This is a genomic window from Microcoleus sp. w1-18aA5, assembly GCF_036701705.1.
Taxonomy (GTDB): domain Bacteria; phylum Cyanobacteriota; class Cyanobacteriia; order Cyanobacteriales; family Microcoleaceae; genus Microcoleus.
The window spans coordinates 1-57,671 of sequence record NZ_JAUPTE010000016.1; the positions used below are offsets into that span (position 1 = coordinate 1).

46 protein-coding genes, 2 tRNA genes and 2 pseudogenes (1 of these 50 running past the window's edge) are annotated in these 57,671 nt (G+C 45.6%); 20 read left to right on the plus strand and 30 right to left on the minus strand.

Features of this window, described 5'->3' with window-relative positions; genetic code table 11:
- Positions 1 to 265: 265 nt before the first annotated feature.
- Together Q5691_RS08315 and Q5691_RS08320 are read right to left on the minus strand one after the other, a co-directional pair.
- Positions 266 to 1,387 carry an EAL domain-containing protein gene (locus tag Q5691_RS08315; RefSeq protein ID WP_333210578.1) on the minus strand — a complete coding sequence of 374 codons (1,122 nt, stop codon included), beginning with the start codon at positions 1,385 to 1,387 and terminating at the stop codon, positions 266 to 268.
- Positions 1,388 to 1,873: 486 nt separating this feature from the next.
- Positions 1,874 to 1,947: transfer RNA gene (locus tag Q5691_RS08320), tRNA-Pro, on the minus strand.
- A gap of 91 nt (positions 1,948 to 2,038) precedes the next feature.
- On the opposite strand from Q5691_RS08320, the pseudogene lipA reads away from it, so the two are divergent.
- The 3 genes and pseudogenes from lipA to Q5691_RS08335 all read left to right on the plus strand — a co-directional run.
- A pseudogene (gene lipA / locus Q5691_RS08325) lies at positions 2,039 to 2,914 on the plus strand (lipoyl synthase); the annotation flags it as partial.
- Positions 2,915 to 3,720: 806 nt separating this feature from the next.
- Positions 3,721 to 4,986, plus strand: a complete 1,266-nt coding sequence (sigC, locus tag Q5691_RS08330; RefSeq protein ID WP_333312209.1) for an RNA polymerase sigma factor SigC — start codon at positions 3,721 to 3,723, stop codon at positions 4,984 to 4,986.
- A gap of 776 nt (positions 4,987 to 5,762) precedes the next feature.
- Positions 5,763 to 6,290: a transcriptional repressor gene (locus Q5691_RS08335; protein ID WP_333229416.1), complete on the plus strand. Its 528-nt coding sequence runs from the start codon at positions 5,763 to 5,765 to the stop codon at positions 6,288 to 6,290.
- Positions 6,291 to 6,467: 177 nt separating this feature from the next.
- On the opposite strand, the gene Q5691_RS08340 is transcribed toward Q5691_RS08335, so the two are convergent.
- From Q5691_RS08340 to Q5691_RS08350, 3 genes are all read right to left on the minus strand, one after another.
- Positions 6,468 to 8,045 (minus strand): peptidoglycan-binding protein, encoded by a 1,578-nt coding sequence (locus Q5691_RS08340; protein ID WP_333344438.1) that lies wholly within the window; start codon positions 8,043 to 8,045, stop codon positions 6,468 to 6,470.
- Positions 8,046 to 8,575: 530 nt separating this feature from the next.
- Positions 8,576 to 8,752 (minus strand): hypothetical protein, encoded by a 177-nt coding sequence (locus Q5691_RS08345; RefSeq protein WP_242724391.1) that lies wholly within the window; start codon positions 8,750 to 8,752, stop codon positions 8,576 to 8,578.
- A gap of 447 nt (positions 8,753 to 9,199) precedes the next feature.
- Positions 9,200 to 9,661: an SH3 domain-containing protein gene (locus Q5691_RS08350; RefSeq protein ID WP_333344439.1), complete on the minus strand. Its 462-nt coding sequence runs from the start codon at positions 9,659 to 9,661 to the stop codon at positions 9,200 to 9,202.
- Between the two features lie 10 nt (positions 9,662 to 9,671).
- On the opposite strand from Q5691_RS08350, the gene Q5691_RS08355 reads away from it, so the two are divergent.
- Positions 9,672 to 9,794, plus strand: a complete 123-nt coding sequence (locus Q5691_RS08355; RefSeq protein ID WP_333344441.1) for a hypothetical protein — start codon at positions 9,672 to 9,674, stop codon at positions 9,792 to 9,794.
- Between the two features lie 84 nt (positions 9,795 to 9,878).
- On the opposite strand, the gene Q5691_RS08360 is transcribed toward Q5691_RS08355, so the two are convergent.
- The 7 genes from Q5691_RS08360 to rpmH form a co-directional block, all read right to left on the minus strand.
- Complete coding sequence (locus Q5691_RS08360) at positions 9,879 to 11,387, minus strand: AAA family ATPase (protein WP_333210571.1); 1,509 nt, start codon at positions 11,385 to 11,387, stop codon at positions 9,879 to 9,881.
- Positions 11,388 to 11,587: 200 nt separating this feature from the next.
- Positions 11,588 to 12,100 (minus strand): YceD family protein, encoded by a 513-nt coding sequence (locus tag Q5691_RS08365; RefSeq protein ID WP_333057959.1) that lies wholly within the window; start codon positions 12,098 to 12,100, stop codon positions 11,588 to 11,590.
- A gap of 97 nt (positions 12,101 to 12,197) precedes the next feature.
- Entirely contained in the window at positions 12,198 to 12,671 is a 474-nt protein-coding gene (locus tag Q5691_RS08370) for a R3H domain-containing nucleic acid-binding protein (protein ID WP_333039170.1), read from the minus strand.
- 11 nt (positions 12,672 to 12,682) lie between these two features.
- Positions 12,683 to 13,831: a membrane protein insertase YidC gene (gene yidC, locus Q5691_RS08375; protein ID WP_333039172.1), complete on the minus strand. Its 1,149-nt coding sequence runs from the start codon at positions 13,829 to 13,831 to the stop codon at positions 12,683 to 12,685.
- A 203-nt stretch (positions 13,832 to 14,034) separates the two neighbouring features.
- Positions 14,035 to 14,427, minus strand: coding sequence for a PH domain-containing protein (locus tag Q5691_RS08380; RefSeq protein ID WP_333161710.1), 393 nt, complete (start codon positions 14,425 to 14,427; stop codon positions 14,035 to 14,037).
- Entirely contained in the window at positions 14,399 to 14,803 is a 405-nt protein-coding gene (gene rnpA / locus Q5691_RS08385) for a ribonuclease P protein component (RefSeq protein WP_333083007.1), read from the minus strand. The genes Q5691_RS08380 and rnpA overlap by 29 nt, the downstream gene beginning before the upstream one ends.
- 42 nt (positions 14,804 to 14,845) lie before the next feature.
- Complete coding sequence (rpmH, locus tag Q5691_RS08390) at positions 14,846 to 14,983, minus strand: 50S ribosomal protein L34 (RefSeq protein ID WP_006632320.1); 138 nt, start codon at positions 14,981 to 14,983, stop codon at positions 14,846 to 14,848.
- Positions 14,984 to 15,240: 257 nt separating this feature from the next.
- Between rpmH and Q5691_RS08395 the strand changes: the two genes are divergently transcribed.
- On the plus strand, positions 15,241 to 15,678 hold the full coding sequence (locus tag Q5691_RS08395; RefSeq protein WP_333344443.1) for a type II toxin-antitoxin system HicB family antitoxin: 438 nt from the start codon (positions 15,241 to 15,243) through the stop codon (positions 15,676 to 15,678).
- Positions 15,675 to 15,947 (plus strand): hypothetical protein, encoded by a 273-nt coding sequence (locus tag Q5691_RS08400; RefSeq protein WP_333344445.1) that lies wholly within the window; start codon positions 15,675 to 15,677, stop codon positions 15,945 to 15,947. The genes Q5691_RS08395 and Q5691_RS08400 overlap by 4 nt, the downstream gene beginning before the upstream one ends.
- Positions 15,948 to 16,118: 171 nt before the next feature.
- On the opposite strand, the gene Q5691_RS08405 is transcribed toward Q5691_RS08400, so the two are convergent.
- Positions 16,119 to 16,427: a hypothetical protein gene (locus tag Q5691_RS08405; RefSeq protein WP_333344447.1), complete on the minus strand. Its 309-nt coding sequence runs from the start codon at positions 16,425 to 16,427 to the stop codon at positions 16,119 to 16,121.
- Positions 16,428 to 16,592: 165 nt separating this feature from the next.
- Here Q5691_RS08405 and Q5691_RS08410 point away from each other — a divergent pair, with 165 nt between their 5' ends.
- From Q5691_RS08410 to Q5691_RS08445, 8 genes and pseudogenes are all read left to right on the plus strand, one after another.
- Positions 16,593 to 17,255, plus strand: coding sequence for a class I SAM-dependent methyltransferase (locus Q5691_RS08410; RefSeq protein WP_333344449.1), 663 nt, complete (start codon positions 16,593 to 16,595; stop codon positions 17,253 to 17,255).
- Positions 17,256 to 17,379: 124 nt separating this feature from the next.
- Positions 17,380 to 17,604: pseudogene (locus Q5691_RS08415) on the plus strand (DUF433 domain-containing protein).
- Between the two features lie 45 nt (positions 17,605 to 17,649).
- Positions 17,650 to 18,360, plus strand: a complete 711-nt coding sequence (locus Q5691_RS08420; RefSeq protein WP_333344451.1) for a M15 family metallopeptidase — start codon at positions 17,650 to 17,652, stop codon at positions 18,358 to 18,360.
- A 284-nt stretch (positions 18,361 to 18,644) separates the two neighbouring features.
- Positions 18,645 to 19,715 (plus strand): glucose-1-phosphate thymidylyltransferase, encoded by a 1,071-nt coding sequence (locus Q5691_RS08425; RefSeq protein WP_333083001.1) that lies wholly within the window; start codon positions 18,645 to 18,647, stop codon positions 19,713 to 19,715.
- Between the two features lie 345 nt (positions 19,716 to 20,060).
- Positions 20,061 to 20,594 carry a hypothetical protein gene (locus Q5691_RS08430; protein ID WP_333328444.1) on the plus strand — a complete coding sequence of 178 codons (534 nt, stop codon included), beginning with the start codon at positions 20,061 to 20,063 and terminating at the stop codon, positions 20,592 to 20,594.
- A gap of 251 nt (positions 20,595 to 20,845) precedes the next feature.
- On the plus strand, positions 20,846 to 22,975 hold the full coding sequence (locus Q5691_RS08435; protein ID WP_333210558.1) for a glycosyltransferase: 2,130 nt from the start codon (positions 20,846 to 20,848) through the stop codon (positions 22,973 to 22,975).
- A 14-nt stretch (positions 22,976 to 22,989) separates the two neighbouring features.
- The gene (locus tag Q5691_RS08440) at positions 22,990 to 24,060 is read left to right on the plus strand and encodes a glycosyltransferase family 1 protein (RefSeq protein WP_333344453.1); all 1,071 of its coding nucleotides are present in this window, start codon (positions 22,990 to 22,992) and stop codon (positions 24,058 to 24,060) included.
- A 92-nt stretch (positions 24,061 to 24,152) separates the two neighbouring features.
- A complete protein-coding gene (locus Q5691_RS08445) occupies positions 24,153 to 25,235 on the plus strand; it encodes a glycosyltransferase family 1 protein (RefSeq protein ID WP_333344455.1) in 1,083 nt (360 codons plus the stop codon).
- Positions 25,236 to 25,445: 210 nt separating this feature from the next.
- Here Q5691_RS08445 and petG read toward each other — a convergent pair whose 3' ends face one another.
- Positions 25,446 to 25,565 carry a cytochrome b6-f complex subunit V gene (gene petG / locus Q5691_RS08450; RefSeq protein ID WP_006632329.1) on the minus strand — a complete coding sequence of 40 codons (120 nt, stop codon included), beginning with the start codon at positions 25,563 to 25,565 and terminating at the stop codon, positions 25,446 to 25,448.
- A gap of 180 nt (positions 25,566 to 25,745) precedes the next feature.
- Between petG and Q5691_RS08455 the strand changes: the two genes are divergently transcribed.
- Complete coding sequence (locus Q5691_RS08455) at positions 25,746 to 26,126, plus strand: cytochrome c (protein ID WP_333210554.1); 381 nt, start codon at positions 25,746 to 25,748, stop codon at positions 26,124 to 26,126.
- A gap of 143 nt (positions 26,127 to 26,269) precedes the next feature.
- Here the strand turns inward: Q5691_RS08455 and Q5691_RS08460 are convergent, their stop codons facing one another.
- From Q5691_RS08460 to Q5691_RS08480, 5 genes are all read right to left on the minus strand, one after another.
- Positions 26,270 to 31,576, minus strand: a complete 5,307-nt coding sequence (locus tag Q5691_RS08460) for a DUF4347 domain-containing protein (protein ID WP_333344457.1) — start codon at positions 31,574 to 31,576, stop codon at positions 26,270 to 26,272.
- A gap of 707 nt (positions 31,577 to 32,283) precedes the next feature.
- Positions 32,284 to 32,643, minus strand: a complete 360-nt coding sequence (locus Q5691_RS08465; RefSeq protein ID WP_333210550.1) for an NIL domain-containing protein — start codon at positions 32,641 to 32,643, stop codon at positions 32,284 to 32,286.
- Between the two features lie 193 nt (positions 32,644 to 32,836).
- Positions 32,837 to 33,715 carry a sulfate ABC transporter permease subunit CysW gene (gene cysW, locus Q5691_RS08470; protein WP_333210548.1) on the minus strand — a complete coding sequence of 293 codons (879 nt, stop codon included), beginning with the start codon at positions 33,713 to 33,715 and terminating at the stop codon, positions 32,837 to 32,839.
- Entirely contained in the window at positions 33,705 to 34,565 is an 861-nt protein-coding gene (gene cysT / locus Q5691_RS08475; RefSeq protein WP_333310642.1) for a sulfate ABC transporter permease subunit CysT, read from the minus strand. The genes cysW and cysT overlap by 11 nt, the downstream gene beginning before the upstream one ends.
- A gap of 100 nt (positions 34,566 to 34,665) precedes the next feature.
- Positions 34,666 to 35,811 carry a sulfate ABC transporter substrate-binding protein gene (locus Q5691_RS08480; protein WP_333210545.1) on the minus strand — a complete coding sequence of 382 codons (1,146 nt, stop codon included), beginning with the start codon at positions 35,809 to 35,811 and terminating at the stop codon, positions 34,666 to 34,668.
- A gap of 616 nt (positions 35,812 to 36,427) precedes the next feature.
- On the opposite strand from Q5691_RS08480, the gene Q5691_RS08485 reads away from it, so the two are divergent.
- Together Q5691_RS08485 and Q5691_RS08490 are read left to right on the plus strand one after the other, a co-directional pair.
- The gene (locus Q5691_RS08485) at positions 36,428 to 38,584 is read left to right on the plus strand and encodes a WD40 domain-containing protein (protein WP_333344459.1); all 2,157 of its coding nucleotides are present in this window, start codon (positions 36,428 to 36,430) and stop codon (positions 38,582 to 38,584) included.
- Between the two features lie 140 nt (positions 38,585 to 38,724).
- Positions 38,725 to 38,797: transfer RNA gene (locus Q5691_RS08490), tRNA-Thr, on the plus strand.
- A 322-nt stretch (positions 38,798 to 39,119) separates the two neighbouring features.
- Here Q5691_RS08490 and Q5691_RS08495 read toward each other — a convergent pair.
- The 7 genes from Q5691_RS08495 to Q5691_RS08525 form a co-directional block, all read right to left on the minus strand.
- On the minus strand, positions 39,120 to 41,534 hold the full coding sequence (locus Q5691_RS08495) for a hypothetical protein (RefSeq protein WP_333344461.1): 2,415 nt from the start codon (positions 41,532 to 41,534) through the stop codon (positions 39,120 to 39,122).
- A gap of 380 nt (positions 41,535 to 41,914) precedes the next feature.
- A complete protein-coding gene (locus Q5691_RS08500; RefSeq protein WP_333344463.1) occupies positions 41,915 to 43,804 on the minus strand; it encodes an aminopeptidase P family protein in 1,890 nt (629 codons plus the stop codon).
- Positions 43,805 to 43,820: 16 nt separating this feature from the next.
- Positions 43,821 to 44,990 carry a pyridoxal phosphate-dependent aminotransferase gene (locus Q5691_RS08505; protein WP_333344500.1) on the minus strand — a complete coding sequence of 390 codons (1,170 nt, stop codon included), beginning with the start codon at positions 44,988 to 44,990 and terminating at the stop codon, positions 43,821 to 43,823.
- A gap of 87 nt (positions 44,991 to 45,077) precedes the next feature.
- Complete coding sequence (locus Q5691_RS08510) at positions 45,078 to 48,119, minus strand: SMC family ATPase (protein ID WP_333344465.1); 3,042 nt, start codon at positions 48,117 to 48,119, stop codon at positions 45,078 to 45,080.
- A 238-nt stretch (positions 48,120 to 48,357) separates the two neighbouring features.
- Entirely contained in the window at positions 48,358 to 49,533 is a 1,176-nt protein-coding gene (locus Q5691_RS08515; RefSeq protein WP_333210538.1) for an exonuclease SbcCD subunit D, read from the minus strand.
- A gap of 45 nt (positions 49,534 to 49,578) precedes the next feature.
- Positions 49,579 to 49,905, minus strand: a complete 327-nt coding sequence (locus Q5691_RS08520; RefSeq protein WP_333344502.1) for a DUF433 domain-containing protein — start codon at positions 49,903 to 49,905, stop codon at positions 49,579 to 49,581.
- 79 nt (positions 49,906 to 49,984) lie between these two features.
- Positions 49,985 to 50,878, minus strand: coding sequence for an ion channel (locus tag Q5691_RS08525; RefSeq protein ID WP_333344467.1), 894 nt, complete (start codon positions 50,876 to 50,878; stop codon positions 49,985 to 49,987).
- 112 nt (positions 50,879 to 50,990) lie between these two features.
- On the opposite strand from Q5691_RS08525, the gene Q5691_RS08530 reads away from it, so the two are divergent.
- Positions 50,991 to 51,311 carry a hypothetical protein gene (locus Q5691_RS08530; RefSeq protein WP_333310654.1) on the plus strand — a complete coding sequence of 107 codons (321 nt, stop codon included), beginning with the start codon at positions 50,991 to 50,993 and terminating at the stop codon, positions 51,309 to 51,311.
- Between the two features lie 139 nt (positions 51,312 to 51,450).
- Here the strand turns inward: Q5691_RS08530 and Q5691_RS08535 are convergent, their stop codons facing one another.
- The 4 genes from Q5691_RS08535 to Q5691_RS08550 all read right to left on the minus strand — a co-directional run bounded on the left by Q5691_RS08535 (position 51,451) and on the right by Q5691_RS08550 (position 55,962).
- Positions 51,451 to 52,785 (minus strand): hypothetical protein, encoded by a 1,335-nt coding sequence (locus Q5691_RS08535; RefSeq protein ID WP_333344504.1) that lies wholly within the window; start codon positions 52,783 to 52,785, stop codon positions 51,451 to 51,453.
- Between the two features lie 530 nt (positions 52,786 to 53,315).
- Positions 53,316 to 53,837, minus strand: coding sequence for a hypothetical protein (locus tag Q5691_RS08540; protein WP_333210530.1), 522 nt, complete (start codon positions 53,835 to 53,837; stop codon positions 53,316 to 53,318).
- A gap of 286 nt (positions 53,838 to 54,123) precedes the next feature.
- A complete protein-coding gene (locus Q5691_RS08545) occupies positions 54,124 to 54,474 on the minus strand; it encodes a hypothetical protein (protein WP_333210528.1) in 351 nt (116 codons plus the stop codon).
- Between the two features lie 387 nt (positions 54,475 to 54,861).
- The gene (locus tag Q5691_RS08550) at positions 54,862 to 55,962 is read right to left on the minus strand and encodes a saccharopine dehydrogenase NADP-binding domain-containing protein (RefSeq protein ID WP_333344469.1); all 1,101 of its coding nucleotides are present in this window, start codon (positions 55,960 to 55,962) and stop codon (positions 54,862 to 54,864) included.
- A gap of 620 nt (positions 55,963 to 56,582) precedes the next feature.
- Between Q5691_RS08550 and Q5691_RS08555 the strand changes: the two genes are divergently transcribed.
- Together Q5691_RS08555 and Q5691_RS08560 are read left to right on the plus strand one after the other, a co-directional pair.
- A complete protein-coding gene (locus tag Q5691_RS08555) occupies positions 56,583 to 56,939 on the plus strand; it encodes a DNA-binding response regulator (RefSeq protein WP_333344471.1) in 357 nt (118 codons plus the stop codon).
- A gap of 172 nt (positions 56,940 to 57,111) precedes the next feature.
- A protein-coding gene (locus tag Q5691_RS08560; RefSeq protein ID WP_333344473.1) for a cellulose-binding protein crosses the window boundary here: on the plus strand, positions 57,112 to 57,671 show its 5' portion. 1,228 nt of this gene lie beyond the right edge of the window; 560 of the gene's 1,788 nt are visible here — the first part of the coding sequence; it begins with the start codon at positions 57,112 to 57,114; its stop codon lies off the right edge, out of view.

Genomic DNA, 57,671 nt, shown 5'->3' on the forward strand with positions numbered 1-57,671 from the left:
ATTAATAATGCCATATATGACTCCTTTATCACCTACCGAAACTGGTCTAAACTAACTATGTTATTCTACCACAAATACAGTCTGTCTACTTACGCCGAGCTGTACTAGGTATTTTCGTTGCCAGGTTTGCCTGGTAATGAAAACCCGGAGGCTCTGCCTTCAAACTCTTGTCTCATTTTAATGGAGGCAAAGCCTCCCGATATCTGTCCCCAGGCTCTGCCGGGCTACGAGCAAAATGTAGCGCCCAATCTCAACTGGAAACCATCTAAGCAGAAATAGGTACTGGTTCAGCACCAATATAGCTCGTAACTGCGATCGGGGGAGAAGTCGGCTTAGCAATCAAATAACCTTGAACCAAAGTTGCTCCCCGTTCTCGCACCCACTCAAACTCCTCCAAAGTTTCTACACCTTCAGCAACAGTTTTAATTTCTAATTGAGCGGCAATTTCTAACATCTTTTCGGTAATGAGTGCCTTATAATAATCTTGATGGACGTTGCGAATTAATTGCATATCCAACTTAATAAAATCTGGACGCAGTTGGTGCATCAAATTTAAATTAGAAGAACCGCTGCCAAAATCGTCCAGGGCGATTAAAAATCCTGCCTCTCGGTAAAATCTCAGAATATTAATCAAGTGATCGATATCAGGAGGGTGCTGAGATTCCGCTACTTCAAAAACAATATTGCTGTGAGGAATTCCCGCTTCATCAATAGCCTGTACAGTTCTTCGCAGGCACGTAGCGGGATCGTAAACTGAAGTCGGAGAAAAATTAATAAAAAGTAGTTCTTTGATATCGTAAACATGGGCTTCGCGGATAGCGCGAGTCCGAGCTAAAACATCTAGTTGAAAAATCAGACCGGCTGATTCTGCTTGGGCAAAAATCCGACCCGGATAAATTAAGTTTCCTTGCTCGTCAATTCCTCGGAGTAGGGCTTCATGGGCAAAAATTTTAGAAGTATCTGAGGTATAAACAATGGGCTGAAAATGTGTAGTAATGCGTTCTTCCCACAACAAATCTAACAGCCAGTCCGACTGGCTGAAGTTAATAAAAGAGCATAAGGAAGTGCTGCGATAAAAATCGCTAAGTTGTGGCTTTTGAACTTCGCGCATCCACAAAACTTTTGTTTCTTTCAACTCTTGAGTTGTCAGTACAGATGATGCTAGGGCGCTAAACTTTTCTTTGGCAATTCCCTCAAGCATAACGTACAAACACTTGCTTTCTTCTAACAGCCGGAATTCAAGTTCAGTCTTGGTTAATGCAGAAATAACCTTTTTGAGCGTGTGCGATACTGGAAACCACAGGTATAGACCTCCGCTGCCCTCTATTTTTGCGGGTACTGTTTCGCAGCGAGAGCAGGAGCCGAAGGCTTTGCCACTTATTTGCATTGGAATATCCTCCGGTTTTTAGGTTAATTTTAGGCAGGCTAACTACTCTGTTATATTATAAGCTCATTCAGCTATTAATTCATCTATCTCAAGATGTAAATCTTAATGAACTTGTATTTAAGAATTATTGCAGTATTTATACTTGTCTCCGGTTTCAAACCTTGGTCAAAGTTCTCAGCATCGAGCAAGTAGGTGTGATTAAACACAGTCCCCAATCATCACAGACTGAGAAGGCGAAGACTTGTAGACTTGTTCTCTACTCTCTACTGCCGATCTGATTGTTTACGTTTTATTCTATAGTTCGCTCTGCCAAAACAGTCGCTACAGCTAATTGTTTAGCAAAGGGGAATTCAAACGCCCGTGAAGCGCAGCTATCCCGTAGAGAATCGCCCGATCGACTAATTTATGCGTACCAGAAATCTACACACCCGGACGATCGCCCAAAACAAACTCACTTGCTGGGGCATATCCACTTTAATTTTATAATCGGGATGACAGGATTTGAACCTGCGACCCCCTCGTCCCGAACGAGGTGCGCTACCAAGCTGCGCTACATCCCGAAATTAGTCACTAGATTTTAAGCTTATCACATTCAAGTAAAAATTTAGCAACCTCGTATATAATTATTTGTAAAACACTACTCAGGCGGAGACAGACGTGACAGTTAAGCCCCAGTGGTTGCGAGTTAAAGCCCCTCAGTGGGAGCGCGTCGGCAACGTCAAAGAAATTTTGCGGGATTTATCCCTGAATACGGTTTGCGAGGAGGCGTCGTGTCCGAACATCGGCGAATGCTTCAACGCAGGTACTGCGACATTTTTGATTATGGGCCCGGCTTGTACCCGCGCCTGTCCTTACTGCGACATCGATTTTGAGAAAAAGCCCCAACCTTTAGATCCCACAGAACCCCAAAGATTGGCCCAAGCAGTGCAGCGGCTCAAACTTAATCACGTCGTGATTACCTCTGTCAACCGGGACGATTTGCCGGATGGGGGCGCGTCTCAGTTTGTCGAGTGCATTCAAGCGGTGCGCTCGGCGATGCCCAATACAACTATAGAAGTTTTGATTCCCGACTTGTGTGGCAACTGGCAAGCTTTAGAAATCATTCTCGGAGCCCGACCAGAGGTACTCAACCACAATACCGAAACCGTAAAGCGACTTTACCGCAAGGTGCGGCCACAAGGAAAGTACGATCGCACCTTGGAACTATTGCAGCGAAGCCGCGAACTCGCACCTGGGGTTTACACCAAATCCGGCATCATGGTGGGACTCGGAGAAACAGACGCCGAAATTCGGGAGGCGATGCAGGACTTACGGGCTGTCGGCTGCGATATTTTAACAGTTGGACAGTACCTGCAACCGACTCAAAAGCACTTGAACGTAGAAAACTTTGTGCCTCCAGAACAGTTTGATGCTTGGAGAAAGTTTGGCGAAGCTTTGGGATTCTTGCAAGTTGTTGCTTCTCCCTTAACTCGCAGTTCCTATCACGCCGAACAGGTAAGGGAACTGATGAAACTTTACCCACGCTAGCAATTTTAATTTGAGTTGACTCGCGCCCGTTAGCGAAGCCCTCGAAGAGGATCGCACCATTCTCACTAAAACCAGATCAACCGGGTAACAGCCAGGAAAAACTTGCGCTTGATATGTAGGTCCTAGGCAAAAAACCCGGTTGTAGATGCTGGTGTTCTGGGCGTGATGTTAAGCGGGAAGCAGCAGCCAACACCAAAACAATTATCGGTCGATCGTCGTCTCCAAGTCGCGACTTACGCAAAAGAGATCCAGAAACCGGGTTTCTTCATCAAACTTCTAGGTTTTAATCAAGAAATTTGAGGAAGAAACCCGGTTTTTGCGTCAGCCAATAACTCGGTACAGAAGCCTCTAGCAACTCTGAAACCCATATTCTATAATGGATTAAACTTCTGCGCTCACTGTCGCGTATTTAATCAACAGCGCCGAGTTATATAAAGTTTTATTAAAAAAATGGCTAATTTTCCGAAGTGATCGGGAACCAGGTTATCGGTGATGAAGATTAACTTAACTTCTGACTAACGTCACTTGTTTCTAGCTAGTCACTATCTATACTAGCTACATAAACAAAGAAGTACAACACACTTTTCGGGCCTTCAACCTGTTACATCAGAAAGTTCTTAGCGTTTTCCAGAATCTTGGTAAAACAAGTGGGACAGCAAAAGTTCGATCGAACAACAGCAGAAAAGTCAGAGAAGTTACTAAAGAAACACAAAGCGGTGATGCTTCGTCTTAACCAAATGGGCATCTTAATTATAAATAACCGCTAAGCGTAGCATCTTTTCACCGGAGCCACTGAGAAAATCACTATGCCAGCCACCTCTTTTTACGCTGAAGCTGAATTCGACGAACAACTGCGAGTCAATCCCTTGCAAGGTGATGTGTTGGATGAAGATGCTGAAGAAGCTGGAGACGAACTGCTCGACCAAGACCCAGCAGAGACAGAAGATGCAGACCCAGCAGCCAAATTGCAAAAAAATGCCAACCGTCGCACTACAGATTTAGTGCGCCTGTACCTCCAAGAAATAGGTCGGGTTCGTCTCTTGGGTAGAGACGAAGAAGTCTCGGAAGCTCAAAAAGTTCAGCGCTATATCAAATTGCTGGAATTACGCAACACCGTCGCCTCGCAGGAAGAAGGGCTAATTGGGCGCTTCGTGCATTTAATAGAAGTGCGCGATCGCTTGTCCGCACAGTTGGGACACAAACCTTCCTTGGAACGCTGGGCCTTAACTGCCGGCGTCGGTGACGTGCCAGAACTAAAGCGAATTATGGCAGAAGGCAAGCGCCAGTGGGCCGAGTTAGCAGAAATGACGGTAGAGGCGATCGAAAGAATTCAAGCTGAAGGCGTCGAAGCTAAAGACCACATGATTAAGGCGAACCTGCGCCTGGTGGTTTCGGTGGCGAAAAAATATCAAAATCGCGGTTTAGAATTGCTCGACTTAATACAAGAAGGTACTCTCGGATTGGAGCGAGCTGTAGAAAAGTTTGACCCGACGCGGGGCTATCGGTTTAGCACCTATGCCTACTGGTGGATTCGGCAGGGAATTACGCGGGCTATCGCCACTCAAAGCCGCACAATTCGCCTCCCCGTCCACATCACCGAAAAACTTAACAAAATCAAAAAAGCCCAGCGCAAAATTTCTCAAGAAAAAGGTCGGACAGCTACGATCGAAGACATCGCTGTCGAGTTGGACATGACGGCGCCCCAAGTCCGAGAAGTTTTGCTGCGAGTCCCCCGTTCTGTTTCTTTGGAAACTAAAGTGGGCAACGAAAAAGATACAGAGTTGGGCGACTTGCTCGAAACCGACAGCATCTCCCCAGAAGAAATGCTGATGCGAGAAGCTCTGCACCGCGACTTGCAGCAACTGCTGGCAGATTTGACCAGCCGCGAGCGAGATGTAATTCTGATGCGCTTTGGTTTGGGTGACGGACACCCCTATTCGCTGGCAGAAATCGGTCGTGCCCTCGACTTGTCCCGCGAGCGCGTCCGCCAAATTGAAGCCAAAGCTTTGCAAAAACTCCGCCAACCTAAGCGTCGCAACCGCGTCCGCGACTATCTGGAGTCTCTAACTTAAATTGGGCAGGTCAGTCAGCGCGATTAATCAGGGAGCAAGGCATTTGGCACTTGTGCAGAAGGCATGAGGCATTCGGCAGAAGTAACCATATTTACTTCTAAACAACTTCTCTGTCCTCTGCAGCAAGTCAATCGATTTTAGATTTTAGATTTTAGATTTTAGATTTTAGATTTTAGATTTTAGATTTTAGATTTTAGAATTGAAGCATTGACCCCACGCATAAATTCGGGGGGCAAGTTTCATCGGATACAGGTTTTTTATTTCTGGGTTCTGAGTCTGCGCGTTAGAATCGATCCGGGGGCTTGTATCCTGGATGCTTTCAGTCAATCGATTTTAGATTTTAGATTTTAGATTTTAGATTTTAGAATTGAAGCATTGACCCAACGCATAAATTCAGGGGGCAAGTTTCATCGGATACAGGTTTTTTATTTCTGGGTCCTGAGTCTGCTTTCGGAATGAATCCGGGGGCTTGTATCCTGGATGCTTTCAGTCAATCGATTTTAGATTTTAGAATTGAAGCATTGACCCAACGCATAAATTCAGGGGGCAAGTTTCATCGGATACAGGTTTTTTATTTCTGGGTCCTGAGTCTGCTTTCGGAATGAATCCGGGGGCTTGTATCCTGGATGCTTTCAGTCATAAAGCTTGTTAAAAGTCAAAAAATATCAAAAACCAAATTTTTTCCTCAATCTTTTTTCAATAAGCTGCGATATTTGCAAAATATCTCGATCGTTGTGTAATATTGTCAATAGGCAGACTTTCTTGAGAGGGTCACTATGGCACTTTATACCGCGTCCTCATTCAAATCCGAACTCAATGACAAAGGCTGGCGGATGACTCCCCAACGGGAAACCATCTTGCACGTGTTCCAGAACCTCCCCAAAGGCAATCACCTGAGTGCGGAGGATTTGTACACTTTGTTAAAAAATCGCGGCGAAAACATTAGCTTGTCCACCATTTACCGAACTTTAAAGTTAATGGCAAGGATGAGCCTCCTCCGCGAACTCGAACTAGCAGAAGGTCACAAACACTATGAAATAAACCAGCCTTACCCGCATCACCACCACCACCTAGTCTGCGTTCAGTGCAACAGAACGATCGAATTTAACAACGATTCGATTTTGAAAATTGGCATGAAGCAAGCTGAAAAGTCTGGGTTGCACCTGCTAGACTGCCAGCTAACCATTCATACGGTGTGCCACGAAGCTTTGCGGATGGGATGGCCGTCTTTGGTTTCTAGCAATTGGTCTTGTCCGAGGTCGATCGCCCAGAACGGCAACAGCGCCCCGGATTCAATCGAGTGAAAGTACACTATTTTCGCATTTTAAGTACGGCTTGTTACAACTTTTAACAAAAATTGGTAGCCCAAGTGCGATCACAGTTACGCGGAAACCGGGTTTCTTCAGAAAAATACATCATTTCAGGAAGGAGTCGGAAACGAGAAACCCGATTTCTTTGATGTAGCGTCCGCAAGCCTGGGGCTAAAAAGTTTGGCTCAACAAATCGTCGCTGCTGACCCCGTAACTGCGCTGAGCTCGATCGAGGGCGTCTCTCGTCCCAGTATCCAAAACTCCGCTGATCGAGCCTGTGTAAAAGCCGAGGTCTTGCAGCCGCCTTTGTAATTGCTGAATGCTCGATCGAGAGTTGAAACTGCTGCTAATTGGAACAGCACGAACAGCTACCCGGCCAGCTAATGCGTTTTGGAGCGCAGCCAAAGTCGCCGGAGTGGCAATACCCGTCGCCGGTGACAAATTGCGTTCCTGCTGAAACGAAAGCACCGCAAACTCGGTTTCGCCTCCAAATACTCCGTTCACCGGGCCGGGGTTTTTGCCCAGACTTCTGAGTGCAGACTGAAGCTGTCGGACAGCAGGCCCAGTATCGCCCCGTCGCAGACCAGCAGCGATTTGCGGTACAGGCGCTGCTGCCTGCCTGTTGCCTTGCTGCAAAGCCGATCGAGTGCTGCGATCGACCCTTCCAGTCCCGAACAGCCCGCTATCTCTCTGAAAGCGGATCAAAGCTGCTTGAGTTGGTCGATCGAACCAACCGTGAATCTGGCTCCTGTAATAACCCAATTCTTGCAGCCGCCGCTGCACAAATTCTACTTCTCGGCCTCTGTCGCCCAACTCCAGAAAATCTCCGGCATTACTCTGTTGGTCATCTTCCTCAGTCCATGAGGTAATTTCAGCTTGCCTCATCTGGGAATCGATAGCAGTCAAAGTAGCAGTGTCAGCGCAGCCGTCAGAAACCAGATTGTAATCTTGCTGAAAACGAGTCACAGCGTAGAGAGTGCGTTCCCGAAACTTACCGTCAACGCCACCTTCAAAATAGCCCAAAGCTTTTAATTGTCGCTGGATCAAGTCTACCGTCGCTCCTCGGTCTCCGAACCGCAGCCCCTTGCAACCGCCATTTCCCGAAATATTCTCTGGAAGCGTAACGGGGGGAATCGGTCTGGTGGAACCAAACAGCAAAGCTAAAGTTTGCCTGTCAGCAACTCCAGTCACCCGCAGTCGATTAATTCGCTGGAAGTATCTCACCGCATGAAGAGTCACTTCCCGAAAACTCCCTGTGGGATGCGCGTTGAAGTAGCCTAGCTGCTTCAACCTGCGTTGGAGAGCAGAAACACCTGCACCCGCGTCTCCAAAACGCAGCTCCCGATAATTTGTATAAATAGTATTAAAAGGCCGATCGTCATCCCCGGCAAAACTGTTGAGTGCTATCACAGTAGCTCGATCGGGCCTGCCAGTCAGCGACAGTTGATAGTCTCGCTGAAAGTTAGTCAGCGCTTGTTTTGTAACCGGGCCGAGTTGACCTGTCGATGATCTGGGAAAATAACCGAGTTCCCGCAACCTGTCTTGAATCGCTCGCACATTGGGATATCCCGGATCTATTTGAGCAAAAGCCGCACCGGCTGCACTCAAAACCGAGAGCATCAAAGCCAGAGACAACAAACGGACGTAAGTCTGACTCGATAGGTTTTGCCACTTGGGCTGATCAAAAATTTTCGACTCTGTGGGTGCTTCGCAAACAAGAGCAAGTTCGAGGTAAGCAAGAGATTCCATAATTTTTTAGTGTGAAATTGTGGGTGGGTTGTGTGAGCAAACTGCCAAAAATGATTTTTGGCACGCTTGGCTTGGATTCTATCAACGCTAAGTTCTACCTGGAAAGCGCGAAGCACCCGTTTTTCTAAAAAATTTACCGTCAAAAATAATTACAGGTAACAACTAAGATAGCATCGCTGCTTCTAGAGGCGCGAGACTCAGCAAAAAAGTTTGCAGGCATAGTCTTAGCCTTTAAGGCCAAAAAAGAATAAGTTCTGGGGTAGTGCTGGCTAATATTTTATCTGGCTGCAGCAGAAATTACCACAAGACTTGGGCGCAGGTTGTCATCACCTTAATTTGTTGTCGGGTAAAGAGCCTGAAATCGCAGGTTTTTTGTTAAGAAACGCGGCTTTTTTATGTGGCGAGTGCATCTGGGAAAGTACCGCTGATTAACCAAAAAACTAGCTACTAAAAATCCCCACTTTTGCTAATTGCAAATAGGGCGGGGATTTTTTGATAAGTTGACTTTGTATTAAAAAATCGACGATCGCTTAAATTAAGCCGAACCGATCGCAAATTACAGCTACTCCCGCTGCAAAAATAGTAATTGCGATGGCTACTAGCGGGTTTTGGCCTCTGCTCACCGCAAAAGAGGTAACGACCCCAGCTCCCAAAGCCGCAGTAACAGCAGCAGTCGCCAAATCTCGATCGGGACGTTTGTCGTACATATTTTTTATTGTTGGTAGCTGTTAAGCTGAAAACTTACATCTTGTAATCCAAGCTACCACTCTTGCCCCTGTGGCGGTGACAACCGCCTGGGTTTTGCAACTAACCTTAAAATTTTGCTAATTTTCTTAACATACTCTCCTGAATAACATAAGTTGGGATTATGTATTTTCGAGTTTTTCTGTTGAGTTTTAGCTTTGGAAACCTTTTGTCTGATGGGCTTTTATGTCAAATTCAGGATTTTGCAGTGGCGATCGCACCCACAATCTGTGCGCCTTAAACAGCAATCCCCAATATCGTAAATAAATTTAACTTGACTTTTTGTAAAAAATATGTGCCTTGCCATTTGAAGCAAAAGACAGAAAAAAACCCGACCTTGGTGAAGAATCCGCACACTGCGATTGCTTCGCTGCCCTCACAATCACAAGAGTATATTTTTTGTCTAATTTTTATTCGTCCTCAACTTTTTCAGTATTGCCACCTTTGACCCAACCTTCGCGATTGCCATCCTCAATCCGAATTCGCTGCCACTCTTTGTCGGGCGACTCTTCCAAAACTACGACTCTTTCCTTGTAACCAACACCGCCAATGCGGTTCGAGTCTCGGCTACCAGTATCCCGGAGAATTAAGCCGATCGGCTGAGTCACCATCGCGCGGTAAGCTCCCGGTTCCAGGGGTTTGGGAGACGGGGCATCGCTAGATGTAGAAACAGGGCTAGCCTGGGCTGTTGACTTCGGCGCAGCGCCCGCAACCTGAGCTGGTGTTTTGTCGTTGGAAAAAATTGGTTTTTCGGGCAAAGTAGTTAGCTTAGCGGCAAAGTAAAGTGCAGCAGCCACGCTAGCACCTGCCATCAGGACGATCGCTAGCAGAAAACCTACTAAAAATTTGAAAACGCTATATACACTGTTCATAAAACCGCAAATGAAGGAAGAAGGAAGAAGGAAGAGGGAAGAAGGAAGAGGGAAGAGGGAAGAGGGAAGAGGGAAGAGGGAAGAAGGAAGAGGGAAGAAGGAAGAGGAAAGAGGGAAGAAGGTTGACTGTTGAGTGTTGACTGCTGAATGTTGAGTAAAATCTGGTAACTGCCAACTGACAACTGGCTACTAACTACTGACTACTGACTTCAAAAGCTTAACCTTGAATCCGGCGGCTCAAACTGCCGTATCTAGAAGCAAGGCGAGCTTTTCCAGCAGCGGCCCAATCTTGGAGAAACTGGATTTGTTCTTGAGCCGTTCTGGCTAAGGGCACCATCTGACTAGCTGATTCTAAAATATCATCTGTCGTAAAGTCTCGATTTTGGCTAAACCCAATGTGCATTGCTTCAATCAAAGTTTGCTCGATTTCGGCCCCTGAAAAATCGGGAGTTTCGTAAGCCAAGCGTTCTAAATCGTAATTTTTGATGCTGTGCGATCGCAACCGCAACAAATGTACCTCAAAAATCGCCCGCCGTTCCTCCTGGCTGGGCAAACCCACAAAAAATATTTCGTCAAACCTGCCTTTTCTCAGCATTTCTGGCGGCAAAGACTGGATGTTATTGGCTGTTGCTACCACAAACACCGGCGAAGTTTTTTCTGCTAACCAAGTAATAAATGTCCCGAACACCCGGCTAGTTGTGCCGGAATCCCCTTTACCGTCTAATCCCGCAAAAGCTTTGTCAATCTCGTCAATCCACAGCACGCAGGGGGCCAAAGCTTCGGCTAGCTGAATCATTTGCCTGGTGCGGGATTCCGATTCTCCTACTAATCCGGCAAACAAACGCCCGACATCCAAGCGTAGTAAAGGCAAATGCCAGTGGTGGGCGATCGCCTTTGCTGTTAAGGATTTTCCGGTTCCTTGAATTCCGACTAACAACAAACCTCTGGGATGCGGCAAACCGTATTGGCGGGCTCGATCGGAAAAAGCACCGCCGCGTCGCAGCAGCCATTCTTTGAGATTGTCCAAACCACCGATATCCGATATATTTTCGCGGGCTGGGTAAAAATCCAGAATTTGAGTTTGGCGAATTGTTTGGCGCTTTTCTTCTAAAATCAGTTCCGCGTCGTCGGGGTGGAGTTCGCCTCTGGTTGCGATCGCCTTGGCCAAAACTCGACGGATTCGTTCGAGCGACAGTCCTTGACAGGAGCGCACTGTTTCGTCCAGCAAACGCCCTTCAATGGCTTGTCCGGTTGCCCCTAACAGCCTTTCTACCTCAATTTTAATTTCCCCCGCCGCAGGCAGGGGGAACTCCAAAACAGTCATCACTTCGCTGAGGTCTTCCGGGATCGAAATTAGAGGAGATACAATGACAATATTTTTGGGTACAGATTTGAGGAGTCTCGCCAAATTCCGCAGCTTGCGGGAAATCGAGACATCTTCCAAAAACCGCTGAAAGTCGCGCAGAATAAAAATTGCCGGCGCGGTGGCTGGCAATTTTTCGAGAAATTCCAAAGCTTGTAGCGGGTTGCGCTTGCCAAAACCGGCATCGTTGGGATTGCCTTGGTAGCCATCAACAAAATCCCAGATGTAGACAGCGCGAGAACCCTGTTTTTTGGCGCATTGGGCGATCGCCGATTCTACGCGCTCTTCTTCCCGTGTGGGAATGTAAATTAGGGGGTAGCGCGATCGCAGCAGCAGTTCAAACTCGTCGCTAAAAATAGTCATTAGTCAGTTGTCAGTGGTTATTAGTCATTGGTTATTAGTCATTAGTCCTTAGTCCTTAGTTATTGGTTATTAGATGTTAGTCGATGTGATTTTTTTTTGCAGTCCTTATTCAACAGTTATTAGTTCTTAGCTACTGACTGCTGACTACTGACTAATGACTAATGACTAATGACTAATGACTAATGACTGTTGACTATTGACTAAGGCAATTGCCGTTTAAGTGCTTCCAGAGACGCCCAGCGACTGTCTGAGACTGTTTCGGTGCTTTCTGTATTTGCATCATCAGTTAAAGAAATTCCCGGACATTCAATATCGCATATCTGTTTGTGCGGCAGTTCCAAACACATTTGCTCGTACACCCAATCGCCCGGAGAGAAATAGCCACCTGGGGACAAATTTTCCACCAAATCTTCTAAAGCAACTTCTATTTCTGCTGAACTGGAATCTGTTTGATTTGCTGTTTCTTCGAGCCAGATTAGTTCCGATGAGTTGAGTGCCAAACGATGATTGTATTGTTTCAAGCATCTGTGGCAGGTGAGAGTAACTATTGTTTCTGCTTTCGCCTTCACCTCAAGATAATTCCCTTGGTGAGTCACTTGCAGTCGTCCTCGCACCGGAGTAAGAGTTTCTAAATCGGGGATAAATTCTTCAAAATCAATGACCTCTTTCCGCTCACTTTTTGTGAGTAGATGAGGGATATAAATTGTCTCCATAATCTTTTGCCTTCCTACTTCTTGAATTCAAAGGTCAAAAGGAATAGTTAATTTTTAACTTCTTCCTTCTTCCTTCTTCCTTCTTCCCTCTTTAGCGTCAGCGCAGGCGCACTACCAAACGCCGATCGGGTTCTTGTCCTTGACTGTAAGTTTCTATGTCCTCACATTCGCTCAAAAAGCTGTGGACTTGACGGCGTTCTGCCGAAGACAGCGATTTTATTTCAACTTCAACTCCCGTCGATCGGGCTTGATCTGCTGCGTACTCTGCCATCGATCGCAATTCCTCTTGGCGGCGGATGCGATAGCCATTTAGTTCAACTGTATAAGGAATTGACTCCTCTACTTCCTGACCTATATTCTGAACCGTGTTACAGAGGTACTGAATGGCATCTATTACATTACCGTTTGGCCCGACTAAGATTGCAACTTGTTCTGGAGTCAAATTGCTTTCATCTATTGTCATCCAATAGCAATCTTTTTGTTGTTCGCATACCACTTTTGAAGGAATTGCGGACAGTTGTAGCAATTCTTCTAACCATGCCTGTCCGCGCTGCATTTGAGAGTCTTTCATTGTTGTTAAAATCAAGCCTTTTTCTTAGAACGCTTGGGCTCAAAGGGAAGTGCATCTAATCCTTGTTCTTTTTGGGTTTTCGCCTCTGCTTCGTCCACTATTTTTTGGAGGTTTTCGGGCAGTGGTTCTCGCGACAAAATAAACGATTGAACTGTTTGGAAGATGTTAGCAATCAGCATATACATCAACACCCCGGCGGGCAGCGGGAAGAACAAAAACATCCCTGAAAATATGACTGGCGTCAGTTTGTTAACTGTAGCCTGTTGGGGGTTGTCGTTTGGTCCTTGTGCTTGTCCTGAAAGAGTTTGGTTGATGTACAAACTGATGCCGAAGCCCAGGATCATTACCAAAATATCCCAGTGGATTGTACCGTCTGAGTCGATCGCGCCAACGCGGCCTAGAGCTTCAATAAACAGGAATCCTTTGTTACTAGCCAATCCGGGGATTGTGCCTTGAACTGTAGCTTCACCGGGCGCTAATGCCGTGATGTTGCCCTGTTCATCTACCTTTATCAGATCTTCGCCTTTGATGACTTTCCAGCCGGGTTCAAAATCGATTTCGCTCTTATTTTCTGCCGCTAAAACTTTGAGAGGTTTGCCCTCTGGGGTTTGAAAATTAATCTTGGTTGTGTCGCCGACTGCGAGTTTGTCGCCGCCTGGAATTACGCCCACAACAGGAGCATGAAAAGTACCTGTGACGTAAATATTTTGGGGCGGTGTCGCAAAAGCTTGCGGTTGAACAGTTTCGATTTGTTCTTTAGGCAAAACTTGAACGTTGACGCTGTAATTTATGTCAGAAAACGGCGAACCCCTGAGCGTTGCAAACAGTGCAAACAGCACTGGCATTTGCAGCACCAAGGGGAAGCATCCTGCTAGAGGATTACCAAATTCTTTGTATACTTTGCTCATTTCCTCCTGCTGTTTGGCAGGATTGTCTTTATAGAGTTTTTGAATTTGATCTACTCGCTCTTTCATCAACGGCTGCGCTACTTTCATGCGCCGCATATTGCGAAGAGAGCCTGCGTTGAGAGGATAAAGAGCAAAGCGAATCACGAGCGTCAGTGCTACGATCGCTAAACCGTAGCTTGGCACGATCCCGTAGAAAAAATCTAGGATCGGGAGCATGAGGTTGTTGGAGAGAAACGAGATACCGAAATCCATTCGCTTTGAGTTAATTTAGGTGCTCTATGTTTGCTGTTGAGAACTATTTTTACCCGCTGAAGGCGAGCCGCCTCAATTTTTAGGGTTTTGTCTCTATCTTAGGACATGGCCCGTCGATCGACCGCCCAGTCTGCGGGTTTGTTGTAAAGAGTTTGCCAATACTCGCACTCACTTTACCCTGATTTGAGGGCGAAGCGTTTCGGTTATTTAGCTTTGGCCGCGTTTGCTTTTTGAGCGGCTATGGGCAGTTTTTCGTTAATGTAGTCATACATTGCTCGAAATTTCGGCATAGCTCTGAGTTCCAAGCGGCTGCCATTTTTCATGGTGAGCACCATGTCTCCGTAAGTCCCGAAACCGCGAGGTACTGTGACGATTTTGACTATATCTGAGTAGATAACGTCTGTCTGTTCGCCCCCCATCCAACCGCTAGTTACCGACACTCGGCGGCTCGTGATCCGATAGCGCAGCCACAGAGCCCGGACAATTGCTCCTACTGCTAGGGGGATTCCCACCACAGTCAACCCCAGGAGTAAATTCAGGATCAAGTCTCCCGGCGCGGGGCCGCCTTCATAATATACTTCCTCTCGAATTCCCATCTAGTACCTCGGCTTCTACCAACAACTGCTCTAATTCTTGCAGAATTTCTGCATAATTGCACTCTTGTGCGATCGGACGCACGACAATTACTAAATCCCACCCGAATTTTAATCGGGGCAATAGCTGTCGCAAAGCTGCCCGAATCTGACGCTTAATCCGGTTGCGGACTACAGCGCGTTTGCTGACTTTCAGGCTGATGGAAATGCCTGTGCGAGTGGGCTGCAAGGATTTTTCGTCTGTCGGTTTCGCAAATTCGGCGCTTTTTGGTTTACGCAGAGCTCTTAAACTGAAATGGGCCGAGTTGCGGCGCATTCCCTTGCGGTAGACGGCGCTGAAGTCTTTTCGGTGCTTAAGTCGGTTTGTCTCGGGCAACATGGCGTAGGGCGATCGTGGAGGCCTCTCAACCTTGATGCAGTGCTAGACTGCGAGGCGGTGGCGACCTTTGCTGCGGCGAGCTTTGATTACCAATCGACCAGTTGCGGTACGCATTCTGGCGCGAAAACCGGATGTTCTTTTTCTTTTGCGGCTGGTTCCGTGCAGGGTTTGCTGTGTCATTTTGATTTCTCCCGGCTTGTTACTTTACTTTTGATTAATATTCACAATCTTCTAGTGTACCATAGAGAGGTTTTCTTGGCAATAATGTTTTTATGATTTGAATTGAGACTAAGAGTGAAGTTGCGATCGCAGCCTTGAATGATTGGTAAAGGCTAGAATCCCGCAGGCTTTAAGTGCGGTGGCGTTCTGAAGCGCTGACATCTATTGAAAGCCTTGCTAAAAGAATTAATTGGATGTTTGAAAAACAATGCGTTAAAATGCCAAATATAACCAACCAGAAAAAACAGAAGAATGCCACAGTATTAACCCCTACTCCGAATCCTTTAACCCAATTAACTTATCAAGTTCTAATTGAAAAGCACGATCAAGACCTCTACAGCGCAATAGTTTGGGAGTTGCCAGAGTGCAGAAGCTCAGGATCTACTAAAGAAGAAGCTTTAAAAATTTTGCACCGATTGTTGACCGAGCGTCTAAAAAAAGTCAAAATAGTCTCTCTGACAGTAGACATTCCCCAAACTGAAAATCTTTTAATGAAGTGGGCAGGAGCTTTTAAAAACGATCCGCAATTTGATGAGATGCTAGAAGATATGGCAGAAATGCGCCGCGACAGGAATGCACAAATGGCAGAATATTACGATCGACTCGATGAAGCCGAAGCCACCAATAAAATTGAGGTGGAGGAAACTGCTAAGTGACTTTGTGGATATTTGATACAGACCATGCCACACTTTTTGGGCAGGGTAATCTACAAATAGTGCAGCGTGTCAGTGAAGTTAATCCAAAAGATATTGCTATTACGATCGTTACATTTGAAGAGCAAATGTATGGACGACTTAACCGTATCAGACGAGCGACATCAGGGGATGAAATAATATCAGCTTATGCAAGTCTGCGAAAAACCCTTAACTATCTGACCGATTTTGAGTTGCTTGACTTCGATCTAGATGCTGAAAATTATAGATAATTTTGGCGGCAAAAAATCCGCGTTGGCACGCAAGATTTACGGATAGCCGCGATCGCACTTGCAAAAAGCGGTATTCTACTTACCCCGAATCGTCGAGATTTTGAAAGAATCCCTGGATTGAGGTTTGAAGACTGGTCAGTGCAATGATTGGGATGTGCGATCGAGCATGATCTAGTTGTGGAAAAAAGTTCGATGGAGTTCACCATGATTCGACCAATCACACCCAATGACAACGCCGCGCCGATCGCCCTGGCCGACGCCACCGCCTGTTCGAGCCGAACCAACTCGATGAAGTTGGCGAAATGCTAGCTGACTAATTCGGTGGCAACAGCGGCAGCCATCGCTTTTGGATCGCAGACGACGCCAGAGTTTCTCAGCCAAATGCGCCGCGCGTGTCTCTCTCCCGGCGGAATAGGCCTCTTTCTGCCATGCGATCGCGCCTGTCAGCGTCCCGCCTACCTCTTGCAGTTTTGTCGCCAATGCCGGAAGTCGGCAAACCGTCTTCTTGCCACAAGCCCCAAAGGGTGTAAGTCGGTTTTTTGGCGACTGCTACGCTAAAAGCGGGAATCCGCCCTCTGCCGGATCGGTTAACAATTCTTATTGTTCTTAAACTAGAAAGAGTAAATCTAGTTGCGATCTGAATTTATGTTGCTTCCAGCCGACCAACGCACCAAGTTAGACGACACCGACGACAATTTGTTCTACTCCTATCCCCGGTTTGTAACGCACGTAGACGATGGATTTATTCAGCAACTAACCGATTTATATCGGGAACGGCTGAAACCGAATACTCGGATTTTTGATATGATGAGCAGTTGGGTTTCTCACTTGCCCGACGAGATGCAATTTGCCCATGTAGAAGGGCACGGCATGAATGAAGAAGAGTTGGCAAAAAATCGCAGACTGAATCATTATTTCGTGCAGAATTTGAACGCAAATCCCAAATTGCCACTGCCGGATGCAGAGTTTGACGCGGTTGTCAACTGCGTTTCGGTACAGTATTTGCAGCACCCAGATGCGATTTTTGCCGAGATTCACCGAATTTTGAAGCCTGGTGGCATAGCAATTATGAGCTTTTCCAACCGGATGTTTTATCAAAAGGCGATCGCGGCTTGGCGGGAAGGTTCCGAGGGCGCTCGGGTCGAATTAGTTAAAGGTTACTTTGATTCTGTCAAAGGAGTGAATATACCTGGATTTAGCAAGCCGGAAGTAATTGTTCGCAAGCCTAACTTGCCGAGTTTTATGCAAATGCTGCGAATACCAAGCGGCGATCCGTTTTATGCGGTAGTTGCTTACCGCCAAAGTTAGGATTTTGGGGCAGTAAGGACTTTAGTACTTTAGGTGGAGATGGAAAACACTAAAGTCCTTACTACAAACCGATCGAAAGCTACGCTCTTTAGGTTAGGATATATTTAATATTTGTTCCTAAAATATGGAAAATAAACTTTTGCAGCGCATCACACTCGATCCAAATATCTGTCACGGAAAACCCTGTACGCGCGGTCTCCGATATCCAGTATAATTAATTATTGAATTACTTAGTTCGGGTATGAACACTAAAGAGATTATAGATGACTATGAAAATTTAGAATATAAAGATATTCTAGCTGGTTTGCTATTTGCAGCGCGACGGAATCAAGTGAAAAGCATATACTGAGTATTGTAGTTTATAAGTAATCATAAAGTAGGTTAAAACCTTGATATGAAACCATACCAGCAAATAGCGATCGACGAATGTGGCGAACCTTTAGTCCCTATTCCAGCAGAACATTTTGCATTTGAAATGCCGCACCCTTATCAAAAGTTGGGTGCACCGTATCACAACAGCAAAGCAGATTCCCCTTACTACTTGCGGCAAGGAGTTGTAAATAGTTTAATCGCCGCTCAAACCCAGCTACAGCAAAATTATCAAAATTGGAAAATTCTGATATTTGACGCTTATCGGCCGGTGGAAGTGCAGCAATTTATGGTAGATTATACTTTTAATCAAATTGCCCTAGCTCAAGGCTGCGAATTTCCGGTTTCCGAAGACAAACGCCAAGTGATTATAGAACACGTCTATCAATTTTGGGCAGTACCCAGCCTCGATCGCGCAACCCCTCCTCCTCACAGTACAGGTGCAGCTTTAGATATAACTTTAGTGGATGAAAACAATCGGCAAATTGATATGGGTTCTCCGATTGATGAAATATCAGAACGTTCTTATCCCGATTATTTTTGTAATAGCAAGGAGCCTCAAAAACAGGAATATCACCGTCGCAGGCAAATATTAAAAAATGCGATGATAGCTGCGGGTTTTCAGCAACATCCTAACGAATGGTGGCATTTTTGTCAGGGCGATCAGATGTGGGCTTGGTTGACAAATAAAAACAATAGTGGTAGTCAATTGATTGCCCGATATGGCCGCTATTAAAAGGGTACGCAATTAAATCGGAACGGGCGCACCCGCGACCTTAAGAAAAGGTTTTTTTGACCAAAAACCTCAGCTTGTAACTGCTTCGTGTGGCAATAAACCTGGTTTCTGACACTCTGTGCCTCCCGCACTATAAAAGTATGAGCAAAATAAATCATTTGTGTCAGGATACACTGCAACTATTGCCAGCGGGGTAGCGGTGGTTTAAAATCAACGAGAGCTAACAAGTGCAGGCAATATTTGCCAGCACCGCAAACCCTAAAGGATAACTCAGAGTTCACCCAATGAAAGCACTCATCCTCTCTGGCGGTAAAGGAACACGCTTGCGTCCCCTCACCTATACGGGTGCTAAGCAGTTGGTTCCTGTAGCAAATAAGCCGATACTGTGGTACGGAATTGAAGGAATTGTGGCGGCTGGGATTACTGATATTGGGATTATTATTAGTCCCGAAACCGGGGAAGAGGTGAAGACGAAAACAGGAGATGGATCTCGCTTCGGGGCGAAAATTACTTATATCTTGCAAGCAGAGCCGGCAGGACTCGCTCACGCGGTAAAAGTTGCCAGACCATTTTTGGGCGATTCTCCGTTTATTATGTATTTGGGAGATAACTTAATTCAGAATCAGTTAGATCCGTTTTTAGAGATTTTTAACAAGCAGAAACTAGACGCTCTGATTATGCTGCGTCCCGTTTCCAATCCCTCTGCTTTCGGTGTGGCAAAAGTTGATGAGAAAGGCAGAGTTTTGCAGTTAGTAGAAAAACCCAAAGTTCCGCCGTCAAATTTAGCACTGGTGGGAATTTACTTTTTTGCTCCTACTATCCACGAGGCGATCGATCAAATTCAACCTTCCCCCCGGGGCGAACTCGAAATTACCGATGCCATTCAACAGCTCATCAATCAGGAAAAACACGTAGAAGCCTGCAATTTAGAGGGTTGGTGGCTGGATACGGGGAAAAAAGATGATTTGCTGAGTGCAAACCAAATCATTTTAGATAGCTGCATCGTAGCTTCAACTGAATTAAAAGTAGATGCGAAAAGTCAAATTATCGGGCGAGTGCAAATAGGAGAAGGAACGGAAATCATTAATTCTACAGTTCGCGGGCCAGTGGTAATTGGGGAAAATTGCCGCATTGAAAATTGCTTTATCGGGCCTTACAGCAGTATTGCCGATCGCGTGACGATGATTGATGCTGATATCGAACACAGTGTAATATTGCAAGGGGCGAAAATAGTTGGCATTCACCAGCGAATTGTTGACAGCGTGATCGGGCAGCGAGCTCAACTCACCAATGCACCGGCTCGTCCAAAAGCTCTGCGGTTTATGATTGGTGATGACAGTCAAATTGAGTTATAGCAATCCTTGCAGGAGTCGTAAACTTTTTACCCCACCCCAACCCTCCCCGCGGGTTCGGGGAGGGAGTAAGAAATTCACAAATGATTTAGGATTGCTATAGCTTAAATTGAGATATTGCCAATATCGGAAGCAATAATCCTGATTTAGCAAGAGATAAATTTTCTTGTGGGGAGTAGGGGTAGGGCATCCGGCCCGCCCTTGAACAGGCAAGGTGCCTGTTCCACAATTAATTACAATTATTCACACAGCAAAGCGGCTTGTTCACAATTAGTTACAATGATTGCAACAGCGAAGATGCCTGTTCCATAATTAAGTCATAGTAAGTTATCTCAAGGAGAGGAAAGTTTGGAGTACGAAGAAATACCAACTCAACAGATAATACATAAATTGCGGCAAACTTTGGAGCCGCGAATTGGTATTGCTGAGCTGTCGCTGTTGGGAACAGAAAATAGTACGATCGCCCAAAATGAAGATGATGAAGATATCGCCCTTTTAAAGGCAGGTTTCGACATTTATAATATCCCCATTACCTCTTACCAAAGGCGACTCGGTTCCGCAGTCATCGTCGTTAGGAAAATAGTCCGAAAATTGCTCAGACCGGTACTCGAACGACAAGTAATTTACAATTTTGCTAATACGCGGGTCGTGCATACATTAAGCACACAACTGCAAAAATTGCAAGAAAATCAACAAACTATCTTTGAAAAAATTGAATCGGAATTCAGCAGCGAATATCCCGAAGTTACAGCACAGCTTGAGACTCAGCAAAGAGCAATCGCAACTTTTCAGTCTGAAATAGAGCAAATTAAAGCAGTGCAGCAGCAACATACTGCTATTTTAGAGAAGATTACCGCTCAATTACTCGATCGACAAAAATAAAGCATCAAAGATGACCCAAAATAATTTGGTCACAAGGCCCCAGATTTATTCGCGAGAGCAATGCTTTAATCAAAAATCTAAAATTATTCAATTCCTCAATCTAAAATCCCAAAGCCCAGATATAAAATCCCTCAATCATTCAATTTTTCAATCTAAAATTCTTCAATTCTTCAATTCCAAATCGAAAATCTAAAATTCTTCAATCCTTCAATTACTCAATCTAAAATCTAAAATCTAAAATCTAAAATCGAATGACTGCACTGCCCATATGTTCGTTAATTATCGTCAACTATAACGGTCTGCGCCACACGAAAGATTGCTTAAAATCTCTACAAAAACTTGCGTATCCCGAACAGCAACTAGATTTAATTGTAATTGATAATTGCTCTAAAGACGATTCCGTTAATTCCCTGCGCGAACTCTTTCCCAAAGTTCGGGTTTTTGTCAATACTGCCAACAACTTTGCGAAAGCCCTCAACCTCGGCATCAGCGAAGCAAAAGGGCAATATATCGGCTTTCTAAATAACGATGCTACCCTTGACAGTCGCTGGTTAGAGATTCTTGTAAAACGGCTAGAAACTAATAAAGAATTAGGTGCGGCTAGCGGCAAATTGTTGTTTAAAGACGGGCGAATTAACAGCGCTGGTATTCAGCAATTACCTAATTTTTATTGGCAAGATGTCGGCTTTGGCGAAAAAGATGCGGGACAGTACGATACAGAACGGGAAGTCGAAGGGCTTTGTTGGGCGGCGGTGCTTTTCCGCAGGAAATGTCTCGAAGATGTGGGGCCGATAGATGAAGATTTTGTGATGTATTTTGAGGATGTAGAGTTTGCAAAACGCTGCCACAAACGCGGTTGGAAAATGCTTTATACTCCCGCCGCTATCGCCCATCACGAATATAGAGGTTCGAGTAAAGGCAGCAAACTTACCGAGTATTTCTGCAACCGCAATCGGTTTTTGTATTTGGCAAAACATGAACCTTTGCAATTAGTCAAAGGAATTCATACTTCGGATTTTTTCACTAACAAGCAGTACGATTTGCTGTTCGAGAGTTTGTTTGTAGCGATTAAAAAGCTGCTTGATTATCAGAAACCAGAAATCATTGAAACTGTATTGCCGCAGTTGTCGGAAAAGTTGGCGGTGATTTACAGTCGCCTGAAGATCGATCGCATTTTGTCTCGATTGCAGGTGGTTCGGGGGGATCGCAAAATGTCGATCGCCATTTACGATCACGGACTGCATTTTATTGGTGGCGGCCAAAAATACGTGGCTACCCTCGCCTCGCTGCTACAAAATGAATTTGACATTACTTTTATCGCCAACAAACCAGTTGCTGTTTCCGACTTAGAATCCTGGTACGGACTCAACCTTTCAGGATGCAAAATTAAAATTATGCCCTTGGCGTTTTACGAGAAACGCGGAATGCAGTGCATCGATTCCAGCATCATCGTGGAAGATATGGAAAATCCCTTTGATGAAATTGCCAGAGAAAGCAAAAACTACGATATTTTTATCAATGCGAACCAACTGGAAAAAGTAAAACCACTGTCGCCGATCTCAGTATTTTTCTGCCACTTTCCCAATACCTTCCGCAACCGTCACTTTGCTGTTGATGATTACACTTTCATTATTGCCAACAGTCAGTTTACCGTCAAGTGGTTGGAGAAACGCTGGAACCTACAGCCCACTTTTCTGCTTTATCCGCCCGTGGAAATGGCAACAGTTAAAGTGCCGAAAGAAAACATCATTTTAGCTGTGGGACAGTTTGAAGCTGGGGGAACAAAAAAGCAAATTGAACTAATTAAAGCTTTCCGTAGTTTGCTAGCAGATTATCCCGAAGATTTTCAAGGATGGCGACTAATTTTGGTTGGCAGCAGCATTCCGAAAAATCCTTATTTAAAGACTGTTCAGAATTTATTGAAGCAAGATTCAAGGGCGATCGAGCTAAAAGTCAATGTTGACTTCGATGAGGTAAAATCGCTTTATGCTAGAGCAAGCATATTTTGGCACGGCTGCGGTTTGGGTGAAGTCAATCCTCAAAGATTTGAGCATTTCGGGATGGCGACTGTGGAAGCAATGCACAACAGTTGTGCTCCGATTGTTTTCAACGGCGGTGGCCAACCGGAAATTGTGGAACATGGGCGATCGGGCTTTGTGTTCAATACCATTGAGGAACTTTGTCAGCATTCACATCAACTAATTGTTAATCCTGATTTGCTAGCAGAACTTCAAGCTGGTGCACAGCAACGCAGTCAGAACTTTAGACTTTCACATTTTGAAAAAAAAGTCAATAGTTTTTTTGATATTATTCATCAAGAGTATGCTACAATTCGGCTGCCAAATCCTGCCGATATAGCTCAAATGCTCGATCGAACTTAAAGGCTAATTCAAGCGTGTCTAACCCACTTTTAATCAATTTATCCTTCTTAAGTCCTGAACCAACGGGAATCGGAACTTATGCAGCTAATCTTTTCCCGCAACTGCAAAAGCTAAAACCAACATTACTGACTTCCCAGCAAATTAACCATTATACTTGCCACCAAATTCCCGAAAGTCTGACACCGAATCGCGGCCCGAAAGGACAAATTAACAGGCTGCTGTGGACTCAATTTGACTTACCTAAAATTTACAAAAAATTGCAGTCAAGCCTGATATTTTCCCCTATTCCCGAAGCACCTTTGTATTCCGGCTGTCGCTACATTGTCACAGTTCACGATTTAATTCCTTTGCGATTTCCCCGACGGTTTTCTCGATTAACAGCTTATTTTCGCTACTACATACCGCAGGTTTTGCGGCAAGCAGAACACATTATTTGCGATTCTCAAGCAACAGCGGCAGATGTTACTAACTTTTTCCAAATTCTTCCTAAAAAGATGACCGCCATTCCCCTAGCTTGCGATAATATTAATTTTAGATATCTCGACTTGCCAACCAAAAATTATTTTCTTTATACGGGTAGACACGATCTTTACAAAAACTTGGAGAGATTAATTGCTGCATTTGCGAGTTTGCCCGATCGCACAAACTACGAATTGTGGCTAGCAGGGCCTCCCAATGCCTACACACCGCAGTTGACAGCACAAGTGGAACAATTAGGTTTACAATCTTTGGTAAAGTTTCTCGGTTACGTTCCCTATTCTCAATTGCCCGTATTGATGAATCAGGCGATCGCCCTAGTTTTTCCTACACTGTGGGAAGGATTCGGCTTGCCAATTTTAGAAGCAATGGCTTGCGGCACACCCGTCATCACATCCAACCTGTCATCAATGCCAGAAGTAGCCGGAGATGCCGCATTATTAGTCAATCCTTACAGCGTCGGAGAAATAGCCGAAGCCATGCAAACACTAGCAACAGATTCAAAAGTGCGATCGAACTTAAAAACTGCTAGTTTAGCCAGATCATCTCAATTTAGCTGGCACAAAACCGGAACAGCAACCGCCAACATCTTACAACAATATCTTTAAATCTTCCCTCTCTTCCTTTCTCCTCTCTGCGTCCTCTGCGCCCTCTGCGGTTAAAAAAATCCCACCAAAAACCGCAATCTACATATTATCCCATGCCCAATCCCCAATCTAACTTACTAATCAACCTTTCCTTCCTAATTTCCAAACCAACCGGCTTAGCCATCTACGCCAAAAACCTATTTCCCCATCTAAAATCCCTCAATCCAACATTACTAACAGCCGAAAAATTCCCCAATAGTAATTGCTACCAAATCCCCCCAAACCTCACACCAGAACAAGGAACCAAAGGACACATCAACCGATTGCTGTGGACACAAACCCAACTCCCCAAAATTTACAAACAGCTAAAATCAAACCTGTTATTTTCCCCAATTCCCGAAGCTCCTTTATTTGCAGGTTGCCGCTATATAATTACAGTACATGACTTGATAGCGCTGCGATTTCCCCGCCGCTTCGATCCTCTGACGCCTTACCACCGCTATTACATTCCCCAAGTGCTGCGGCAGGCTGAACACATCATTTGCGACTCGGAAGCAACTGCTAAAGATATCAATAATTTTTGCAATATTCCTACTAATTTAATTACGCCAATTTTCCCCGGATATGATACCAGTTTTTTCCGTTTTTTAGACTTGCCAACAAGCAATTATTTTCTTTATATCGGTCGCCACAATCCTTATAAAAACGTGCAGCGAGTTGTAGCAGCCTTTGCTGCTTTGCATCATAATTCCGAATACGAATTGTGGATAGCAGGTTCGGAAGACAAACGCTATACGCCGCTGCTGAAGGCACAGGTTCAAGAATTGGGATTGGTCGATCAAGTAAAATTCTTAGATTACATTCCCGCAGCCGACTTGCTCAAAGTCATCAACCAAGCGATCGCCCTGGTTTTCCCCAGTCTTTGGGAAGGATTCGGCCTCCCCGTGCTCGAAGCAATGGCCTGCGGCACTCCTGTCATCACCTCTAACCTGTCTTCAATGCCCGAAGTGGCGGGGGACGGCGCCTTATTAGTCAACCCCTACAGCGTCGAGGAAATTGCTTCTGCTATGCAAGAGCTTGCAGTCGATGCCAAAGTTCGATCGCACTTGCGGGAGCTCGGTTTAGCCAGAGCAAAACAATTTAGCTGGGAAAAAACAGGCTTGGAAACTGCTGCTATTCTCGATCGATATCTTTAACGAAGGAAGTTCGGCAACGGATTTGGTAACGGATGTAAGGGATGTAACGGATGTTGAGAAGAAGGAAGAGGGAAGAGGGAAGAGGGAAAAGGGAAGAAGTCAGTAGGCCGATTTAATGACCAATGCCCCATGCGCCATGCCCAATTCCCAATTCCCAATTCCCAATTCCCCCTCCCCCTGACAGCCTGAGTTAGGGACTGTAGACCCCTTTTACTTATTGATACCCAACTGATCGCCGCGCTTGTACTGCTGATAAGCAGCAAAAAACAGCCCCGCCAGAGTAACAAAGATTAGACCCAGAACAATACCTGAAAGTAGCGGTTCTACCATGAGAGCTCCTCAACGTTAAGATTTAACAACCTATTTTTAATATTACCAGCACTTACACAGATGAATTTTCCGAAAAACCCCCTTCCGGGAGTATTAGATCTTGCTCTCCCCGCTGCGAACGATTAAGCTATGTTATGAGAAATAAATTTTCTTGTAGATACTATTTTTAATTGAACTCCTTTGAATAACCAACTTGCCAGGAATGAAATTAAAAACCCGATCGAGCGACTTGCCATATTTGTGCTAGCGGTGTTGCTTGCCATCATGTTGGCAATTATCACAATACGTCAATTTCAAGTCGCCGATCCTTACGTAAAAAGCGTATTATCCCTCACGGGCAACCCGTTTCAGGGTTCCGCCATCTTTCAAATGAACTGTGCGGGGTGTCACATATCCGTTTCAGACACTCAAGTCGGGCCCAACTTGCACGGAGTGTCCGAGCGCAAATCTGAATTCGATCTGATCCGGCAAGTCACCAGCGGGCAAACCCCACCAATGCCCCAGTTTCAACCGAGTCCGCAAGAAATGGCCGACTTGCTGAAGTATCTCGAACAAATTTGACAAAAGAAGGGGAACGGAATTCGTTCCCCTTCTTTGGCAGAGCCTCGAAACCCATGCTTCGAGGCTCTGCTTTCGGGTAGTCCCTCTGTTGGGACGAGAGGCAATTGTAGGATCGGTTGCAACTGCCGAGTTTTATGTGGGGACTAAACCAGCAAGTTAAAACTCTGAGCCGATAACTGGCTCGGCTGTACGCCCCTCAGTATAGCCAAAATCTGGTCGCTGTTGGCGATTCCGATCGCCGTCGAGCCATTAGTTTCGGTCAATGACAGTTGATTGAAGTCCAAGCCTCCCACCAACCCGATCGAATCAACTCCTGCGGTGAAGTTGAAAATCGTGTCAATTCCTCCGCCCGCTGACAAGACAAAGCCATTACTGCCACTGCCGCCGACGAGGGTATCGCTGCCAATGCCGCCAAAGAGCAAGTCATCGCCGGTGTCAGCAAAAAGCAAATCATCGCCGCTGCCGCCAATTAAGGTATTGTTACCCTCGCCGCCGCAGAGAGTGTCATTGCCTTGATCGCCAAATAGCACGTCGTCGCCCGCGCCTCCCAAAATTACGTCATCGGCTTTGCCCCCGTACAATATGTCATTGCCTTCGTCGCCAGAAAGAGAGTCGTTGCCACGATTGCCATAAATCGTATCGTTACCGCGATCGCCAAAAATCAGGTCAAACCCTTTGCCACCAAAGAGAGTATCGTTATCGATGCCTCCGTAGATAGTATCGTTGGCTATATTGCCATTGATATAGTCACCGCCCCCTCGACCAAAGATCAAATCGTTGCCACCCAACCCGAAGATAGAGTCACTGCCGACACTACCCACGATCGTATCGTCGCCGTTAGGGCCGTTGCTCACACCCGCTGAAGGAGTGCCGGGCTGATTGGGAGTAGCGATCCTGGGGAAGTTCTCAGGGCAAACCAAATCTGTCGTTACAGGTGCAGGTGTCGGCGTCGTTACAGGTGCAGGTGTCGGCGTCGTTACAGGTGCAGGCGTCGGCGTCGTTACAGGTGCAGGTGTCGGCGTCGTTACAGGTGCAGGCGTCGGCGTCGTTACAGGTGCAGGCGTCGGCGTCGTTACAGGTGCAGGCGTCGGCGTCGGTGTAGGTGGCAGTGGCGGCGTCGGAGTCGGTTCAGGTGTCGGCGTCGGCGTCGGCGCTGGGAAGTTGCCGAAGTTGATGCCGCTGACAATAGCGCCTGAAGTTAGGGTGATGTCGGCGGGTTCGGGTGTGCTTTGGGTGAACCCAGGTTGGTTGACTTCCCTGACGCGGTAGGTTCCCGGCGTTAGGTTCGCGAACAGGTAGTTGCCGCTGTTGTCTGTGGTAGTGGTAACAGGAGCAGGAGCAGTTCCAGCTACAACATTGGTTAACTGAATTTGGAAATTGGGTAAACCCGGTTCTCCAGCATCCTGAGTGGCATTGTTGTTGGTATCTTGGAACTTCAGACCTCGGATCGCCCCCGGTTGGGGCAGGAAGTTGCCGAAGTCAATGCCTGTGATGTTATCAGAGGGATTAACCGTAACGGGGGCGGGGTTGGGGGTCGTCTGCGTCCAGCCATTTTGCTGGACTTCCCTTACCTGGTAAGTACCTGCGGGTATATCTCGGAGAGTGTAGTTGCCCGCTGCATCAGTGATGGTAGTGGGTTCGCCCTGCTGAAAGATGCCATCGGGATTGATACTGTCGAGGAATATTTGCCAGTTACCTAGCCCCAATTCTCCGGCATCCTTAAGGCCGTTGTTGTTGAGGTCATTGAATTTTTGACCGCTAATAGTGCTCGACTGGAAGTTGCCGAAGTTGATATTAGCGATGTCTTGACCGCTGGTGACAGTGATGTCATCCGGGTTGGGGGTAGTTTGCGTCCAAGTAGGTTGCAAGACTTCCCGCACCTTGTAGGTTCCGGCTGACAAATCGAGGAATTTGTAGGTGCCTGCGGCATCGGTAATGGTGTTCGGTTCCCCGGTGTCGAGAGTGCCGTTATCGTTGGTATCGAGGAAGAATTGCCAGTTGGCAAGCCCTAGTTCCCCGGTATCTTGTAGCCGGTTGTTGTTGAGGTCATTGAACTTCAGACCGCTGATGCTATTGGGCTTGAAGTTGCCGAAGTTGTTATTTTGGGAGTCGGTACCGCTAGTGACGGCGATCGTAAACGCGCCGGGAAGAGTAGGCGTAGCTGCATTGACCGGGGGTACAGTTTGCGTCCAGCCTGTTTGTGGCACTTCCCGCACTGTATAAGTGCCGGCGGGCAAGTTGGTGAACTGGTACTTACCGGCGACATCGGTGACGGCGGCGTTAGTGCCTGTTTCGGCTGCTACTGCGTCTTGGACGCCGTTGTTGTTGGCATCTAGGTAGATTGTCCAGCCTCCTAGGGGTTCTTCTGCTGGCGCTTCTTGGATGCCATTTTTGTTGAGATCGTTAAATTTAATCCCGCTGATTTTGCCCAACTGGAAGTTGCCGAAGTCTTGAGCCGTAATGTTTGTGCCACTGACTGGGTTAATTGGATAAAAAGTCGGGCCGGCGGTTTGTGAGAAACCAGTCGGTACGTCTTCTCTCACGAAGTGCCTACCGGAGCCGACGTTGGCAAAGCTATATGTCCCAGCAGCCGCTGGCGCTGTCCCGGTAACTTGAGAGGCAATTTCCGCATCACCGCTATCTAAAGTGCTGTTATCGTTAGTATCCTTAAACAAGCGAACGGTAGTGCCGTTGAGGGGGGTGTCGTCAGCAGAGAAGCCGTTGCCTGTGAGGTCGGTGAATTTGGTGCCGCTAACGGTGATGTTTTGGAAAACGCCGAAGTTTTGACCGGTGACGGGAGTACCGCTTTGGGCACTAACGAGAATTGCGGCAGCGGGGAAAGAGATGCTGGAGTTGGCTGGGGCAGTGGCTTGTATCAGGTAATTGCCGGGGCCTATCTCCGAGAATGTGTAATCTCCTGCTCCTGCAGTGGTTTGTGCAGTTCCGACAACAGTATCTGTGCCGACTTCTAGCGTGTTGTTGTTGTTGGTGTCTTTGTATAAGTTAACGGTGATGCCGTTTAATACGGTGTCATCGGGCGTGAAGCCGTTGCCCGCGAGATCGGTGTAGGTCTTGCCTGCGATCGATGTCAGTTGGAAGTTGCCGAAGTCTCTGCCCGTAGCGTCAGCAACACCTGTGCTGTAGGGAGTTGCGCCTGTAGCGGGGAGAGTTTGCTGCCAACCTGTTACTGCGACTTCCTTAATCGGGCTGTTAGTCTTGGTGTCGGGGAGGGTGTAGGTACCGCCTATGGCGACGGTAGCCTGCTTTTCAGTGGCGTCCGGCACATTGTTGTTGTTGTCATCTACATAAATAACAAAGTTTTGCGCTGGAGTTGTGGCTGTGGCATCAGTCCCGTCTTTAGTGCCATTGCCGTTGCTGTCGTTAAATTTCTGACCCGTGACAGTGGGGCCGTATTCGTAAGCACCGATGTCAACAGCGCCGTTGACCGTGCGGGCATAGGCCTGACCGAATTGAGTACCCCGCTGGTCTGCAGTGAGGGCATTGGCAGTACCGGCATTGATAACGCCTCCTGCGCCTACGGGGGCAGTGCTGAGTAAGGCGTGAGTCTGGGTAAGACCGCCGTTATTTTGCAGGGGGCCGAGCCAAGGTACGGCGACGCCTGTGCCGATGAAGCTCGTGTTGTTGGTGAAGATTCCAGCAACTTCGGCGGCACTGGCTGGGACGGTATTGTTAACAACGAGGGTGTTGTTGAGGGTGAGAGTTCCGGCGTTGTTGAAAATTCCGCCGCCGTTATTGCTGGCATTCAGCAAAGGGGGGACGACAACTGCGGGGTCACTGGCGATCGTAGTGTTAGTCAAGGTGGCAGTACCAGTCTGTACAAAAATTGCACCGCCTAATCCTTGACCCGCAACACCGTCACCGCCACCAAGGCCTCCCGTTGCTCTGCTGCTGCTAAAAGTGCTGTTGCTCACGTTTAGAGTGCCGGTGTTGACAAAAATCGCGCCTCCCAGACCGGCCCCACCGCCACCGCCTGTGGTACCGCCATTGCCGCCGAAGCCGCCGCCGATACCACCGGTGCTGCCGGCACCGCCGCCACCGCCAAAGGTACCGCCATTACCGCCGATGCCGTTAATGCCGGTGGCGACGCCGAGACCTCCTGCACCGCCGCCGCCACCAAACTCTCCACCTGCACCGCCTGCACCGCCTGCACCGTTGGTCGCACCGCCGGCACCACCTGCACCGCCACCTGCACCTCGCCCGCCGCCGGGACCGCCTTGACCGCCGGTTCCGCCTGTGCCCCCAACAGGAGCAGCGCCGCCTGCACCGCCTGTGCCACCGGGAGCGCCGATGCCGCCGGTTCCGCCTGTGCCCCCAATGCCTGTAGCAAAGGTGGTACTCCCGCCCGCGCCGCCGGCGCCACCTGTATTTCCGACGGGAGCTGCACCGCCTGCAGCGCCTGTGGTGGGAGGAGTGCCGGGGCCACCGGGGCCTCCTGTGCCTACACCTGGGGTAAAGATGCTAATTAGGTCGCTGTTGCCACCGGCACCGCCGATCCCGGCAGCGCCGGCACCGCCGATCGCCCGGTTGTTGGCAAAGGTAACGCTGTCAATGGTGACTGTACCGCTGTTGATAAATAGCGCACCGCCTAATCCCGCAGCACCACCGCCACCGCCGCCTGCAGTGGCTGAACCGCCCTGTGTCTGTCCATTTTGAATGGTGAGGTTGGAGATGCTGACTGTACCGCCATCTACAACGAAGCCCCGCTTATTGTTGAGATCTAGGATAAAACCGCCACCAGTAAAGGTGATGGGGGTGGAAATTCTGGGCAGAAATTCTGTGGCGGTTAAGGTGATGTTCCCGGTGATGTCGATCTGGTTAAAATTGGGATCGGCGTTAGCTTCATTTATCTTAGTGAGCAGTTCCCCAAATGTGGCGACTAAAACTGCGCTGTAAGCTTCCCTCGCCTCTGCCGAAAATGCCAAAGGTGTTTCTATTTTGCCTGTAGTCACTTCCAGCACCCAGTCTCCACCCAGTGCCGCACTGCCGGTCAAGTTATGGGAAGCGGCAATATTTGCTCCCGTGAGCTGGCTCAGCCTTTCCACGAAGGCGACACCTGCTTCTGTGGCGGCGACGTTGCAACCGTAAAGCAGAATTTCGGGTTTAGCTGTAATTGGAGAGTTAGAGTTTGCCTCAGTTGTTGGCAAAGCAAACCATGTTTCTAAATAATTGCGGTAGGTTTCAATGTTGCTGAGATTAAGTTCTGTACCCCCCAGTTGCAAGCTGGCTGCTGCGCCGTGAGACAAAATGTGGACGGCTGCAATGTTTTGCCGCTGTTTAAGTGTTTCGGCGATTTGCTCGATGCCGTCGCGATCGGCATTCAGAATAACAATTTCTGTATCGGGATTGACCGTTTCTGTTAAACTTTCGCAATCTTTAACTTGTGAATCTGCAAAAACTATCTGGTGTTTCCGTTCTTTATAGAGTTCCACGTTTAAATTCTCCTGGTACACGCACACATCAAATTCATATCACAAACCAACCGCAGCAGCGATCGATCTTTTTCCAGCGCGAATGAGAGTCGTTGGCGAAGCCCTCGAAGAGGATCGCCCCTAACTTTCACCTAAATTGAATATTGACAAAAACCTTTTTCTATGCTCCCCTGCCCTAACTGAGTTAGTTTGATTGTTGAGAAGTCTTAAAGGGGGATATTGTTCCGGCTGTTACAACAATTTTGGAAAAGACTTGCGCTGTTTATTGATACACCTGAGATGGAGAAAACACCAGATTTTATAAAAATTGTCAATCCAATAGTTAGCTGATGACGATCAATATTGGTTAATCAAGAGTCATCAGTCACGATTATTAGCTGTAAGCTAGTATTATTTGGTAGTTGTTTGCTGCTTAATTATCGGTATGTGCGATCCTCTTCGAGGGCTTCGCTAATGACCAACCGCCATCAAATTTGTTTGTAGTGAGGAATGCAAGTCCTGTGAGTTTTATGAAGACTGGCATTCCTCACTACAAAAGTTAGAACAGTTATTTTACAAAAATAGATAGGACTGATAAATCCTGACTCATGACTAATATTTATGGACACTATTATTATACTCAATAGGTCGGGAAGAGGAAAGAAAATTTGGCGTGACCGTCCAGAATATTAACTCCTCTTCCATTTGGGGCATCCAAGGCTCACTAATTACCAAGTTTCTTCATCGGGATGATTGGAATTGCTCCAGATTTCCACATCTAAATCATTGAGATAAATCAGAGCCGTTTCAATCTGTTTACTTGTACCGTTAAGTTCTAAGTCAAACCAACCATCATCTAAAGTTTTAACACCCAACAAAGCGGCATTAAAATTCACCGTCAAACCGTATTCAGAAATCAGGTTAGAGATCACAGGTTCCTGATGGTATTCTTTAGGAACACGAATGCGAATGCGGGTTTGAGTTGGTCTGCTGTCACCACTATCAGAGTGGGGAATATCTGATTCGTGGGTTCTGTGAAAATCGCCGATCGCCTCAAATTCCGATTCGCTAGTATTGTTAGCTAACATTTGGGACTCCTAATTTTTGTTTCAGTTTACACTTTGCACCAATATCTTGTAGAATGGGTCGCTGTGAGATTTTCGAGCTTCCAACCAGATTGTCGATAGCGCCGCATTTTACTAATGACTCGTTTGAGGGATGATGTTCCCAGCGCGCACCCTAATGACTAATGACTAATGACTAATGACTAATGACTAATGACTATTCTGCAACTTCTTTGATCCTAGTTTTTCGTTCTAAAATCTCCTTAAGCACGAGGGTAACAACTGCTAAAAGACCGAGAACTACCGCCGCCGAAAATGCGGCTTGCGTCGCGTACTGCTTGTAAGCATCCTCTACAAACAAAGGCAAAGTTTGCGTTTTTTTAGCAATATTTCCCGACACCACAGAGACGGCTCCAAATTCTCCCATTGCTCTAGCATTGGTCAAAATTACTCCGTAAAGCAATCCCCAGCGAATACTCGGAAGCGTGACATTCCAGAAAATTTGCCAGTCATTTGCTCCCAAAGTTTTCGCCGCCTCTTCTTGATCAGTTCCCACTTCTTCCAAAACAGGAATCACTTCGCGCGCCACAAAAGGCAAGGTAACAAAGGCAGTAGCTAGCACCATTCCAGGGAAGGCAAAAATAACCCTGATATTGGCCGCCTCCAGCCATGGCCCGAACCATCCCACTCGACCGTAAAGCAGTACAATCATTAAACCTGCAACTACGGGAGAGATGGCAAAAGGCACGTCTAAAAGGCTGATTAATAGCGTGCGGCCCCGAAATTTATTGCGACCAATTACCCAGGCTGCACACAAACCGAATACTGTATTTATAGGCACAACTATCAGAGAAATTACCAGGGTAAGTTGCGCTGCGTGCAGAAAATCCGGCGAAGTTAAGTTAGACAAAAATGGCTCAAATCCCTTTCTGAAAGCTTGATAAAAAACGTTGAGAGTGGGGATAAATAAGACCAGAGCGAGATAGCCGATCGCAATTCCGATCAAAGTTGGTTTTACCCAAGCTTTTTCCTGACTCCGGCTAGAACCACTGGGCGGAAATTTGTAACCAGCGGGTGAATTGATATTAGCCGTCATAGCGTCTTCTCCATGCTTGTAATAGATTTATGGCGAACAGCATTGCCAGGGAAATAGCTAACATGAAAGTGCCAATAACTGTTGCTCCTGCATAGTCGTACTGTTCCAACCTTTGGAAAATTAAAACTGGCGCGATCAAATCTTTGAACGGTATGTTAGAAGCTACAATTACAGTAGATCCGTACTCGCCAACCGCTCGCGAAAAGCCAAGTGCTACTCCGGTCAAAATAGACGGAAATAGTGGCGGCAAAACTACTCGCCAGAAGGTTTCAAATTGAGAAGCCCCTAAGCACCAAGCTGCTTCTTCGATATCTTTTTCCATTTCGTTTAAAACTGGCTGTACGGTTCTAACGATAAATGGCAAAGAAATAAATATCATCGCTATACCTACGCCCAATCGAGTAAACGATATCTTGATTCCCAAAGGTGCAAAAAGCGAACCAATCCAGCCGTTATCGCTGTAAACAGTGGCGAGAGTTAAACCTGCGACCGAGGTGGGCAGTGCAAAAGGCAAATCGACGATTGCATCGACAATCCGTTTTAAGGGAAAGTCGTAGCGGACTAATACCCAGGCAATTAATGTGCCGAATACTCCGTTAATTAATGCTGCAATTAATGCCGTAAAGAAGGTGACATCGTAGGCGGAAAGGGCGATCGGACTGGTGGCAATTGCCCAAAATTCGGCGGGGTTGGCTGTGCTGGCTTTCAGCAGCATTGCTGCAACTGGGAGCAATAGCATTAAGCTGAGGTAGCCTAGGGTGATTCCCCAAGGTAATGTGATTTTGCCGATCGCCCTTTTGATATTTTCGATCGGAGATTGAGGGTTACTGATTGCAGATGATTCAGCCATAAGTCAATAGTTTTGAGTTGGAAAGAATAATTGCGCTCCGGGGCGGGTTTTACCAAAAATAATTGCCTAAAACCAATCATCTCGTAAACCCCCCCGGCCACTACTGTCTAATTGAACCTTGGATTTTGTCAAAAACAGCTCCATCATCGAAGAATTTCTTCTGAATATCTCCCCAACCTCCTAAGTCTTGAGCTGTAAATAGGGTTTTGATGGGGGCATATTTTTGGACAAATTCTGGTTCCGCCGCTACTGTCGCATCTACTGGGCGGAAGCCTACTTTGGCAAATTCTCGCTGAGCTTCTGGGGTATACAGAAATTTGACAAATGCTTCGGCGACTTCGCGAGTACCGTGTTTATCAACGTTTTTATCGACAATGGCAATCGGATTGTCGATCGAAACATTGACTTCGGGAATAGTATAAGTCGGTTTTTCGCCTTTCTCACCGGCCAGAAGAATCTCGTTTTCGTAGTTAATTAAGGCGTCACCTTGGCCTTGTTTGAAAAATACGTCGGTGGCTTCGCGGGCGTCTTTAGTCAGAATCGGGACGTTTTTGTAGACTTTGCTAGTAAAGTCTAATGCTTTCGTTTCGTCTCCTCCGGTTTTAACAACCGAACCCCAAAGTGCGAGGAAATTCCAGCGTGCAACGCCTGATGTTTTAGGATCGGCAGTAATCACTTTTACTCCGTCTTTGCTTAAATCTTCCCAGGTTTTGATGCCTTTGGGATTGCCTTCGCGGGTGACTATTGCTCCTACGGATTTGCTGACTATGCCTTCGTTAGGGACTTCTTTTTCCCACCCGGGCTCAATGAGTCCGGCTTTTTCGATTTTTGCGGTGTCGAGGGCGAGGGCTAGGTGTACGATGTCTGCTTCTAAACCGTCAATTACGGCCCGAGTTTGGGAACCGGAACCGCCGTAGCTTTGGTTGAAGGTGACGGTTTGGCCTTTTTCTTTTTGCCATTGTTCTACGAATTTGGGAATTATCGCTTCGTGGGCGGCTTTGGTGACGGCGAAGGATACTAGAGTTAATTCTACGTTGCCTTTGTTGGCTGCTGGGCTAGCACCGCCTGGAGTGGCTGCAGGATTGTTGGTGGTTCCCTGGCCGCAGGATGCAACGGCCAGACTTAAAGTTATTCCCACTAAAAATAGCGATACAAATCTTCTCATGGCAGTAAATGATTGATTTGTGCTGGCTGATCGCTGTTGCGGCCAGTAAAGGTGTTGAGTTAGGCGTTGCCACGGGCTCATTATATTTGTTCCTCTAGATAAACTACGGTTCTTGGGTAGGAATACCGTAATTATGGTTGTGAAGTACGATTATAGACAAGAGCGAGTCAAAAGGCAACAAAAAAAACAAATTGGGGGAACTCAGGGTCGATCGCATATCCTGAAGTCTTTTCCGTCGGTGCTTTGGATTCAGATTCGGGGTAAAATGTAAAGTGTATAAATACTCTTATTGAGTTAAGGTGCTAAGCTGGCGCGGCTGCACGATTCGCCTTATAGATAAGTAGTAGGACACAATTAATTACACAACACTCTTGGCTACAAGCCTTGTCTAGTAAAGAATCAGCAAAGAATCAGTGTGTAATTAATTCTGTTCAATTACTTACGTTGACCGATCGCCCAAATGTAGGGCTCATGCCAAGATCCCCCGCCCCATCGAGATATGCCTGAGCGAAAGCATCCAGGATACAAGCCCCCGGATTCATCCGTCCAGAAATAAAAAACCTGTATCCGATAAACTTGCCCCCGAATTTATCCGTGGGGTCAATGCTTCAATTCTTTAATCTAAAATCTAAAATCTAAAATCTAAAATCGATTGACTCGCGCGATCGCCCTTAAGTAAGAAAAAGTTTTAACTGGTATGCCCTTACCCCGCCCCGTCTCAGACACCCTAATTGAACTGTTGAAGCCTGTAGCCTCGGAATTGGGAGAAAGATTGGGAGCAAGCGCTGTCAACGAACGCTATGCAGAAATTGAGCCATCTGGTTCTTCAGCTTTGAACCAGCAAATCAAAAAAGACCCCCGCTGGATTAAAGCACAAGTGAGATATTTGCAGCGGCAGCAGGCCAGAGAACAAGAATTAATCGCGATCGCCGACGCAGAAGAAAGGGTAAAGGAAGAACGGGCTAATCGAATTAAGGCACAAGAAGTAAGAGATAAGCGGGCAATTAGCCGACTTTGCCGCGACTTAATGCGGGAGTTTCAATCAGAAGCAATTCGAGTTAAGCTGAGCGAAATTCAAACTATTTGGGACAGAGACAACTGGTTTTCTAATTTGAGCAGGCAGGAAACTGAACAGATTTTGCAGCAGCAGCAGCACCGATTGCTGCTGTTAGTTGCTCCCGCAAAAATTAGCCAAGATTGCCCCGATTCGTTTCGCCACAATCTGAATATCGAGCTGCCGGCTAAGTTAAGAGCTTTTTTGAACCAGCACTACCCCCCGCACGGAGAGTTGTGCCCGGTTCAGTTTTACGGAGACTATTTCAAAAAATCCATTTCTGATATTGATGTGGAGCGGTTGCAGACTGTGTTGTCTCCCGTACCGACAGCTATACTGTACAGCGATATCAGCGATTATGAAGTTAATTTTCATGTGGGTTTTTGGGGAGTCATCAATCAGAGCGTTTCTCTAGTGGCGATGCAGCCTTGGAATTGGGAAGAGGTTTATCATCAGTTGGAGGCGGAGGGGAAAGATCAAAAGCTGAGCCTGCGGATTATTCGGCAAATAATTGTGACTATTCACAAGTTATTGGCCGCTTTTTTAGCTGATTTGTATTATTTAAATATTGATTTTACTCACGAACCTCAGTTATTTAAATTAGAGGCGGAATTTGCTCATGAATGGTTTTCTAAAGATTGGGCCCAACCGTATATTGAAACTCTTAAAGAAATTCAAGAGCAGCAGCGAATAGTCTATAAGGGAGAGATGCGGCGGCTGGCGCTGCGAGAGGCAAAAGCTAAGGCGGAACGCCAGCGTTTGGAGGAGGCTGAACTCAAACGTAGAGAGGAAGCTGAGGCGGCAGCTAAGCGGGTGAAGGAATTAGCTCACAAATTAAAACATCAAAAATGGCGGTGTGTATATACGCTGCCGGGACATTCATCGTTTGTGAATTCTCTGGCGATTAGCCCTGACGGTAAAATTATGGCTAGCGGTAGTTGGGATAAAACTATTAAGATTTGGAATTTAGAAACAGCGGAATTAATTGGCAATCTGACGGGACATTCCGATCGCGTAAATTCGGTGGCTATTAGCTATGACGGAAAAATGTTGGTCAGCGGCAGTTCGGACGAAACAATTAAGTTTTGGAATTTACACAGTGGCGATTTGCTGTGTACTTTTCCAGGACATTCTATGGAGGTAAATTCGGTGGCAATTAACCCGAAGCGCCTGGTAATTGCTAGCTGCGGCGGGGCTGATAATACGATTAAGCTGTGGAATTTGCGGAGTGGTGAGTTGCTGCGGACTTTGAAGGGTCATTCTGACAATGTGAATGCGGTGGTTTTTAGCCCGGACGGTAAAATATTGGCGAGTGGCAGTTCGGATGCGACGAGTAAGGTTTGGGATGTGGAAAGTGGCAAGTTGCTGCGGACTCTTTCGGGGTTGAATGTTGGGGTGAATTCTGTGGCGATCGCCCCAGACGGTCAGGTTCTTGCTAGCGTCAGCAATGATTATACGATTAAGCTGCGGAATTTGCACACGGGCAGCTTGTTGCGGATTTTAAATACTAATTATGCGAAGGGAAAGGGTGTAGCCAATTTAGGAACGAATGAGGCGGTGCATATTTTGCAGAATTATGTGAGCCGAGGCGATTCGGTTGCTATCAGTGGGGACGGTTTGACTTTGGTTAGTGGCTGCGATGATAATACGATTAATATTTGGAATTTGCAGACGGGGGAGTTGTTGACCACTCTTAAAGGACATTCGGGTACGGTGTATTCGGTGGCGATCGCACCTTCGGGCAATTTGCTCGCCAGCGGCAGTGCGGATCAGACGATTAAGATTTGGCGCTGCGATTAGTTAATTGGCAGTGGGCTGTGGGCACCGGGCAGAGAATTCCGGTTTTGCCCTTACGGGGAGGGGTTTTGAGCGACTTTGAAAAAAAAGTTGGCTGGGGGGGTTGCGCTAATGACTATAAGTTTGCTATATTAATTTTCACTGCTGGTGTAACTCAGTTGGTAGAGTAGCTGATTTGTAATCAGCCTGTCGCAGGTTCAAATCCTGTCACCAGCTTTACTAATAAGACCAAGGCTTGATGAAACTTCGAGCCTTGGTCTTATTTTTAGGTATGAAGTGGGTCTAGAACCCCATACCCAACTAAGCTCTTAAAGCTCGGCTTTATGATATAATTTCCTATCTTAGTAGTCTATAAAAAGTACGAAGTAAACCTAAGCTAGATAGGGATTTAAAACGGGTTGGCTATCTAGTAGGGTATATACCTGTTTTATTTGTTTACATCTACTAAATTTCATTCTTTTTACTGACTTAAGTCAAAGGTTGAATGCTTTTAGTAGAAAGAGCTAGGATAACTTACCGGGTATACCCTAGCTAGTGTTTAGAGTTTAGCAGCTTTTTTAGCTAACTCTAATGCGTTCTCTAATGCGTCGAGATGTCTCAGTATATCCTCCGATACTTGTTTTTGCCAGTTAGGGTAGACAGTATCTAATATCTCTCTTAACCTCTTTCTCGATAGTTGTAGATGTGCCTCTATTGTTGTTACCTCACCTTTATTTGTCTTTTGATCTCGGAGAATGTCGATCAGTTGCATCTTTATTCTGTATTGCCAGATGTCAACTCGATCCTCTTTGATAGACCAAGGTGTTAATATCACACCGCTAGAAGTCCTAAAACCGATCGGCTCTTGTGTCAATTGCCACCAAACTTCTATTAAATCACCCCAAACAAGTTGATCTAACTGCGGATAATCAGAGATTTTATTGTGAACCTCTAACATTAACTTGCCAGGGTTAGGCTTCTTAACCTCTATTCCTCCTAGTTGAATTGTTTGATCTTTATCACGATCCCATTCCTTCCAGTTAGCTGTCATTTTCTCTAATAACTCATTGGCAGAATGTTGATCTAACGTTTTACCCGTTCTAAGGTTTAAGACTTTACCTCTGTTAACTTCTGATTCATTAGAGAATGGTCTTATGAATTTTAAGAACGTGCTTTTGATGTTAGAGAAGCCCTTGCTAGTCTTACCAAAACCTAGCAGATCCCTAACCTTGCTAGTCTGTGCCACTTTATCTTTGCCTACTAACTTTTTCTCGTTAGCGGTAATGAATTTGTCAACAACTTTTGATAATTGACCTTTAGCAAACCGTATTAAGTCACTATCTAGAATGTTGTGGCACTTCAACACTTTTTCAAATATCCGATTATCACCAAACTGGATATTTCTAGCGATATTTACGGATTGCAGATTGTAGGTTTTTTCAGCATTAGCAGGATCGATTATGGTAATGAGTTGTTTTGTTACTAATTTCCCTTGATGCCAGACTTCAAAAAATATCCCATTATCGTAATAGACCTTGAGATCGCAATTTTTGAACTTAAAGTAATCCTTCAGGTATTGGCGGATCTCATCGAAGCTGGGTTTTTTAACCCCAAAGTAATTTTTAAGGTTATAGTTTAGACGCTGCACCCAAGTCTGTATTGATGAGAGGTTGGCTCTAATTAATGCCATCGGGTCGCCGAAGTTTGTTAACCTATAGCTATACTTGATGCTTTCAGTCTCTTGGATAATTTTGACAGATGCTAGAGGATAGAATGAGTAGTATTGGTCAGTTGGTGAGGAATAGAATTCCTGCTGACTCATGTACGCTTTTAGCTTGTTTTTACTGATTAAGACGTTAGCCGGATCAATTTTTTGGCTTGCCTTGATACCAGTGATCAACGCATTCAAAGCATCGATCATGTCTCGCCTGGTATACCTACCAATCATAGACTCAGATCCACCCTTTATTCTGGCTACCTCATTGTTTAGATAACCGAGTGCGCCCATGCCTAAATTAGAGGCAATATAACGGGCAGAATCATAAGTCAGTTCTGGCGGTAATTTGATCGGCAATCCTACCAGTTTGTAACCCGTCTCACCCGGTGTCAGTCGTAACAGCATAGGAACAGTCGCGATTATGTCGGTGAACTCGACTTGATTAACTCCGACTTTCTCATTTTCCAACTTAATAGGCTTAGGTGTTTGCTGCTCTACCTTGATTTGACCTTTAGGAGTTTTTTCCTCTACATTAGGGTGGTCAATCCCTTTGAATATGATAGGTGCGATTTCGTACTCTTCTTCCCAACCAGCAAAAATTATTATTTCAATGACTTTAGAGCAAACCTCTTCTAAGTATTTATTAAGAGATATATCTTTATCCAATAAACCAAATACATAGTAAAGGATATCTCTCAAAATATCTTCACTAGCAGGAACACACAAATAATCAACAAAATTTAAAAGAATTATCTGATTTCCCTCAGATACTAACTCATTACTTTGATACAAACTTTTAGCTAGATTTCCCAGTTGTTCTCTATTTTGATTAAACCACCTTAGCCAAGAGTCGATATCTATCTTATAGGTAGAAACTAATTTTTGACCTTCCTTTATTTGCTCGCGAAGCTGAGAGTTTGAAATTTGTTGATGTTTTATTATCCCTTGTTCAATAATCCATCTAAATTTAGTTTGGAATTCTTGTAAACTTTGTTCTCTCTTAAAAGAATCACTAGATTGTGTATTACTATGGCTCTCTGTTCTCCACGGACAATCTTTGCCTGTATCTCTGAAATGAGAGAAGTGAGAAACTCTCTCTATACCTTGCTTAAAAAAGACAAGTTCTCTACATTGACCACAAATTAGACCTAGCTCTTTATAGGATTGATAGTTTAGTCTATCATCATCGGCTTTAAAATTTTCATTTGAGAAAATAGATAGTGCAAAAAAAATAGATACTTCTGATTCTGCTTTCATAAAACTTAATCCCTTATCCTTGGTAATTTTGTGTTAGAGTATCAGGGATAAACAGTTTAGTTCTATTAGCTATAGCAAAACCATTTGATTTGTAAACAATCGATTGAATCATCACAAGCGTTTCAGGTTGTTCTACATTCACGACTCAAATAGACTTGCTATATAGACACTAAATATCTGCTTATCTTCTATTTTATTGTCATTACCTTAGTCTGTTAACAGGTCTTTAGGATATTGTGTCTGAGAGTTTATGCGTTGGGAGTAGTTGAAGACGTATCAGTAGTTTGATTACTTCCCTTGGGGGCGGGCTCGCGTGCCCACCCCACAAGAGTTTCCCGAAAAATAGGTGCACAAGTTAAATGTGCGACAAATTACAAGGCTTAACCTAACTCAGCGCAGGCTGTTTTCAACCATTCAATTGTTGCTGCATCAAGTACGGGTTCCAGTTTCTCGACTACAGCAGCATGATAATTATTCAACCATGCTAGTTGAGTCTTTGATAGCCGATCGACATTAATCAATTTTTTGTCAAACGGAATATACGTCAGCGATTCAAATCCGTACCAAACCGTACCGTTTTTTGATGGCATTTCCCTGACAACATAGAGATTTTCGATGCGAATTCCGCCCCATCCCGGTTCGTAATATCCCGGTTCGATGCTCGTTACCATTCCGGCTTCCAGGGGATACTGCACAGATTTGCTGATGCCGTTTGGCCCTTCGTGGCCTGCTAAAAACGCGCCGACTCCGTGCCCTGTACCGTGTCCGTAGTCTAGCTGTTCTTGCCATAATACCGCACGGGCGATCGCATCTAATTGCGCTCCCGTTGTTCCTTTGGGAAATTGCTGCATTGCACAGTTGATGTGCGCGATTAAGACTGTTGTGTAGTGTTCTATTTGTAGCGCCGTCGGTTCTCCGATACTTACTGTTCTCGTATCGTCGGTTGTACCTGCTAAATATTGCGCGCCTGAGTCAAGCAGCAGCAGTTCCCCCGGTTTTAACGTTATTTCTGGGCTGGGGGTTCCGTAATGTACGATCGAGCTATTGGCTCCCGCACCGGCGATCGTTCTAAAAGTTAAAGTCTGAAAATCTGTTTCTTGCTGGTAAAAATTTTCGATGCTTTCTTTGACATCAAACTCGGTAACTACCTTACCATTTTCTAGCTGTTCTTTCAACCACTTTAAAGTCAAAGTTTTCGCTCGGCTTGCTTTGAAATTGGCTAATTTCATCTGCTCAATTTCTACGGGATTTTTGCGAGCTTTCATCCCTTCCACCGGATGAGTATCAAAAACTATTTCGATGTTGTAAAACTGCGCTTCTTGATGGTTTAAGATTAACTGGTACGTGCCGGCTGTGCTGTGTTTCGGGTCTAAAAGTACCCGAACTTTATGTGGCAAATTTACGCAAGTTTCTAATGTATGCGGATAGTCGGCGTAGGGAAGCAAAGTTACATCCGCCCGCAATTCTTGCTTAATTTCTAGCGAAATTCGTTCGGGATTAGTAAACAAAAACGCTGAATCTGTGGTGATAATGGCATAGGATATGAAAATGGGAATGTGGGGAATATCCGAGCCTCGGAGGTTGAACAGCCAAGCTATTTGATTCAGGTTGGTAATCGGAAGCACATCGATGTTGGCTTTTTGCATCGCTTCCCTGACTCTGGCTAATTTTTCGGCGGCGGTTTCTCCTGTCAGGGATACAGGTAAGCTAAATATGGGTTCTGCATCAATCGCGGGTAAAGTCTCTGCTGTTTGCCAAGGAGTTTGCGATCGCACTTTGTCTGTCAAATTCTCCCGGATTGGTGTGAGTTCAATATCCGCAGTTGCAAATTTTTTCACCCAATTTTGATATTGCTCTGTCGCTACGGTAAATGGGTCAAAACCCATGCGAATTTTCCTTGATTTTTCTGCCGCTTCTACAGCCAATTTTTCTAAAGTTTCAATTAATGTTAAATTTCCTTCTAAGCCGAGCTTTGATATTTGAATAATTCCCGTATCGACTTGCAATTCGGCTTGTTCGTAATAGCGGGAATCCACAAACAGCCAACCGGAATCTTTGCCAACCAACAAATCGCCGGCGGAACCCGTAAAACCGCACATCCAAGCTCGCCGCTGCTTGGCTGCTGGAACTGATAAATTTAAATGTTCGTCAACCGCTGGGATGAAATACCAATCTAAGTCGTAATCTGCCATCAAATCGCGCAAGTCTGCCAGTTTGGCAGCCGAGGTATCTTGACTATTTGTATGTTTTTTTAAGTTAGTGGCAACCATTTTTAAATTTCCTATTTTACTTGTTTAAAATTGTCTTCAAACCTTTAACTAATCTCCTAATACCTGCGGTGGCGGTTGCTTTTTCCAAAGCACCATAAGCAACCCGCAAATAGCAGCCGCTATCCATGCCGAATGTTGTACCGGGAAGCACGGCTACGCGATATTCACGAATTAATTTTTCTACTAATTCCATTGTATCGATTTCAGTATCAACTTTCAAGAAAAAGTAGAATGCTCCGCAGGCTGGGGAAATTGTACACAAGTTTTGGATGGTATTGAGTTCGTCTAATACCAGTTGGCGCACGGATGCGATCGCCCTTACATAATTATCGCAGTAACCTCTACCAACTTGCAAGGCTCCCAGCGCTGCATACTGAGAAATTACGGGCGGACAAATCAAGATTGTATCTTGAATCTTTCTCACTGAAACGAGCAAGTGTTCTGGTATTACCATATACCCGATCCGCCAACTCGCAAAACCGTAGGCTTTGGAGAGGCTAAATAGAGAAATTGTATGTTCGCTGCTGTGGGGAAAAGCGGCGGGGGAACAGTGTTTGACGCCGTTATAAGTAAAATATTCGTAAGCTTCATCGCTGATGTGATAAATGTTGTGCTGGCGACAAATTTCGTTAACTTCCCGGAGTGCTTCGACCGAATAAACAACACCAGTGGGATTATTTGGTGAAATGGTAACTATGGCTCGCGTTTTGTCGGTAATTGCTTTTTTTATAGCATCGATATTAAGTTGATATTTGGCGTCGGTTTCTACTATCACTGGTCGGCAATTTGCCATAATAGCCGCCATTTCGTGGTTGAAGTAATAAGGTGATTGGATAATAATTTCGTCTCCCGCCGAGGTGATGGCGAGAATGGCGTTGGTAAATCCCATATTGCTGCCGGCAGTAACTACAATGCAGTTTTTCCTGTTAATTTCTATGTCGTTATCGGTTTTAAGTTTGGCTGCAATAGCATCTTGTAATTGTGGAATTCCTTCCACGGCTTTGTATTTGTGATTATCGGTATTTGCGAAGAATTCGGGAATTCGGTCAAATGATTCTTGTGGCGGATGGTAGTAAACTACCCCTTGTCCTAAAGATATTGTTCCCGGATTTTTGCGGATCAGTTCGCCAACTACTGGAATTATTGGCGACTGTACCGATTGCATTCGAGTCGGGTGATTTTTCATCATATATCCTAGGTAATTGTAGGGCAGGTTTCGTAATAATGTACGTCCTGAAGCAAGTTTACTATTTCACGCACTCGCCTCTCCACTTCAGGATCTATGTACTTCTATTTTAGAACCTTGCGGGGATTTAGAAACTTTAACTTGTGCGGGCAATCTTTCGCCCAATTCTCGAACGTGGGTAATCACTCCAATCAGCCTATCTCGCTGCCGCAAAGATTCTAAAATTTGAGTAACGCTTTCGAGAGTTTCGGTATCTAAAGTACCAAATCCTTCATCGAGAAATAAGCTGCCCAAGTGAGTTCCTTGAGACAGCTTTTCTGACAAAGCTAAAGCCATTGATAAGGAAGTGGCAAAGGTTTCGCCACCGGAAAGGGTTCGCACTCGTCTAGCTTCGCCGCCGTTCCAATTATCTGCTACCCAGTATTCGCCGTCTTGGTTTATTAGTTTGTAGCGATTTTCGGTTAATTCTTGCAAAATTAATGTAGCGCTGCCGACTAATTCTGCTTCTAAATGTTCTAAAATGTAGGATTGAAATTCGTTGGATTTGAGATTCTGCGCTAAGGTGTGATAAGTTTGCTCTTGCTCTGTGAAATTGGTGATTTGCTGTGACAGTCTTTCAGCTTGTTCAAGATTTTGGGCTGCTACTTGAACCCAAGCTAAAAGTTCGGCGCGGTTGTTGTTGGCTTGTTTGAGGTTTTCTTGGGCGGTATGTTTTGCCGATCGCACTTGTGCTAAAGTATCCTCATCCGTAGTTCTGCCTGCGATCGCCTCGCTCAAATCTTTCGCCCGCGTCTCTAACTGAATTTTTGATTCGCGGTGAGAGCGAATAGCATTTTCCCATTCTGATTGTTCCTTAACTGTCGCAACCGCTGCTAAAAATGTCTCTTCTGTGAAATCAGCCGCCGTTAATTTTGCTGACCAATCGAGGTTTAGCTGCTGTTTATGAGCCTGGGCTTGCCCAAAAGCCTCTCCAGCTTGTTGCTCTCTCTCTGCTGCTTGAATAACCTTATTTTGAGCAGTTTGATATGATTTTTCGGCCACTTTCAGCAGATTGGCCAAGTCTTGCTTGTCTTGTTCTAAGACTTTTGCTAAATTAGCATAAGGTTGATATTCCGTAATTTGATAAAGCGCATTTACACAACTTTGGAACTGCTGCTGGCGGCGGTCTGATTCGGCGATCGCATCTTGATATTCCTGCTGTTTAGCTGCTTGAGTCGCCACCGCCAAATTAAATCTTTCCTGAAAATTATCATATTCCAATGATGCCAGTTGGAACTGCTGTTCGGTTTCGCGGTATTGGCGATCGCTCTCTTTAAGGATTGCCAACTCCTGCTGCAACCCCAAGCTTTCCCACTGAGAATCTTCCAGAACTTGAGTAATTTGCTGCTGCAATTCGGCAACTCTATTCCCCGTTAATTCCAGCATTTGAGCAATTTCCGACTCTTTTTGCTGGCAAGCTGAAACTGTACTTTTTGCCTCAGCAGCCAACCTTTGAGCATCTTGAAAAACCTGATTTGCTGCCGCCAATTTCTGCCGCAAATCAGCGACATCGACAATATTAGAATTCGGCAAAGGAGGCAGGTTCTCGCTCTCAGGATGCACCCCCCCGCACACCGGGCAAGTATCGCCAGAATTCAGCGACATTCTGATAGCAGCAACACTCTCTAAACGTGCCGCTTCCGCATTAGCGGTTTGGGCCACTTCTAACTCGCGGGCACACTCTTTTAACCTGATTTCGGCTGCTTCTAAATTAGTGGCAACCTCCACATAACTCTGTTGAGCTTTTTCCTTATCTGCGATCGATTTATCCAACTGTTGCTGCTGAGCTTTTCCCTGCTTGGTAATTAGCTGAAGTTCCATCAATAAGGGTGAAATTTGCTGCAATTGCTCTAAACGCTTCCCTCCCTGCGAATACTGTGCGAGCTGTGCCGCTGCTTGAGTAACTCGAAAACCCGCGCCTTGAATTTTAGTGTTAGCAGCTTGCAGTTCTTTATCTGCTGCCATAAAAAAGCGGAGTTTTTCCTGTTGAATTTTTTGGGCAAGCGCAACTTCTTTTTCTAATTGAGCGCGTTGTTCTTCATATACTTTAGCAGCAGCTAGAGCATCTTCGCGAGCCTTAATTTGTGGCGCTAGCACCTCTTCTTTAGCTTTTGCCCCGTCAAGTTGCTGCTGCTCTACTGCTAGCTCAGATCGAGCTTTAATTAACTGCTTTCGCGCTGCCACCGAGGCACTTTCGGCAGTTTCATAATGACTGCGAGCCGATCGCACTAAAGCCCAATCTCCCTGTAAATGATTGGCAGCTTGCGCTCTTTCTAAACGCTGTGCTAAAATTGCAACCTCAGCAGAATTAGCATTTAATTGGGTCAGTTGTTGTTGCAGCTCTTGCCAGCGAGCGATTTGCGAAAATAGCTGTTCCTCTTCATCTAGATCCTTCTGAGCTTTCATCACAGCGCGATCGAACTGGGGCAACTGCTGCTCTAAAATCAAAAGTTGCGATCGTCTTTGAGCCACCTCATCAGCCGTCGGCGCACTCAAATCCGCTAGCTGCCTTTCCACCATTTCCCGTTCCTGTTTCAGCAACTTTGCGAGTTCATTTGTTTCCTTCCGCATCTGCTCAAAAATCTCAAATCCCGCTAGCTGCCGCAAAATTTCCCGACGTTTGGATGTATCCCCTTTAATAAACTCATCAAACTTGCCTTGAGGCAGAACAATTGCTCGCGTAAAAGTATCAAAATCCATTCCTAAAATCTGTTCAATGGTATTTTGAACAGCAACGATACTCGTCCCCAAAGTTTCCCATTGACCATTTTGCCAGTTGTCCAAAATCACCTTATTTTCGGGAGATTTCGGACGAAAACGCCACCTTCGCGTCACCCGATACTGTGCCGAACCCACAGCAAAACGCAACTGTACTTTTAAATTTTCGCTGCCTTGACTTGCCAAATCACTTACTTGTTTGCCACTGCGAGTAGTAGTGCCAAAAAGAGCGTAAGTCATGGCATCTAACAGTGAAGATTTGCCCGCACCTGTAGCACCAGTAATTGCAAACAAATCGAGTTGACCAAAATCTAAACGCTGTTCCTGGTGGAAGCTGGTAAATCCTTCGAGAATAAGTTCGAGTGGACGCATATTGATTTTAGTTTTAGGATTTGGGGTTTTAGATTGTTATATTCAGGTCTACAGTCTTCCCTATCCCCACTACCCCCCCTTAACAAGGGGGGGGACAAGAGTATTATCAAAGTCCCCCTTCTTAAGGGGGATTTAGGGGGATCTAGACTCGACTACAAGCGACATTGAGCGTGGGTTTCAGTCTTAACACTATTTGAAATTTGAGATTTTGGATTTTGGATTGTATCTTTTTACCCATTTAATTGTTAACTGTTTCCTTAAACTTCTTGTACAAATTTTTAAATTCCTCCAATACTGCCAGTTTCGGTGTCGTTCCCAATCGGTTTTGATAATAGTTGCAAAACTCGGTTGCCGGATCGAAATTATTGGGATCGATATTAGTTATTTCTGTTGCTTCTAGCGCTGCATCTGGATAGCGCGGTTCAATTAACAGCGCTTGAGAACAGATTTGGCGCACACGATCTGCAAGTCCGATTTGCGGACTGTCTAGTTCGACAATTACTTTCAAGAAACCCGGATGGTACTGATGAGCTTCTAAAGTTTCATCAAGATTGTCGTTATGACATTTAAGCACTTTTAACGGCTTGTGGCAAGCCACAGGCTTAAATTCCACCTTTGCCTGACTTCCCGGCTCAACTTCTATCAAGCAAAATCCTTTTTCCTGTTCCGCTTCTCCAAAATCTAACTGAATCAAAGAACCGGAATAATAAGCGGGAGAAGTCTCAGAAATCCGTTGGTGAATGTGGATGTGTCCGAGGGCAACATACTGAGCTTCCGGGGGCAGAGTTTGCGAGGACAGCAGGTATTTTTCTCGCGTGTAATAAGCGGCTTCAGATTTTGCCAATCGAGCGCCGTCAATGCTCATGTGTCCCATGAGAAAATTGACAGTATTGTCTCTAAAATCTCTGGTTAAATCTTCGAGTAAATATGCTACGATTTCGCGGTAATCTTTTCGGCGATCGGCATCGCCAGACTGCCAAAGAGAATTAGCATCTAACAGTCTTTGTTCGGAAGCAAAAGGCATCGCTCCCACACAAAGTTTACCGCTTTTTGTATTAAGAGTAATCGTGCCACCGTCGGCGGAAAGCCTGGGTTTGCCTAAAGCGCGAACACCTGCGAGGGAAAGCAATTGCGCGATGCTGTCGATGCGGGATGCGGAATCGTGATTACCGGCGATCGCAATTGCGGGAATTCCTGCTGCTTGGAGTTCGCAGAAAAAGTTATAAGCAATGCGTTCGGCGTAAGCGGGAGGGTTGGGTACGTCGAAAATGTCGCCCGCAACGAGCACAGCATCGACATCCAAGGCTTTTGCTTGCTTCAAAATCTGTTCGAGGGCGATCGCAATTTCAAAAGTGCGATCGATCCCTCGAAAACGTCGCCCTAAATGCCAGTCAGCAGTATGAATTATTCGCATAGTACAAGGAGTATTTTGTTTATTTTCATAGAAACCTGTAACTTTTCAATCTTCCTCATTTTCGTGAATTGCTGTTTCAATCTCATCAGGATATGCCTCAGCATAAGCCCAAGCATTCGCCAAGTCAGCGGCACGCAGAGTCGGATAGTCTTCTAGGAGTTCAGCTTCAGAAATACCTAAACGGCGAGCATTCACCAGCACCCAAACAGGAATTCGCGTTTGTCTGATGCAAGCATCGCCGCCGCACACGCCGGGAGTCTTTTGAATTCCCGACCAAAATTTTCTTAAACTTTGGGCTAGTAATTCTATAGCTTGAGCCTTCTCTTCTGGAGTTAAAGCCAAGAGTTGCGGTTGCAATTCTTTCAGTGTCATCTTTGCAATTATTGAGGTCATGAATATTAATTTTTTTTGCCATACAGGTATTCTAGCACTGGTGGCTAAATCAAAACTTTCATTCCACAGGCTTCACATCGTGAAACCGAGTATAATCAACCACCCGCCCTCCCGTCGCCGATTTCAAAAAAATATCTACAAACCGCATATTCCACATAATTTCAGATGCCACAAAATAATGTCGCGCATGAATAGTTTGCGAAACAGTTTCATCAATTCCTGTTAACGTAATTACAATTTCCGCTTGCTGTTCCATCAAGTCTTGAGCAGTAAGTTGGTACAAAGGACTGCTCTCCTCAATTGCGTGCATAACCGTCCAAGTTAATGCAAAAACCGGAGAGTGACTTCGCACCAATTGCAAATCGTAAAAACGCCGCATAAATTCTCCTTCCGATGTTACCTCGTCACGGATCAAAGTAGCTCGCTGCTGCGCTTCTAAAATTTGGTTAAAACGCTGATTTGCAGTGCGGTACATCAGAGTCGGAACGCCGTTAAAAGGAGCGATCACAGCTACGCGGCTGAAGATAACTCTAGCTGTTGGTCTGGAAAATCTCGAAAAAGCGAGTCCCGTCACCATCGCGACTCCCCACAAAGCAAAAAGCGCTTGGATCGCGACTATAGTATTAGCGTAATCCGTGCGCGGATACATAGAGCCGTAGCCGATCGTCGCCATTGTTTGGATGCTGAAATAAAAGGCATCTGGGAAAGAACCCGGCCGCGCGTTAGCAATGCAATCTCCTCCCGCCAAGTAAGCTAAGGCAAATAAAGAATTCGTGACTGTATAGGAGAGACAAATCAGGATGAAAAATTGTGGCCAAGAAAGAGTTAGTAGCCTGTGGTAGAGGTCGGCAAAATGCAGGCGCGGTACTCCCAACTTGACAATATTTAAGGGCAATTGTCCTTGGCGGCTGACTAAACGAGCCTGTGGCTGGTGGTTGCGGGGAATTTTCATTGCGATTTGTAACTGCGGCTGTTTCAATTTGTAACTATTGCTTTGACCGGGAAAACTTATCCTTTAGACTGATGTCTGATTCCAAAAATTCGGATAAAAGCGGAGTTTAGAAATGGTTGAGCTTAACTGGCATGACTATCTCGTTATGGTTTCTTTTGTGGCTTCTATTGCGGGTCTAGTCCTGCTGGGTGATCATCGCAACTCGCAGCCAACGGACGAGCGCACTTTGAGCGAAGAAATCCTAATCAAGATGAGCTTTACTTACTGGATAGTGTACTGCATCTCTTTTTTCGGGCTAAAACTTCACCTACCAGAAGATAGCTGGTTATTGCTCAGTTTGAAGCTGACTACTGTTCTTTCTTACTTGTTGACTGCTTCTAGCATACTCAGTCTGCCGCTGCAACGCATGGCTGTTCGACAAGTTGAAGATTAAAAAAAGTGTTTGTAGTGAGGACTTCAGTTTTTTCGATCGCGGTGAAGAAAAACTCAAGTCCTGACTGCAAAGCTATTTGAGTGATATTACCGGGCAATAAGCTCACAGTTAGCTGTGAGTATGCCACAAACTCGGTTGCTTAGGATTTAAAGCCTTTAGAGCTTTTCTTTTTCTCCTGCGGTTTAGACTTTGACTTATTAACTTCGCCTAAAGCTTCCTGAAATAAGTTGTGCAGGTGCACGGGAACGCTTGCAATTTCGGGGAGTTCGGGTTCTAAGGGTTTTTTAAACTCTTGCAGCAAAGCATCTAAATCGCGTTCGATCTGAAAGTCTTTACGTTCCAATACAGTTTGCAAAATTTGTTCTAATTTCGTTGGATTAACTTTAGCTAACCGTTGCCAAATCCAGACATTAATTCCAGCATCTTCTAGATAGTTACGCACCAGCTTTTCGTAACCGGGAACGGTTGAAAAATCTTCGGCTGCTAGCAGTGCAGTAAATTGAGCGTAAGTAGACAAAAAGGTTTGTCCCCAGCGTGGATGAGAAAGTGCTGTCACCTGTTCGGCTTTCTTAAAGCGATCGGGCAATTCAACTTTCGGCATTACCATTTTTGAGTGAGGATCGCTATCGATCCCTACCTCCACTGAAGACGGATCTGCACCGGCTGCTGCTATAGCTGCTGCTTTAATTTCTTCTGCATCGACTCCAGCATCTTCAACGATCTCCGCCAGAGATTTATGTTCATCAATGCCGATATCCGCTAGGCGTTTTTTAGTGATGAATTCCTGAAATTCAGCCAACTGTTTATTCAGGTGATATCCCGATAGCGTAACTTCCTCGCTGCCAAAAAATTCGGTAAAATCTTCGTGGTACTGTTCTACCGAATGCCAAGCTTGCTCTAACAATTCCGGCGCATCGCTGTATAGGTTATGTTTGTGATTTTGCTTGAAATTGCCGATCGCCACCGCCAACTTCGGCTTGCCCAATTTCCCCATCGGTATCGGAGGGCCCGATAGTATCCACCAGTCATCGGTGAGAGGAGCAATCCGAGCCCGCAAGATTTCTCCTAACTTAAAGCGAGACATTTCTGCAAGAAAATTAGAACTGTTGGGCTTGACCACGTAGTGCTTAGCCGTCAGCCAGTTCATCAGTTCAAACCTGTCGGGGGAAAGTTGAGTGATTTCAAATAAGCCGGTGAAGCTTCTGTGTTCCCAACTTTCGAGCAAGCTACGATCGCCCTCGGTTAAATCTGGCTGACTTTCGACAAATAGCTCGATCGGGGTTTTCTCTCCGACTTTACCTTCGATGGTAAAACTGTCAATCACTTGATTTTGCTGAGCAATATCGTAGCGCTCGCCGGTGGATCGACCTGCAGCATAAGCTTCCAAAGCTACGGCCAACTCTCCCTCAGCATCCAGCACAAAGTCAATTAAATTTTGCTTGAGTGTCCAAGCTCTTTCCAACATTTCATCCACAAGTAATACCAATTTTGAATGAGAGAATTTAGATTAACAATTATCGGACTTGAAGCCACCGACGCTTTACGATCCGGCTCCGATTGAAGAAAGCGCATCGCGCTCGATGTCTCAGTCCTGAATAAGTTTAATTTTAAGGCTAATAGTCAAAAAAAAATGTTAATCTCAAACGGAATCCTCCCGATTTGGTAAAAAGCATTTTTTAGGAGTGCGATCGTCCCGCACAGCAAAGCCTCTACGTCTCTAGCGAGTTCTCACAGCGAACCGTCCTGTGAAATAAGAATCGTGCTGAAAAATGCGATTTCAAGGGAGCATAAAAATACCCTCTCCGATATAGAGAGGGGCTTAAAATCCCCAAAAACTTCGCTAAACTCGCGTTAAAAACTGTGCTATCTATCAACAACAGTCCAAGACGCTGCAGCCGGGTTTTTTTGATCAAACACTTCACTCCATTCCGGTACCCGGCTAAAAATAACCGGAACGCTTGAGTTTGTGTGTCTCCAAGACAGAGAAATACTTGGCGTAAGCCCTTAGCGGCCGTCTTTGTCAATGTCGCCAGGAACAGCCCGTTCCACCCGATCCCAAGCGTCGCGCGTGGCGTGCTTAGCTTTTTCCCAACTCACTTTAGACTTACCGCGATTTGTTTCGTAGTCGCGCTGCAAATCCGGTTCGATCTCGTTGAATTTCTTACCAGTAGAGCCATAGCGGCTGTATCCCTCATAACCGGTGCGGTATGCAGGCTGATAGTCTTCATAAGTTGCGCTAGTGTCCACGTAAGGACGGGAACTGTAGTTGCTTTGCCAGTAAGCATCTTCTACCGTGGGGTCGATCGCCTCGCCCACACCTTTGCCCACCAAACCGCCGCCAAACGAACCCACCACAGCGCCGACAACTGCTCCTACAGGCCCGCCGATGGCACCGCCGATCGCAGCACCCGCAGCACCGGCACTCGCCGCACCGATACCCGTTGCCACTGGATGAGCCCCTGTTTCCCCCGAAAGCGGGTCGAGGTTAGCATCAGGTTCATGTACCGTTTTTTTGTCATCGCTCATGATATTTTTTCCTTTTATCTAAATGTAACTATTATTGAATTTACCTTTTAAATTCATATCTATTCATCTGCCTTAAGGATGAATCTGCTAGCTTAAAAAGAAGGGAAATGAGAACATACTTTTTGACTCAAAAACGAGTTTTACACGCTACTCTTAAACAATAAGGTGCGCCGAGGCGCACCCTAGATAATTCTTTTCAAGTGAGTTCTGAACTCGGCTCAAATGTCTACTCGCTGAAGCTGTGTATTTACCAGCAACTTGAGTTAGATATAAATCTCTTGATTTATTAGTTGCCCGTGACCTTTTCGATCAAATCTTCAGCTTTTTGAACTATTCCTTCTTGCGGGTGTTCTCCCTTGTACTCCTTTAAGCTTTCGTCGTAAGCTTTCTCAACCTTTGCAGGATTTTGAGAGGTTTTGACTATTTCTTCGTAAGCTGCTTGGGGATTGAGATCCTCGAAACTTTCTGCGGGGTCAGTAATTTTAGCTTCTGGCGGCGCCTGAGTTCTGTCTTGGCCTGCGTAGGCAGCCTGACTGGGTACTACCGCTAGACTTAACAGACCAATGAAAGCCAGGGTACAGACCAGCAAAACGCTTTGGCTCAATGTTTTTCCGAGAGCTTTGAAAACCCGCTTCATATCAACTTCTCCTCGTATTTTTCCGCAAAAATTATGGTGTTTGTCGCCCCTTCACTGCGATCGCACATTTACAACCTTGGTTCAAGCGCAATCTTTGTCGCAGCTACCGCATCTAGAGCGAGCCAAAAGGGATGTTTCCCGTGACATCCCATATCTTAAGCGCCTGCTTGTTACTATTACTTCTACCAAAAGATAGATTAGTTATACAAGCGGAACTCATCTCCTATGATGGGCGCTCGCAATTCCTGCGAGGAACCCTATCTAGGGGTTTTTTCATCAATTACGAAGCCCCTGACTCTTCTTTTTCGGCGCGTCTTTCGCATCTTCGCAGTTCTGGAAAAAATTCCATTTTTGAACATTTTAAATTGCTATAAATAACCTAACTCACTACAAAACCACCTGCTCTATCTCTAGGTTTCTGTTCTGCATAGCTCGTTCAAATAGCTCAGTAGAAAGAGCTTGCTCTACCGACCAAACGCCCGGTTTTTCCAGTTTACGTTCTAACATTAATTGAGCTATGCTGCCAGTACCGATGCCCGTAGCGACGGCAGCACTGGGGTGTACCGCTGTCGAGCAAACTTTAGTCGGTTTGCCGTTTTTGAGACCAGTCACTTGCGATCGCACTGCCACACCAACCCCACTAAAACTATTAGTAACACTGGTCATCCCATAACTGACATAGGAGAGAAATTCAATCACGGAGTTATTTTTGAGCCAGCTAGCCGGCCAATACTTGGCAACAAACCACGTAAGGTGATTGTAAAGGTCGGGAGACGTACCGAATTTAGTCACAACTGATTTGACGGGGAAAGTTTCGGGCAAAGTGATTGCTTCCGGCATATCGAACCAGTAAACCCCTGTGTTGCCGTAGGGTGCGGGAAATTCAATTGTTTCGCGATCGCTGTAGGGTTGTACTTGCTGCCACTTGCGATCGGCCCAAACGTCAAAAGGGGTTTGCAAACCTAAAAAAGTGGTTCTCATGACGGTAACGCCAGCGCCGCCCGAACCTCCGACAACATAACTCAAATGGATGTGTTCTGCTTCATCTAATTGTTCCACATCTCGCCGCACCATGCTATTAGAAACACCGGGAAAAATTCCCGTATTAATAATAGCCGTTATCCCAGCATTCTTAGCAGTTTCGCGCAACTCTAAAGCCCTGCGAGTAAAACTGCGGCTGTCGCTGACATCAGTATAATTAACGCCTGCTTCTATGCAAGTTTTCAATACACTGGCGTCTCGGTAGTGAAAAGGCCCGGCACAGTGAACGACGAGATTAGAGGATGAAACCGCTTGGTGCAGGGCTGCACTGTCTGCTAAATCTAAAGTTTGGAAATGCACCCGATCCGGCGGCAATCCCCGCCCAATAGAGGCTTCAGAATTGCGTCCGGTAACAGTAATTTCCGCGTCGGTATGGGTAACAAGGTCTTGGGCAACGCTGCTGCCAATTCGTCCCCGACCGCCGACAATCAAAACTCGGTTTGCCATCGCTAAAAAAAGGGTAACGCCACTTCTCAGTTTCTCAAATTGGGGCCAGCGTTTTCATCCGCATAAAGTATGAATTGAGGAGAATGCGAGATGCTGGGGGATCGGCGGCGATCGCCCTGATCCAGAGATGGGCAGGGGCGAGAGACAAAGAGAATGAGTTGTTAATTTAGTTGCCCGTACTAGCTTTACAAATCGGGAGGAACAATAAACCCCCAAGAAGTAACTCTGACTCGCTCTAGCCCTAGAATTTTAGCAATCTGAACAACTCGATCGTATTTTTTCGCTTCCAGGATTGTTTTTAGCTAGATGTTTCAATGCCTCATATTTGATTGATTCATCAGTTATCAATAGAGCAAATTTTTAAATTTTATCCAAATAGTTTTGGGTGTTTTTTGAATATACCTCTTGCCAACTAATTTTAGTTAGGCTATAAAAAAATTGCTTAATGGGAGCAGAGTGGGGAGCATCTCACCTGGGCAGCCCAGCTAAAAATTGGAGGTGGGAACCCGATCGAAATCGTCGCCGCTGTTATGGTCTCCGTTGTAATTTGTTGTCAGCACTTTACAATTATAAGATCGCGAAGGGGACGAACAGAAACAGAAAAACTTTACCTCCGAGGATTGCTTTCCGGTTGCAGTCCCGCCGAAATCGCTCGCCAACTGTTTCAGAGTTCCAAAAGTGCAGAATTTTATTTATGTAAAACTTTATACCAATATGTTAAAAAACTCGCAGATGTACCTAACGAACCTGTAGGCAATTGGCGCAATATTTGCGATCGGCTACAGGAAGCCGGATATAAAACTCAGTCTTCTCCTGAATTTAAAATAAATAATTCTCTACCCCCAGAAGCATTAGTAAAAATAGTTGGTATAGGTGTGATTGAGAAAAATACAATATCAATTGATATTAACATTCGACTACAATTCCCCTCTACTGAGGAAACTCCGAAAAAAGAAGATTTGGATAAAGAGGATTAGATGGGCGATCGCACTTGGGGACAGAAACGGCTATCGCCCCTGCACAGAGAAGCAAAAATGTTAATAATCTTATAGCTGATAGTTTGAGAAGGAACTTTTTGATAAAATATCAAAATTAAAACTGGTCGCACCAGTTGCGATTTTACCTAAAATAATCAAATTAGTCAAATTTATGTCTCGATTAAGTATCAGATCGAACAACAAAGCTCTGGGCTTTGTGGTGGGTTTATTAATTTTTGTCATTTTTATTCCCGGATGTTGGGCTTTAACAACTAATATTGCTCCCACACCAGTACGGCAAGTAGATAACAAAGTAGCGGTGCGTGCAGATGTACAAAATACATCAAATTCTCGCTCTTCTTTAGGAGTTGGGCTTAATGGTATTGCTGACTACTCCACACAATTACCCTTTTTAGATGCTTTCAAATCTTCTAGACAATGGATAACTCAATGCGTTAGCGGACAACCAAACTGTAAAGGTGAATGGGATACAGAGGAGTATAATCTTTTAAATCTTGATGAAAATGGGTGGGTGAAGTCTCTCCCATCCCCCGAAGATGCTCCTAAATATACCAGGGTAAGTACGCTATTACTTAGGGAAATCCCCAATCGCTATCCTTCAGGGCAATATATTGTTACTTATGAGGGTGAAGGTGCGATCGAATATGGCTTTGATGCCAAAAAAGATGAGGCTGCGTCGAAACCTGGGAGGGATATCCTTAATGTCGATGC

Coding starts and splice junctions, on each gene's coding strand:
- Q5691_RS08315 (WP_333210578.1), bottom strand. CDS start 1,387: ATGCAAATAAGTGGCAAAGCCTTCGGCTCCTGCTCTCGCTGCGAAACA.
- sigC (WP_333312209.1), top strand. CDS start 3,721: ATGCCAGCCACCTCTTTTTACGCTGAAGCTGAATTCGACGAACAACTG.
- Q5691_RS08335 (WP_333229416.1), top strand. CDS start 5,763: ATGGCACTTTATACCGCGTCCTCATTCAAATCCGAACTCAATGACAAA.
- Q5691_RS08340 (WP_333344438.1), bottom strand. CDS start 8,045: ATGGAATCTCTTGCTTACCTCGAACTTGCTCTTGTTTGCGAAGCACCC.
- Q5691_RS08345 (WP_242724391.1), bottom strand. CDS start 8,752: ATGTACGACAAACGTCCCGATCGAGATTTGGCGACTGCTGCTGTTACT.
- Q5691_RS08350 (WP_333344439.1), bottom strand. CDS start 9,661: ATGAACAGTGTATATAGCGTTTTCAAATTTTTAGTAGGTTTTCTGCTA.
- Q5691_RS08355 (WP_333344441.1), top strand. CDS start 9,672: ATGAAGGAAGAAGGAAGAAGGAAGAGGGAAGAAGGAAGAGGGAAGAGG.
- Q5691_RS08360 (WP_333210571.1), bottom strand. CDS start 11,387: ATGACTATTTTTAGCGACGAGTTTGAACTGCTGCTGCGATCGCGCTAC.
- Q5691_RS08365 (WP_333057959.1), bottom strand. CDS start 12,100: ATGGAGACAATTTATATCCCTCATCTACTCACAAAAAGTGAGCGGAAA.
- Q5691_RS08370 (WP_333039170.1), bottom strand. CDS start 12,671: ATGAAAGACTCTCAAATGCAGCGCGGACAGGCATGGTTAGAAGAATTG.
- yidC (WP_333039172.1), bottom strand. CDS start 13,831: ATGGATTTCGGTATCTCGTTTCTCTCCAACAACCTCATGCTCCCGATC.
- Q5691_RS08380 (WP_333161710.1), bottom strand. CDS start 14,427: ATGGGAATTCGAGAGGAAGTATATTATGAAGGCGGCCCCGCGCCGGGA.
- rnpA (WP_333083007.1), bottom strand. CDS start 14,803: ATGTTGCCCGAGACAAACCGACTTAAGCACCGAAAAGACTTCAGCGCC.
- rpmH (WP_006632320.1), bottom strand. CDS start 14,983: ATGACACAGCAAACCCTGCACGGAACCAGCCGCAAAAGAAAAAGAACA.
- Q5691_RS08395 (WP_333344443.1), top strand. CDS start 15,241: ATGCCAAATATAACCAACCAGAAAAAACAGAAGAATGCCACAGTATTA.
- Q5691_RS08410 (WP_333344449.1), top strand. CDS start 16,593: ATGTTGCTTCCAGCCGACCAACGCACCAAGTTAGACGACACCGACGAC.
- Q5691_RS08420 (WP_333344451.1), top strand. CDS start 17,650: ATGAAACCATACCAGCAAATAGCGATCGACGAATGTGGCGAACCTTTA.
- Q5691_RS08425 (WP_333083001.1), top strand. CDS start 18,645: ATGAAAGCACTCATCCTCTCTGGCGGTAAAGGAACACGCTTGCGTCCC.
- Q5691_RS08435 (WP_333210558.1), top strand. CDS start 20,846: ATGACTGCACTGCCCATATGTTCGTTAATTATCGTCAACTATAACGGT.
- Q5691_RS08445 (WP_333344455.1), top strand. CDS start 24,153: ATGCCCAATCCCCAATCTAACTTACTAATCAACCTTTCCTTCCTAATT.
- petG (WP_006632329.1), bottom strand. CDS start 25,565: ATGGTAGAACCGCTACTTTCAGGTATTGTTCTGGGTCTAATCTTTGTT.
- Q5691_RS08465 (WP_333210550.1), bottom strand. CDS start 32,643: ATGTTAGCTAACAATACTAGCGAATCGGAATTTGAGGCGATCGGCGAT.
- cysW (WP_333210548.1), bottom strand. CDS start 33,715: ATGACGGCTAATATCAATTCACCCGCTGGTTACAAATTTCCGCCCAGT.
- cysT (WP_333310642.1), bottom strand. CDS start 34,565: ATGGCTGAATCATCTGCAATCAGTAACCCTCAATCTCCGATCGAAAAT.
- Q5691_RS08480 (WP_333210545.1), bottom strand. CDS start 35,811: ATGAGCCCGTGGCAACGCCTAACTCAACACCTTTACTGGCCGCAACAG.
- Q5691_RS08485 (WP_333344459.1), top strand. CDS start 36,428: ATGCCCTTACCCCGCCCCGTCTCAGACACCCTAATTGAACTGTTGAAG.
- Q5691_RS08495 (WP_333344461.1), bottom strand. CDS start 41,534: ATGAAAGCAGAATCAGAAGTATCTATTTTTTTTGCACTATCTATTTTC.
- Q5691_RS08500 (WP_333344463.1), bottom strand. CDS start 43,804: ATGGTTGCCACTAACTTAAAAAAACATACAAATAGTCAAGATACCTCG.
- Q5691_RS08505 (WP_333344500.1), bottom strand. CDS start 44,990: ATGAAAAATCACCCGACTCGAATGCAATCGGTACAGTCGCCAATAATT.
- Q5691_RS08510 (WP_333344465.1), bottom strand. CDS start 48,119: ATGCGTCCACTCGAACTTATTCTCGAAGGATTTACCAGCTTCCACCAG.
- Q5691_RS08515 (WP_333210538.1), bottom strand. CDS start 49,533: ATGCGAATAATTCATACTGCTGACTGGCATTTAGGGCGACGTTTTCGA.
- Q5691_RS08520 (WP_333344502.1), bottom strand. CDS start 49,905: ATGACACTGAAAGAATTGCAACCGCAACTCTTGGCTTTAACTCCAGAA.
- Q5691_RS08525 (WP_333344467.1), bottom strand. CDS start 50,878: ATGAAAATTCCCCGCAACCACCAGCCACAGGCTCGTTTAGTCAGCCGC.
- Q5691_RS08530 (WP_333310654.1), top strand. CDS start 50,991: ATGGTTGAGCTTAACTGGCATGACTATCTCGTTATGGTTTCTTTTGTG.
- Q5691_RS08540 (WP_333210530.1), bottom strand. CDS start 53,837: ATGAGCGATGACAAAAAAACGGTACATGAACCTGATGCTAACCTCGAC.
- Q5691_RS08545 (WP_333210528.1), bottom strand. CDS start 54,474: ATGAAGCGGGTTTTCAAAGCTCTCGGAAAAACATTGAGCCAAAGCGTT.
- Q5691_RS08550 (WP_333344469.1), bottom strand. CDS start 55,962: ATGGCAAACCGAGTTTTGATTGTCGGCGGTCGGGGACGAATTGGCAGC.